This window comes from Streptomyces sp. NPDC058685, from assembly GCF_042714725.1.
Taxonomy (GTDB): Bacteria; Actinomycetota; Actinomycetes; order Streptomycetales; family Streptomycetaceae; genus Streptomyces.
In genome coordinates this window covers 160,423-216,154 of the sequence record NZ_JBHXSL010000005.1, presented here as the reverse complement: position 1 = coordinate 216,154, position 55,732 = coordinate 160,423, and the positions used below count along the sequence as shown (strand labels likewise).

Below are 55,732 nucleotides of genomic sequence, written 5' to 3'. Positions count from 1 at the left end.
TGCGATCCACGGCGGATGTAGAAGGATTCAATCGCCCGTCAGAGAGGCGGCGGAACGTCAATAGCGTGGAGTCTTACCCAAGGACGTTCTGAGGCCGTCTCCGGGACGTTGAGGCTTTGTCGCCGATGTGTGAGTGAAGCGTCTTTGGAGCGCCACCCGCGGTGACCAAGTTCCTGTCGGCGGGTCTGCGGGCCAGTTCAACTCACGGCGATGCGGGTGTCTTCGGGCGCTCCGCTTCTGGCCGGTGTGCGGCATGCCGGAAATCCGCGCAGCAACCTCGGCCCGCGTGTTGCTCGCCTTCGAAGATCCTGGAGGAGGCTGAACTCGAAGCTCGACCGCCTCGTTCGGGGAGATCTTCCGTTGGTCGAAGACCAGGCGTGGACGAGACAAGGGCCAGTCTGCGCCTCCGGCGCGGCCCCGGAGGGAGGAGCGTTGATGACTTTACTCATCGAGCAGCACGAGCACGATGTCCTAACGAAGGGCAGGCGGGTTCGGCTGCCAACATCTGCCCATCAGGCTGCCGCGAATCAACTGTCGCCGGTGTCCGTCCCCGGATCAGCCGCCGACACGCAAGATTGCCTTTCCGCAGATGCTGTGACGCAACACCTATTTGGGCATCAGGTCCTGCACGAGCTGAGTCATTTGCTGCGATGGCCCAACGTTGAGCTCACGGCGCAGGAAGGCCCGATAGTCGCGGTAGCGCTTCAGCGCGCTGGCGACATTGCCCTCCGCGAGATGCACCTCTATCACGATGCGATGCGCGGTCTCCCGTATGGGATCCACGGTCATGGCTGCGAGGGCTGCCTGGAGCGCGGGCAGGAACTGCTCCGTCGCCTGAAACTGCTGGGCCAGGCCTTCGAGGGCGTAGACACGCATCTGGTCCCAGCGATCTCGTTCCCAGATCAACCATTCGTCTGCCCAACCAGGTAACAACTCCCGGCTCAAGTCCCTGACGAGGCCTGCCCCGTCGGTGGGCAACGGTTGTCCCGCTTCAACCACCTGACTGGCTGACGCCCGGACACGATGCAAATCGACGTGAACCGCGGGCGAGAGCAGCAGGCTCGGTCCCACCGATTCGATCGCGGTCACGCAGCCCAGGCGCCGGCCTTGGCATAGGGCGGATCGGAGATTGGCTGCCGCCCGGAAGGGGGTGCAGTCGGGCCAGAGTCGTTCTGCGGCAGCGGCTCGGTGAGCATCGCCGTTTTGCAACGCAAGAAACGCCAGCAGGCGCTGAGCTCCCAAGGGGAGGGAGATGCGACAGCCGGCGTTCGTGACTTCGAAGGGCCTCAGCAGTTCGAGACACGCGTCATTCCTCGACACATCACCACTGTGCAACCGGCACGTGCTCCACGCACCTGCTGTTCGCATCTGCCGGGGTCCCGGATACACCCTTCTGGCCTGCATCAACGTCGCAGGGACGGATGAGAGATGTGAGCGGGACGCACCCTGAACGATGCGGGGCACACGGATGCGATGTGCGCGGAGGAGTATCAGAGCGACCGAGTGATTGGTGAGGGGCCGCAGATGCAGATCCACTCGGAGCTGTAGGACCTTTTGCGACCCAACGAGATCTTCACCGACCCAAAGATTGAATTTCCGCGCACGACAGACGGGTGCACCTTCCCAATCTTGGTGATCTCCTCGCGTCGCAGTATTGCGACACGGGCAAGGTCCCCTATGCATCCACTGCTTCGCACAATTGAACCCAACCGCGAACCCGTGCATCTCCGGATGCCGATCGGTCGCAAATGAGCTTCACTGGACACCCCAGCCTCCCGGCTCTGCGAAGTCCCCAAAAGCGGAGTGATCCTGATTGGGAGTCAGAGAGAAAGGAACGCAAAATGGTTACTGCACCCCCACGAGCAGCAACAGAAGCCGATGAGTATCAGAAGGTCTGCGACATCGTGAACAACGGAGTCAAGGACCTGCTGGTTCAAATCCTGGACAAGCTCAAGGACCCGAGCACGTTCAGGGAAGAAGTTCGGTACCTGGCGGACCGTCAAGGCGTGCCGCGAGAGGCCGTGGACGACACGGACCGAATGTTCGCTTCGTTCTGGAACCATTGCACCGGCCTCCAGGGAGACCTGAAGTGGCTGAATTCCTCCGCAGTGCCTGAGCGGTCTCGGTCGTTCGTGAAGGACTTCACGCCCGCGGCGGATGTCCCTGAGACCGAAAGGGATGCCACGATTAGGTGGGGCATCAGCCTGCCGTTCGGCATCGGCTTCCACACCTGAATGTCGACCTGCCTGTCCCTCGGTGCCGCGACCTGGCCTTTCGGGGCTAGCCGCGGCACCGTGCCGCCCCATGTCATCGCCTACTGGCTCTGGGGCATGTGACATAATCCCAAAGCAGTCAGTAACTCCTTCCGTGGTGCGGCAGACTGCGGGTCCTATGGGCAAGTGGCAAGACTGCGGTAGATGCACCTGTGAGTCCGCCCAAGACGCCCCGCACGAAGCCGTAGGCAATTGCGGTCACGACGGCGAAATGGGCAGCCCCCCGCACCGGCGCAGCCGGCAGCGGCCCGTGCAGGATTGTGGGCGGGTATCCGCAGGCTTTCAGGTTCCGTTCCGCCTGGGTCGCGAGTGCCGCATCGAGCTCGATGGTCGTGACCGCGTCGTCGCCGACCAGCGCGGACAACAGTCCGGTGCTGAAGCCGGTGCCCGCCCCCGAGTTCCAGCACCTGGCAACGGCCCGCTCCCGTATCAGCGAGAACGTGACCCCGAGCTTGATCAGGCATTGTTCAGCCGCAGATCCTTTGGGACATCCCCCGTACGCGCTCCCTGACGTGACCGCTGGAGCAGATCTGCCAGCTGGCGGTGGTACGGCCGGCGCGGCCGATCCGTACGACGTACGGGCTCCGTACAGCAAGGGAAAGCCGGCCTGCTCGTTAATGCTGACCGCCGGCGCGTGCGCCTGGTCCGCCAGACGGGCAGTGTCGGCGCGGCCCGCTAATTTGGGGCACCCCAGAGCAGAGGAGAGCCCCGTGGGCAAGGTGGTCATGTACAGCTCGGTGTCGGTGGACGGCTTCGTCGCGGACGAGAACGACCAGCCCGGACCGCTGTTCGACTGGTTGTCCAGCGGTGACGTCCCGTTGGACGAGAGCGGCGAGCTGAGGGTGTCGCAGACCTCCTACGATTACACCCGGCCGTACTGGGACCAGATCGGGGTGACAGTCGTCGGCCGCCACGTCTTCGACCTGACGGACGGCTGGGACGGGAAGCCTCCGGGCGGGATCGACCACGTGGTCGTCGTGACGCACCGGCCGCAGCCCGAGGGGTGGGACCCCGAGGCGCCGTTCCACTTCGTCGACGGCGTCGAGGCAGCCGTGGCCAAGGCGCAAGACCTTGCGGGTGACCGCATGGTCGAGGTCGCAGCCGGCGACGTCGGTGGCCAGGTGCTTGCCGCGGGTCTGGTCGACGAGGTGCGCATGGACGTCGTACCCGTGGTGTTCGGGTCCGGCAAGCGCTACTTCGGGTCGGTCGACGCGCAGCACCTGTTGGAGGATCCCGACGTGGTGATTCAGGGCAACCGGGTGCTTCACCTGCGCTATCGGGTGCGCCGTTGACCGACCTGAGCGGGTACGCGAAGAAGCGGTGAGACAAGATCGGGCCTCCGCCTGTGTTTGCGCATCGCTGTCTCACGGGCAGCCGATGCCGAAGCGCCCCGGTGCCTCACCTGCGGCAAGCTCAACTCAAGATGATGCGCGCGCCGTGCCGGCACCCGTTGCATCCAGCCGGGCTAACCTCGCGGGATGATTACTTGCGTGGTGGAGTATGTGATCGATCCGGCGAAAATTGAGTCGTTCGAGACTTTCGGGCGCCGCTGGATGGAGCTGGTTGACCAGCACGGTGGCACGCACCACGGCTACTTCCTGCCCGCAGAGGGTGCCAGTGACAAGGCGATCGCCTTGTTCAGCTTCCCCAGCCTCGCGGCGTACGAGGAGTATCGAGCGCTGTTCGGTGAGGATCCCGAGTTCATCGACGCGGACCGCATCAGGGATGAGAGTGGATGCGTACTGCGCTACGACCGAAGCTTCATGCGCCCACTGCTCCCCACCCCTCCCAACTAGCCAGGCCCGCGTCAGCCGGCCACATATGTCCTCACCCAGAGCACCGACCGTCACATGAAGCGCCGCGCATACCTCTTCCGGCTTCGACGCTCCGTCGGCCCTCGCGTAGGCGTCGTCGCGGAGCGCCGTCCAGCTGACGTTCCTCGTTCTCGGTCGCGTCCGTAGACGCGTGCGACATCCGCCTGCGGCCCGACGTTAGGTATCTGCGCGGGACGCGCCGTCGCCTCAGCGAGGCGCTTGCCGGTTCCATGGGACGGCAAAAGAAGAAAGGCAAGGAAAGCCCTCTCCTTGCCACTCTCAACTTATAGCGCACTGGGGGGCTTGCCACAAGGCCCGGGTCACGGCGCAGAATCATCGGCCGATGCCACAACGTGCGGAAACGGGGTCACGACGTGGGGGTTGTTGTCGATGTGCTTGAGCGGGGACGGAGTGACGTCGAACCAGTGGTGGGACCGGCAACGCAGTTGCGGGCGCTCGACGCGCAGGTGTGGGGGTGCGCGTCCCCCGAATGGGTGGAGCGGTCGGCCGACGCGTCTGGGAAAAGGCAAGCAGGGATGAGGACATGCACGACAAGAGGTTCGACAGAGTGGGAGGCGCCGGTGATTCGACCGGCCACCGCAGCACAACGGAGCACGCCCGCCTCGGAGGTATCGCAGTGATGGAGCAGTACGTCGTGGACCTTCGCGAGGTTGACGAGACACATGTCGCGCTCGTCGGCGGCAAGGGCGCGCACCTGGGCGAGCTCTCCCGTATCGACGACATCCGCGTGCCCGGCGGCTTCTGCGTGACGACGGACGCCTTCCGGCGGGTCATGGCGGATGCGCCGTCGATCGGCGGTCTGCTGGATCAGTTGTCCCGCGTCAACCCGGACGACCGGGAGGCGATCCGCACGCTCAGCGCGGACATCCGCCGGACGATCGAAGAGATTGCCATCCCGGGTGAAGTGGCGGAGGCGATCACCCGCGCGCTCGCCGAGGTCGGCGAGCAGGTCGCGTACGCCGTCCGGTCCAGCGCGACGGCAGAGGACCTGCCGACGGCTTCCTTCGCCGGCCAGCAGGACACCTACCTGAACGTCCTGGGACCGGCAGCGATCCTTCAGCACGTCAGCCGGTGCTGGGCGTCGCTGTTCACCGAGCGGGCCGTGACCTACCGCCGACGAAACGGCATCGACCACCGCACGGTCCACATGGCCGTGGTCGTGCAGCGGATGGTCCTCCCGCAGGCGTCCGGCATCCTGTTCACGGCCGACCCCGTCACGGGCAACCGGAAGGCCGCCACCGTGGACGCCGGCTTCGGCCTCGGCGAGGCACTGGTCTCCGGACTGGTGAACCCCGACGTCTTCACGGTGCGGGACGGCGAAGTCGTCGCCAAGACGATCGCCGCCAAACAGCGTGCCATTCAGGCACTGCCCGCCGGCGGAACGCGGGAAGTGTCCATCGACGCGCAGCGAGAGGATCAGCCGGCGCTGACGGATGCGCAGGTCGTACGGCTCGTGCGGCTCGGGCGACGGATCGAAGCCCACTTCGGCTCCCCGCAGGACATCGAATGGTGCCTGGTCGACGACGGCTTCCAGATCGTTCAGAGCCGGCCGATCACGACGCTGTTCCCCATCCCGGAGACCGGCGACCAGGACAATCATGTCTACGTCTCCGTCGGCCACGGGCAGATGATGACCGACCCCATGAAGCCCCTGGGGTACTCCATGTGGCAGCTGACGGCCATGGTGCCGATGCACGAGGCAGGCGGGAGGCTCTTCGTCGACGTCACCCCGCGTCTGGCCTCGCCCGCGAGCCGCGCCGGCCTCCTGGACGTCCTGGGGAAGGGCGATCCACTGGTCAGGGACGCTCTGGAGACGATCCTCGACCGAGACGATTTCGTCCCGTCGCTCCCGGAGGCGGTCCCCGGCGGGCCACCGGCCGGCGGTGCGCCCGCGCCGATCGAGACCGATCCGGCCATCGTCGCCGAGCTGATCGAACGCAGTCAGGAGTCGATCGCCGCCCTCGAGCGCGACATCGGGACGAAGTCGGGACCGGCGATGTTCGACTTCCTGCTGGAAGCCTTCGAGGAACACAAGCGGGTCCTCGGCGATCCGCTGAGCCTCCAGGTGATCATGGCGGGCATGGAGGCCACATGGTGGCTCAACGACAAGCTGCAGGAGTGGCTGGGCGAGAAGAACGTGGCCGACACGCTGACGCTCTCCGCCCCCGACAACGTCACGTCGGAGATGGGACTCGCGCTGCTCGACGTCGCGGACGTGATCCGCCCGCATCCGGAGGTGGTGGCGTTCCTCCAGGGAGTCCAGGACGAGAGCTTCCTGGACGAGCTGGCGAAGCTCCCCGGCGGGACCGAAGCGCGCGACGCCATCGAGGCCTACCTCGACCGGTACGGCATGCGCTGCGTCGGCGAGATCGACATCACGAGGCCACGCTGGCGCGAGCGCCCGACCACGCTCGTGCCGGTGATTCTCGACAACGTCAGGAACTTCGAACCGGGCGCCGCCGAACGGCGCTTCGAGCAAGGACGGCGCAAGGCGGTGGAGAAGGAACGGGAGGTGCTGTCGCGGCTGAGGGCTCTGCCGGACGGGGACGGGAAGGCCGATGAGACCAAGCGGATGATCGACCGGGTCCGCACCTTCATCGGGTACCGGGAGTACCCGAAGTACGGCATCATCAGCCGCTACTTCGTCTACAAGCGGGCCCTGTTGGCGGAGGCCGAGCGCCTCGTCGAGGCCGGCGTTCTTCCTGAGAAGGAGGACGTCTTCTACCTCACGTTCCAGGAACTCCACGACGTCGCGCGCTCGAACCAGGTGGATGCCCTGCTTGTCGAGCGGCGCAAGGAGGCGTTCCGTTCGTATCACGCGCTCACACCGCCCCGAGTGCTCACCTCGGACGGCGAGGCCCTCACCGGGGCGTACCGGCGCGACGACGTCCCGGCCGGTGCCCTGGTCGGCCTGCCCGTCTCCGCCGGGACCATCGAGGGGAGGGCGCGTGTGATCGTCGACATGGGGGAGGCCGATCTCGAAGCAGGCGACATCCTGGTCACGGCCTTCACGGACCCCAGCTGGTCGCCGCTGTTCGTCGCAGTCGCCGGCCTGGTGACGGAGGTCGGCGGCCTGATGACCCATGGTGCGGTGATCGCCCGGGAGTACGGCTTGCCGGCGGTCGTGGGCGTGGAGCGGGCCACCCGGCTGATCAAGGACGGGCAGCGGATTCGCGTGCACGGAACGGACGGGTACATCGAAATTCTGTCGTGACATCCACAGGGGGACCCCGCGCACAGCTCGTGAGTGACGGTCCCCCGACGGCCGCCGCCATGCGCACGGTGGACTGCACCTGGATGGCGACAGTGTGGATGCCGTTGCGCGGCCGGTGCTTAGATCGCCGGCATGGCACTTCGACCTGTTCACGTGAACATGAAGGCTCTTGACGGCTCGGCGGTCGGCCGGTTCTGGGCGGAGGCGCTGGGCTGGAGTGTGTTTCGGCCCGGCGTGACCACATACGTCGGACCCGAAGGCGCATTCGTCTGGCCGGACCCGGTCGTCCTCGGGCTCGACGTCGTTCCCGTCCCGGAATCCAAGGCAGCGGCAAAGAATCGTGTGCACCTCGATCTCGCCACCAAATCCGTCGGCCATCACGCAGAGTTGGTCGCCCGCCTGAAGGCACTCGGTGCGACCCCCGCCGACGTGGGTCAGCGCAATGTGCCGTGGACGGTTCTCGCCGACCCCGAGGGCAACGAGTTCTGCGTCCTGGAGCCCCGGGAGATCTACGCGGACACCGGGCCGATCGCCCGTGTGGTGGTCGACTGCGCGGAACCGCGGGCCATGGCTCGGTTCTGGGGCGCGGCGATGGAGTGGACCCTGCACGAAGTGACCGACGAACGTGCGGTGTTGCGTTCGGCCAAGGGCGTCGGTCCGTATCTCGACTTCCTGCGCACGCCCGACGTGAAGACCGTGCCGGACCGTATCCATCTCGACCTTCTGCCGTATCCCGGTGACGACAAGCCAGGGGAGGTGGCCCGGTTGAGGGCTCTCGGCGCCACCGACCTCGACCTCGGCCAGGGCGACGTCCCGTGGACGTGCCTGACCGACCCGGAGGGCCACGAGTTCTGTGTCCTCGCCCCGTCCTGACGCGGAGCTGTCCGGCGCGCTTGCGCATGGGCCCTATGGACTCACGCACCCCGTGCCGCGTCAGACGGGCGTGCCCGGTTCCGGCCGGGCGAAGCAGCAACAGGCCGTCGCGCTCGCGGCGCCGGCACGCAGTAGCGCGTCCTCGAACCTCATGGACCGGTCTGTTCCCGGGTTTCGCTCGGGCCCGCGCCGAAGTCGGGCAGAGTCAGCGATCCGTCCGCGGCGAGGGGGAAGCCCGGGTTGTGAGCGACCTCCCAGGCGTGCCCGTCCGGGTCGGTGAAGGCACTGGAGTAGAACCCGATGGCGTTGACGGCGGCGGGCTTGGTGACGGTTCCCCCGGCTGCTTCCACGGCGACGAGCACCTCGTCCACCTCGGCACGCGAACGAACGTTGTGGGCAAGGGCGATGCCGCCGAACCCGCCGCTGTTCGGCCCCTTTGGCGTGGACGGTCCGGAGGGCAGCCCGCAGTCCGCAGCCAGGAGGTCGCGGTCCCACAGGACCACGGCGAGGCCGCCGGCCTGGAAGAAGACGGTCTGACTCACCTCCTGCCCGCGCCAGCCCAGTGCCTCGTAGAAGCGCCGGGCACGGGCGAGGTCGCGGACGCCGAGGGTGACGAGGGTGATGCGCTGGTCCATGCGGTCACGGTAGGGGATCTGGATGGAGCGCCGCCTGTCGCCGCGCTCGGCCGACGGTGACGGCCGAAGCGGCCGCTTCGGCGAAGGCCCCACGACTCTCGCGAATGAGCTGGTGGGGGGGGGCAGTCAGGCCGACTTCTCCGGGGGCTGCGGATAGCCGATCTCCGAGATGTCCTGGGCCAGGGCCGCAAGGCTGACCTCTCTGTTCAACGACGAGACGAGTTCCTGACCCAGCGGTCGCAAGTCATAGACGTCGCGCACGGCTCCCAGGTCCACGGAGACTTCGTAGTAGTCCTCGGCGAAGCGCTGGAACGCTTCGGGAGACCGGTCGACCAAGAGCTCGAACAGCGCGGTCGTCCCGTCGGGGTCGGCATGGTCCGACGGGAAGTCGATCGTGCCGTGATGCCACTGATCATCCGTCGCTCCTCGCCACAAGCAGGCCGTCACGACCGGCACACCGTCCTCGTCGGTGAAGGCAGCCTCCGCGACGAAGGGTTCGAAGACGGCGGGCACATCGTCGACCACTCCCGGCCAGGGCCGGCCATCGTGGCCATAGGGGCTCATCGGTGACTCGTGCGCGAAGCCGCGGACGTAGACCCCGGCCGCCGAGAACACGATGGACCACTCGTCTCCCGACCCGTTGCGCATCGAAGCCATCTCCTCGCCCGCGGCCCACGCGGAGTTGAACGAGTAGTACCGGCTGTCCCAGTCCGGGCTCAGGATCGCGTCGAGCATCGCGAGTGAGCGACACAGGTCGCGCAGGTCGGCGATGGCGGGAAGTCGGCAGGCTACGTCATGGACAGTCACGGGCTCATCCAACCGGATGCCTCTGACAACCGGCGAGCTCACAAGCAGTCCGGCACTCGGCACCTGGCGAACGAGGTCGTCCTACGTAGTACGTGGCCACCCGCCACCCCGCGGTTGTGCCCCATGGGCGGGGCGCAGCCGGTGATACGGAGCCGGCGGGCACGGTGGAGGGGTGTGCCTGCGCAGGTGGCGACCCAGGTGACGAGACCGGTGCGGGGAGTTCGATACGGCGGATCCGCGAGGGGTTCGGCCGCAGCCAAACCAGTCCGGTCAGGAATCGAGAAGCCCTGCCGCCGAGCAGCCCATAGCGTGATGGCCATGGCAAACAACGCATCGACCACGTCCATCGCGTCCGTCACCCTCGAGGTGGCCGACGCCGAGGCCGCCCACCGCTTCCACACCGCCTTCGGAGTGGATTCGTACGTACGCCTGCGGGCGTCCGAGGCGCAGTCCACCGGATTCCGCGGCTTCACCCTGGCGCTCACGGTGTCCGGGCCGGCCACGGTCGACAGCTTCCTGGGCGCCGCCCTGGACGCCGGTGCCACGGTGCTCAAGCCCGCCGCGAAGTCGCTGTGGGGCTACGGCGGCGTTGTGCAGGCACCGGACGGTACGACCTGGAAGGTCGCGACCTCGGCGAAGAAGGACACCGGCCCGGCCACCCGCGAGATCGACGAATTCGTCCTGCTGCTCGGCGTCGAGGACGTGAAGGCCAGCAAGCAGTTCTACGTCGGTCGGGGCCTGACCGTCGCAAAGAGCTTCGGCGGCAAGTACGTCGAGTTCGCCTCGGACGCCTCCAGCCCCGTCAAGCTGGCGCTCTACAAGCGCCGCGGCCTGGCCAAAGACCTCGGCGTGCCCGCCGACGGCACCGGTTCGCACCGCATCGTCCTCGGCAGCACCATCGGCCCTTTCACCGACCCTGACGGATTCGCCTGGGAGGCGTCCACGTCGACCGCCCCCGCAGCCTCTGCCGCTTCCTGACTGCTGCCCGGACGGACAATGCCGGGGCGCCCTCGCCGAGTGCGCCAGGCAGGTGCCCCGCGGCGGCTCCGCTGACGCTCACGGCAGCGTGGCGGCCGACGGCTCCTGGCGGCGGATGGCCGGGAACGGCAGGGCACAGGAAGACGTTCAGCTCGCCGGATCGGCCCACGGGGACCTCGGTCGGGGTTGCGTGACGGAGCGAAACATCCACCACTGGAGCATCCAGTAGCCGGCGTCGCCCGGGAATGTCGGCCCTGCACCGTGCGTCCCCGACGAAATGGGGTCTGCGCCCGATGGGCTTCCGCGGTCCGTTCCGCGAGGGTGGAGGGCGAAAGGGAGAGCGCCTGTGGACGCGGCGCCTCCCTCGTCGGTGTTGTGGGGAAGGGAGTGTTTCCGTGATGTCGCTGGACTCCGCTGCCCGTGCCGTCTCCGCTGTCGGTCCTGTCGGCGTGCCCGAGGCATGCCGGCGGGATGAAGCCGCCCGCGGGCGTGTTGCCGACGCCAACGCAGGCTTGGGCACCGCCGAACTGGCCGCACTGCGCGAGAACCTCGACGAGCAGCGTGCCTTTCGACTGGATCAACTCGTGCGGCTCTGGCACGGTGTTCCTGCCCGGGCCCGGCGTGCCCGCGAACAGGCCGCGGTGGCTCAGCTGGAGGTGCACACCAAGCTGTGCGCCTCGGCGCGCATGGTCCTCGCCGACATCGAGGCCGCCATCGAGCGAATGGAACAGGGCACGTACGGAATCTGTGAGCACTGTCGGCGCCCCACGGAGCCGGCGCGGCTGCATGTCGTGCCGCAGGCGCGCTACTGCGGGCGTTGCCATCAGGCCAGGGAGGTCCGCTCATGACCGGCCCTGATCGCCGCCGGCCGTAACCGCCTTCCCGGCACTGCCCCGCGGCCCTCGTCGACCGGGGCAGTGCCCCATCCGTGTCCGGAGGGCCGACGGCACCCTGACGCACCCCCGGGCCACCACCCCCGAACAGCCTCGCTGCCCGCGCTCACCGGGGGCTGGGCGTCCTGAGCTGCCCACCGGCCGTCCACGTGGCTCCACGCCCCGCGACAGCCGGTGGCCGGCCGCACACCGATTGGTTGGAGGCATCGTGTACGACCCCATCCCGCGAGCTCAGCCGCCGCCCGTAGACACCGACCGCTGGTGGCGGTGGCGACGTAACCCGCTGCGGCGGGCCAGCGATCTGCTCCAGGCGTGGATCGGCCTCGTCCTCGCCGTCACCGTGGGGATCACCGCCCCCGTCGCCGCGTGGGCAGTCGGAACGATCGTCCACGACAGGTTCACCGCCGTCGCTCGTGAGCAGGCTCGCACTCGGCACCACATCACAGCGGTGCTCGTCGCGGACGTGGCCCGCCACCCGGAGCCCGGCTCGGCGGAGGCCAGAGAAGCGCAGTACCCGGCCGAGGTCCGCTACACAGCACCGGACGGCCGTCCGCGCACCGCCACCACCGACGTCACCCCAGGACTTCTCGCCGGGAACCGCGTGCGGGTGTGGAGCAGTGCCGAAGGAACACTCACCGAACCACCCATGCAGCCGGAGGAGATCCGCAACCGCGCGGTCGGCTCCGGCATCGTCGCCACCCTCACGGTGATCGTTGCCGGCGCCCTCGCCTACCGCCTCACCGTACGCGTCCTCGACCAGCGCCGTATGCGGTCATGGGAAGCCGCATGGCAGCAGGCAGCCTGTCGGTGGACCACCTTCCCGTGAGCTGATCAGCAGAAAACGCCCAGCCGGTCTCGGCCCCGCCGACGTCCCGGGGCGGGGGAGCGGCTGCCTCGTCCCCCGCCCCTTCGGCGGCTCCGGCCAAGTCCTAGACCCGCTTGTGCAGTTCGATGGCGAGCGGCGTGGCCGTGAACATGGATGAGTACGTGCCCACGGCGAGGCCGATGAGCAGGGCAAGGGCGAAGTCGGTGAGAGAGTCGCCGCCGAGGACGACCAGGGCGGTGAGGATGAAGGCGGCGCCCATGCCTGTGTTGACGGTACGGGGCAGGGTCTGCAGGAGCGCTCGGTTGGCAATGGCCGCGAAGGGCGACGTGCGGTCGCGCCGGCTCAGATCTCTCATACGGTCGAAGACCACGACGGAGTCGTTGACCGAGTAGCCGATGACGGTCAGCAGCGCGGCGAGGAACACGCCGTCGACGGGCTTGCCCAGCCAGGCGAAGATGCCGATGAGAATCACCACGTCGTGGGCCAGGGCGGCGACCGCAGTGGTTCCGAACAGCCACCGGAAGCGTGCTGCGAGGTAGAGCAGTTGGGCGCCGAGGGCGACGGCGAGCGCGATGAGGGCGCCGTGGCGCAGTTCCTTGCCCAGGCTGGGGCCGATGGTTTCGTCGCGGAGCTTGTCGGCCTTGCTCAGGGTGTTGACGGCTTCGGTGACGGCGGCCGCTTGCTTGTTGCTCAACTGATCGGTCCGGACGGTGAGTTGATTGTCGCCAGAGGTCTGGACGACGGCGCGGGGGAATCCGGCGTCGGCGAGGGCGGTGCGGGCGCGGTCGGGGTCGACGGCCGTGGCGGTGGTGTATTCGATGAGGCGGCCCCCGGTGAATTCGACACCGAACTCGAGGCCGCGCACGGCGATCCCGGACGCCGCCAGGGCAAGGACGGCGGCGGAGGCGGCCAGCCACCACCGGGGGCGGCGCATCAGGTGAGGGTTCATGCGGGTGAGGCGGTCGCGGACGATGCCGGTGTGAGCGATGCCCGTGAGGCGGGGGCGGCGGCGGAGCCAGGGGCGGGAGGCGGCGTGTTCGGCGAGTGCGCGAGTGACGACCAGGGCGCTGAACATGGAGGCGAGCACACCGATGCCGAGGGTCACGCCGAAGCCGCGGACGGGTCCGGAGGCGAGGAAGAACAGCAGGCCGGCCGCGATGAGGGTGGTGATGTTGGAGTCGGCGATCGCGCTGAAGGCGCCGCGGAATCCGGCGGTCAGAGACGAACGCGGGCTGGGCCGTTGGCGGGCTGCGTACTCTTCTCGGGCCCGTTCGAAGACGAGGACGTTGGCGTCGACGGCCATGCCGATGGCCAGGACGAACCCGGCGAGGCCGGGCAGCGTGAGCGTGGCGCCGATGGTGGCCAGGGCCGCGTAGGAGATCAGGCCATAGCAGGCCAGCGCCACGGCGGCCAGGGCGCCCATGAAGCGGTAGACGGCCATGATGAACAGCGCGGTCAGCGTGGTGCCTGCGATGGCGGCCCACGCGCTGGCGGAGATGGCCTGGGTGCCGAGGGTCGGGCCCACGGTGCGCTGCTCGACCGTTTCCACCGGTACCGGCAGGGCGCCGCCGTTGATGAGCAGGGCGAGTTCCTTGGCTTCGCGAGGGGTGAAGGAACCGCTGATCTGCGTGGAGCCGCCGCTGATGCCCGAGCCGCAGGACACCGAGGGATCGACCTGGGGCGAGGAGATGATCTTGTTGTCCAGGACGATGGCCACCCTGCGCGAGACGTCCCCCGCAGGGTGGCAGGCGGCCTGACCGGTCAGGCGGGCCCAGCCGTCGCGACCGTGCCCTTTGAAGTCGACGGTCACATGCCATCCCGCGCCGCCCTGTTGGTCGAACCGCGCGGCGGCCTCCTTGACGTCCTTGCCCGTCAGCGGGTCTGCCGCCAGGCGCAGGAGCTGCCCGGACTCGTCGGGCAGCACCTGTTGGGCGGGTCGTTTCGGCAACGGCTGGGCCGTGTCACCGGCACCGGTGGCCGCGCCGAGAACGTGATGGAACGTGAGCTGAGCGGTGCGGCCGAGTACATTCGCGGCTTCGGTGGGGTCCTGCACGCCGGGCAGCTCGACGACGATCCGGTTGTCGCCGGAGCGGGCGAGGGTGGGTTCGGCGACGCCAAGCGCGTCGATGCGCCCGCGCAGCACCTCCATGGTGCGTTCGGTGGCTTCGCCGTCGGCGTCAGCCGTGGCGGTGGGGCGGGTTTCCAGCACGATCTGGGTGCCGCCGCGCAGATCGAGCCCGAGGTGGACGGGCACCGTCAGGGCGGCGTACAGGGACAGGGCGACAACAGCGAGAGCGAGCAGCCCTCGCATGCGCAGGGCGCGGGTCAAGTGAGCCTCCGGCAGGCACACCGCAGCCGGGAATGTGGGTGCGGTCAACGGCAGACAGGGGAACGTTCAGACGGCTGCCGGTGGAGGCGGTGCTCGCCCCTGGCGGTTGTCCGCCGCATGCTTATCCGCGCGTGGCTTCGCCGCCGACAGCGGAGGGCGCGGAGCCGACGGGGCATGGGCGCTGTCGGACGCGGCGAGGGCGGTGGTGGCCGGAGGTGCGGGACGCTCGCCGGGGGAGTCGCGATGGCTGCGGGCCAGGGTGTCGCAGACGGTCGAGTGCCCTGCGTCCGCGCAAGCTTCACTCACGCGCCCCGGATCGGCGGAAGACTCCCTCACGTGCCCTGCGTCGGCGCAGGACTCCCTCACGTGCCCTGCATCCGCGCACGGTTCACTGCCCGCCAGTGCGGCTCCGGAGACCGTGACCGCGCTGTGCGTCGTGTGCGTGGTGTACGTGTCCGCGTGTCCCGGCAGACCGAGCAGGAGGACGGCCAGCACGGCAAGCAGCACGGAGACCACCGCAGTTGGGCGATGGCCGCCCGCGCGGCGGGGGACGGTGAGCGTGCAGCGCGTCATGCGCCGTCCCCTTCTTCGTGTCGGTGGTGGCGGTGGTGGTGTCTGCGGGAGGGCTGTCGGGGCCTCGAGGCCCCGGCCGGGGAGTTGGGCAGCCGGGACCCCGAGGCAGTCGGAGGCGACGAGCAGCGTCAGGGCTCGATGAGGCCGGCGCGGATGGCGTAGCGGGTGAGCTCCAGCCGGTCGCGCAGGCCGAGTTTGTTGAGGAGATTCGCCCGGTGCCGGTGGACCGTCTTGATGCTGATGAAGAGCATCTCGGCGATCTCCTTGGAGGAGTGGCCCTCGGCGACGAGTTTGAGAACCTCCTCTTCCCGAGGCGTCAGGACCTGGTCGGGCGGTTCCTCGCCGTGGCGCACACGGTCCAGGTAGTTGCGGATCAGGGCGGTGACCGCACCCGGGTAGAGGAAGGGCTCGTCGCGCATGGCTGCCCGGCAGGCGGCGACCAGGTCGCGGTCCGCCACGGACTTGAGCACGTAGCCGCTGGCCCCGGCCTTCAGCGCCTGGAAGAAGTACTGCTCGTTGTCGTGCATGGTCAGCATCAGCACGCGCATGCCGGGCTTGAGGGCGCTCAGTTCGCGCGCCGCCTGCAAGCCGGTCATCCGGGGCATGGAGATGTCCAGCACGGCCAGGTCGGCCTCGTGGCTGCGGGCCATGGCGATGGCTTCGGCGCCGTCGCCGGCCTCGGCGACGACCTCGAGGTCCGGCTCCCGGTCGAGGATGAGCCGCACACCGCGACGTACCAACGCATGGTCGTCGGCGAGGATGATGCGAATGGTGGGTGGGTCGATCGGGGTCATCGCTGCTTCCTGGAAAGGGACACGGTCAGCCGGACTTCCGTGCCGGCCTGCGGCTGGGACGTGATGTCCAAGGTGGCTCCGATGAGCAGAGCCCGTTCGCGCATACCGCGGATCCCCGCGCCTTCATGCGCGACCCCCGTCCCTCGCCCGTCGTCCACCACAGCAAGCACCACCGTGCCATCCGTGCGGTGCAGCTTCACCTCCACCCGGCCGGCCTCGGCGTGGCGGGCCGCGTTGGTCAGTGCCTCCTGGGCCACCCGGTACAGCACGAGTTCGGTCTGCTGATCGAGTGCCGGCAGCCCGGCCTCGAAGTCGCGTACGACACGTAGTCCGGTGTGGGTGGCGAACTCGGTGGTCAGCGAGGTCAGCGCACTGATCAGGCCGAGATCCTCCAGGACGCCCGGCCGTAGCCGGCGCACCAGGCGGCGTACCTCGTTCAGGCTCTCCCGGGTGATCTCCTGGGCCTGGCGCAGTTCATCGCGCAGGGGCTCGTCCGCCTCGTCGGCCGCACGCTTCAGGCCGAGCAGGATCGCGGTCATGCTCTGGCCGACCTCGTCGTGGAGCTCCTGTGCGATTCGGCGCCGCTCAGCCTCCTGCGCGAGCAGGGCGCGGGCGCTGCTGGTCGCCCTCTCGTGCTCCAGCCTCTCCAGCATGGCGTTGAACGTACGGACCAGTTCCGCGATCTCGCCCCGGCCGTGGGCCGGCAGCCGCCGGCCGGGATGCAGCAGGTCGACCGTGGTCATGAGCTTCGTGAGCCGGCCCAGAGGTGCCAGCCCGATCCGCAGCAGCGCTGCGTTGGCGATCAGCATGACGACCAGGCCGACCACCAGAATGACCGCTTCCGTCAGCAGGACAGGCACGGACACGGTCACCGGAGCCCACAGCAGCAGCGCGGTCGCGACCCCCAGCACCACCGCGTTGAGCGTGAAGATCCGCCAGAACAGGGACACCTCGATGCCGCCCTTCTTCTCGTGACACGGCTTTGCCTCCACTGTCGGTCACCGCGCACCCCGAGCACGAAAAGCAGCCACTGCTCCGACCTGCTGCCAGCCTGACCTCGACCCGGCCCATCCGTCGATGGGCTCCAATGCCCATTTCCGCACCCCGGCCTGCCCACACCACCGCAGGCCCCGGCTCGACCGCAGATGGGTACCGCGCCCGATGGGATGTGCCCGACGCATCGGCCACGGTGAGGGCATGACACACCCGCCGTGATTCCCCGGACACTGCTCCACCGGCCCTGCCTTCCTGCCGTGCGCGCACCGCAGTCGAGTCGCAACCGGCCAGGGCCGCCGGTGTTCCAGCAGAGCAATCAGGACAGCCACGAGCAGGACTCCCTCACCACACCGACCTGACGGACGACCGTTTCAGGTCTCCATCACGAGACAGGACACACCATGTCGCTCGACGATCCCCGCATTGCACCCCGGCTCGAACGTGTGACGGCGCACGAGGCCCGCGAGCGCCTGACACACGAACGCAGCGCCCGGCTGACGCAGCTCCAGGCCGTCGAGAAGGCCGGGCAGGACACTGCCGAGCTGATCCCGGGGCAGAAGGGCGCTATCGAGCGAGCTCTCCAGGAGATCGACGCCGCCCTCGCCCGCGTGGACGACGGCACCTACGGCATCTGCCGGTACTGCGCCGAGCCCATCCCGGCCGAACGCCTGGAGATCCTGCCCTACACGCCGTTCTGCGTCCCCTGCCAGCAGCCGCCGCGCCTGTGACACGACCCGGCACGTACGCCGGATCCTCTCCGACGCCGTACGCCACTCCTTCTCGGCGACGCGCGGTCCTGACCCTCCGCGCGTGGGAAGGCGGCGCGTGCCCGGGCGAAGCGCCGTTGGAGGGGGCCTACCGGGGTGAAAGGGTCTCAGAGTCCTCAACGGGCTGGGACTTTCGGGCAAGTGGGCTCGGCCACCATGCCTTCGGGCCGATGTCGAGTACCAGTGCCGGTACGAGCAGCGAGCGGACCACGGGGGTGTCGAGCAGGACGCCGAACGCGACGATGAAGGCGATCTGGACGAGGAATGCCAGAGGGATCACGCTGAGGGCGGCGAAGGTCGCGGCGAGGACGACGCCTGCCGAGGTGATCACGCCGCCCGTGGTGGTGAGCCCCCGCAGAACACCCTCGCGGGCCCCGAGTACCCGGGTGGACTCGGCGCTGCGGGGCAGGAACGCCGCCTGGTCGTTGGTGGCGACCTCCCCGAGCCGTCCCGCGTACGGCCCGAGTGTGGCGCCGATGCCCAGCCAGACCACCACCAGCGCCAGCGGTACCAGCCAACGTGCCCAGCGCGGCGCGCTCCTCATGCAGTCACTCCATTGTGTCAGTTATCGACTATCTCAATCATCGAGAGACTCTCCTGAGTGAATGCGCCGCGCAGACACCCCCTCGCCTTCCCCTCGCTCAGACGACCAGACCGGGCTGCAGGAGTTCGCCGTGCATCTTCGGGGCATGAACGGGGAGTTCAACCGCATCGCCCAGGAGTTCGCCCAGTCGCAAGGGCTGCATCTCACCGATGTGCAGGCGCTGATCGCCATCCTCGACGCGGACGGTGAAGAAGACGGGCCGATGACGCCGGGCAGGCTGCGCCGGCACCTGAACCTCACCTCGGGAGCCATGACCGCGTGCCTGGACCGACTGGAGAAGACCGGGCATGTGACGAGAGTGCGGGCGGTCGACGACCGCAGGGTGGTGCACCTGCACTACGAGGATGCGGCCCGGAAGGTGGCGCGGGACTACTTCCAGCCCCTTGCCCGCGCCACGGATGCCGCACGCGCGCGCTTCAGTCCCGAAGAACTCGCGGTCGTCGCCGGCTTCCTCACCGAGATGAACAGCGAACTGGCGCGCCTGCGCCGTTGACCGACATCACCCCGCACGTGGCCGCACGTTGCCGACGGCCGGCGCCAGGTGCTCCGCCCGCCTGTCGCTAGCGCTGGGTCTCCGCGGGCCGGCCGGACGCTGCTGAGGGTGTGGTGTCGCCCGGGGGAGGGGAAGCGGGGGCGCCGGGCGGGTCCGGTGCAGCGTTCCTCTGCGGGGTGGCGGCAGTGAGGTCGCCCGCTCGGCCGCCGGGCAGGAGGCCGTGCGCGGCGCGCAGGGCACGGGCGAGCAGCTGGGCCCGCCCGGCGGCAATGGGGCTGAGGACGGCGAGGACGAGGACGTAGCCGGCGATGAACGGGGCGAGGCGGCCGTCGAGCCCCGCGCTCGCGGCCATGGCGGCCAGAATCAGGGCGAACTCGCCGCGTCCCAGCAGAGTGGTGGCGATGTTCGCCGCGGGGTGAGGACCGTAGCGGTACAGGCGCGCCGCCAGCAGCCCCGCGGCCACATTCATGACGATGGTCAGGGTTACCGCGGCGGCGACAGGGACGGCGACGGAGACGATGTCCGCCGGATTGATGGCCAGCCCGAAGGCGAAGAAGAAGATCGCGGCGAAGGCGTCGCGCAGCGGATGCACCAACGCGCGGATTCGGGGGCCGGACGGGGTTCCGGCGAGGATCAGGCCCACCATGAAGGCACCGATCGCGTCGACCACCCCGAGGACCTCGGAGACTCCGGCGACGAGAATCGCGGCACCGAGGAAACTGACGACCAGCAGTTCGTTGTCCCGTACGTCGATCAGACGCCCGATCAGGCGGGTGCCGTAGCGGGCCGCGATGGCCAGAACCATGAGGAAGCCGAACGCCTTGGCCGCCTGAACAACCGTTTCCGTGACGCCCTCGGCGCCGCTGATGACGGGCTGGAGAGCGGCGAGGTACAGGGCGAGGAAGATGTCCTCGACGACGGTGACGCCCAGAATCAAACGGGTCTCGGGTCGAGCGATGCGACCGAGATCAACGAGGATCTTGGTGACGATCGCGGACGACGAGATGCCCAGCACTCCGGACAGGACCAGGGCCTCCCTCGCACCCCAGCCCAGGGCGAACCCGAAGCCCAGGCCCGCGCCGACGTTCAGCGCGAGATAGATTCCGCCGGCGGCGAGCAGCCTTCTGCCGCCGCTCCTGAGGTCGTCGAGCTGGAATTCCAGACCCAGGTAGAACAGCAGGAGTACCAACCCGAGCGCGGACAGCATCTCGAAGTCGTGCGCGTCCTCGACCAGGACGATGCCCGGGGTGTGCGGGCCGAGCAGAATGCCGGCGAGTATGAACAGCGGGATGGTCGGCAGGCCGATGCGTCTGCCGAGGCGGGCGAAAACGGCGGCGGCCAGGAAGGCACCACCCATGGCGAGCAGGGTGTCAGCGTGTCCCACGGGTCACCACCTTCCGCTCTGTGGTGGACGTGGCCTGTCGAGACGGAGGGGAGCGGATACGTCCTCCTTGTTCGGGGGCCCGTCAGGCCTCCCGGTCATCAGGGTCGGCAAGGGATCGACGCGCCGGCGCGTGCAGGGGGCGTCCGGCGGTGTCCGGCACCGCGAGCAGATGCGTCGCCACCCCCGCGGTCACCAGTCCCGATGCGAGGAGCAGCCCTTGCGGCAGCAGCATGCCCGCGATCACCATCGCCGAAGAGAGGGCGAGAAGGGCCCAGGCCGGACCTCGGCGTCGACGGGATCGGCGTGGGCCGGATGCTGGAAGAGGACGGGCGAACCGAGGGGCGCTTCGTCGCCGCTGCGCCTCAGGATCGTTCAGTGAATCGGTGCCGGATTGCGTCATGACTCCTCCTTCCGGGGGACCGGGGGTCGGGGTCCATGCCACCGTCACACGCGGCCTTGCACCGGCACCATCGGGCGCGGTACCCATTTCCGGCAGGCAAGCAGGATCCGACTCCATCCCTGCCGCAGCCACCACAGCTGGTGATCATCGCCAGAGCAAAATGCGGTCATGTTCGAAAGGGTGGACAGTGGGGGAGTGGGGCTTCGGGTGTGAGGCTTCTGACCTGGTGGCCTGACGCGCGAATTGCCCCACCCGGATCCGCAGTGGATCTGATGACTGCCCTCCCGAACCCGCGGCCGGCCCGAGAGCGGCCTTCCCCTGGCTCACGTGCCCCCCGACACGGCCGTATGCGGAACCAGATGAGTCATGGGGGTAATGATGAGCGAAGCTCCGCGCACGTATGACGTGATCGTTCTCGGCGCCGGTCCGTGCGGCGAGAATCTGGCGGAACGCACCAGTGATGCCGGGCTCACCACGGTGATTGTGGAGAGTGAACTTCTGGGTGGCGAATGCTCGTTCTGGGCGTGCGAACCCAGCAAGGCCCTACTCCGGCCGATGACGGCCCGCGCCGAAGCCCGCCGTGTCCCGGCTCTGAGCGAGGCCGTGAGCGGGCCCCTGGACGCCGCGGTTGCCCTGGCCCACCGCGACAAGATGGCGAACTACTGGCAGGACGACGACCAGGTGGACTGGCTGAACTCCGTGTCCGTCGACCTGGTGCGCGGATTCGGCCGGCTGGACGGCCCGCGGCAGGTGACGGTCCGAACGCCCGAGGGGGAGAATGTCCGGCTCGCCGCCCGACATGCCGTGGCCGTATGCACCGGCACCGATGCGGCCATGCCCGACCTGCCGGGGCTCAGCGACATCCGTCCCTGGACCAGCCGCGACGCGACCAGCTCCAAGGAAGTTCCGGAACGCCTCGTCGTGATCGGCGGGGGAGTGGTGGCAGTCGAAATGGCTGCCGCATGGCAAGCGCTGGGCTCACAGGTCACCATGCTGGTACGAGGCACCTCGGGGCTCCTGCCCCGTATGGAACCGTTCGCCGGGGACATGGTCGCCGACGGGCTGCGGGAGGCGGGCGTCGACATCCGGCTGGGCACCTCGGCGTCTCGCGTCACGCGCACCGGCCGTGACGTGCACATCGAACTGGCGGACGGAGGGAATCTCACGGCGGACGAGGTCCTGGTCGCCGTGGGTCGTGTGCCCCGCACGGGCGACATCGGCATGGAGACGGTGGGACTCGAGCCGGGTGACTGGTTGGCGGTGGACGACACCTTCCAGGTGCCCGCGGTCGACGGCGGGTGGCTCTACGCCGCCGGGGATGTGAACCACCGCGCTCTGATGACCCACCAGAGCAAGTACCAGGCGCGAATCGCCGGCGCCATCATCGGTGCCCGCGCCACGGGCGGCACGCTGGACGATGCCAGGTGGGGCGCTCACGCCTCCACCGCCGACAGCGCTGCCGTCCCACAGGTCGTCTTCACGGATCCGGAGGTGGCCGGCGTCGGCTTGACCGCACGCGAGGCGGAACGTGCTGGGCGCCGATTCGAATTGGTGGACTACGACATCGGGAATGTGGCGGGAGCCCGCCAATACGCTGATGACTATCGAGGGAAAGCGCGCATCCTCGTGGACCTGGATCGCGGCAATATTCTGGGAGCGACCTTCGTCGGCGCCGGAGTCACGGAACTGCTGTTCTCGGCAACCGTCGCGATCACCAGCGAGGTTCCGGTGGAGCGCCTGTGGCATGCCGTGCCGGCCTTCCCGACCATCAGCGAAGTGTGGCTGCGTCTGCTGGAGACGCGGCGCGCAGGCGAGGTGCGGCGTTTCGAGGGGACAGCCGGCTGACCCTTACGTGTGCGGCATGGGATCACCACCTCGGGATGCCGCCCGGCCCGAGCTTTGAGAACCTGGTCGGGAGAGGTGGCGAGGCCGCGCGGGACCACTGTCGTGGTCGTCATGCTGTGGAGGTCGCACCCACACGATGCGCGGGCTGCGCTCAGTGATGGCAACCTGCGCGGTTCGCTGTCCTGCGGCCGCGCTGTGCGCCCAGCCGTGGGAAATCCGTGAACCATCCTTTGGCGCACGGGAGTTCGCCTTCCGCGAGCCACCGACACAGGTACCCGCGGTGAGACGTGGCCCGCCCGAACATGTCTCGCGGGCCCACCTACGGGGCTTGTGTCTCAGCACAGGAGGTGCTCACCATGCTCCGACCGGTCACTGTCGGAGTGGACGGATCCCCCGAGAGCCTCTCCGCCGCGTCCTGGGCGGCGAACGAGGCTTTGCTGCGTAACGCGCCGCTCCACATCGTCCACGCCTGGGAGTGGTCACCGCATCCGACGGTCGCGGTGCCGGCCGGCACCAGTCAGCACGACTGGGCCGACCAGATGCTCCGTGAGGCCGTGGACCACGTCCGTGCCCTCCACCCGGATCTCTCCATCGTCGACCAGCAGGTCTCCCAGTCACCCGTCAAGGCCCTGCACGACGCATCGGGGCAGTCGGCGCTCCTGGTCCTCGGCACCCGCGGGATCAGTGGATTCGCCGGGTACCTCGTGGGCTCGGTCGCCTTGCACGTCATCGCCCGGGCGGAGGGACCCGTCGTCCTCGTGCGCGCCGGGCACCAGGACCCCAAGGGCGCCGGTGCCGCCGCATCCCCCCGCGAGGTCGTCGTCGGTATCGACTTCGACCGCCCGTGCGACGACGTGGTTGCGTTCGCTTTCGAGGAGGCGCGATTGCGAGGCGCCGACCTGCACCTCATCCATGCTTACAGCGCCCCCGGTCCCTACGCGGTGGGCACCGGGCGACGCAGCGGGCCTGAACTGCAGGCCGAACGCGAGAAGACCTTGGTCGCCGCAGCCAGGCAGCTGCACGAGAAGTACCCCGATCTCACCGTCACAGCGACCGCGTCCCAGGGGCGACCCGCCCCCCGCCTCCTGCGGGCGGCGAAGGAGGCGGAACTCCTCGTCCTCGGCCGGCACCGCCGCGACAGCCGCTTCGGCCACACCGGCCCGGTCACCCACGCCGCCATGCATCACGCCCCGTGCCCTGTGGCCGTGGTCCCGTACGACTGACCCACCCGGCCCGGGCGGACGCGACCTCACGGGGATTCGTTTCGCGGTGACGTGAGCACTCGGCTGCCGATGGGCTCGGCGCCCCGCTCCCCGCCCTCAGAACGGCGCGGGCGATTGCGCGAATCCGTCCGAGACATCCCCGACGAGATCGATCCCGTCGGGATGCAGCGTCATGACGGGAGCGCCGGGCGAGAGGTCGAAGCGTTCGAGCTCGGCCCACAGGAGGTTGGGACTGGTGGCCAGTTCGAAGAAGTACCGCTTGCTGGTCAGGTCGCAGACGGTGCGGTACTCGGTGTTGTAGGTCCGGAACCTGCCCTCGCGATACGGCGCGCCGAAGGGCACCGAGGCGTTGCGAGTGACGGCCAGGATGCCGGCGACGGCCTGCCGGTCGTCGGCCGGCTCGGGCAGCAGAGCGCTGAAGTAGGCGGCACGCTGGAAGCGGTCGACCGGGTTGACGTTTCCGGGCAGGGGGACTTCGCTGCTGGGCTTGTCATGGCCGAGTCCCCGCACGGTGTCCACCTGCTCCTGCAACAGGCGGAGTTGTTCGTCGTAGGCGGGCGCGTTCGTCATGATCGTGTAGCTGCGGTCGTGGTGCACCTGCCGTCGTCCCGCGATGTACTCGATGATCGCGGAGTCTCCCGACGCGTCCTCCAGAGCCACATGCACCGTGGCCGAGAAGCCGTGCATCTCGACCGGCGCCAACTGGCAGGTGTCGAGCAGGTCCAGGGCCTCCGTCACGGAGGGAGCGCGGTCCAGCAGGTACTGGATCCACAGGGCGATCTGAAGACCCGGCTCACTGGGGTCGCGGGGGCCGAGGTCGGTGCTGTCCAAGTACAGCATGTGAGCTGCGAGGCCGGCTTCGTTGAGGCCGTCGGCTGTTCCGGCGCCGTAGAGGGTCGTCACGAGGCTGCCGAACCTGCTGGTCCACAAGAGGGGGTTGTCATCGACGACAGTGGTGCTCCCCAGCATGCCGCCGTTGCGCTTGATCCCTCGGGGGAAGACGGTCAGCACCGGTTCGGTCGACTCCGGCCAGTCCATCGTCCGGCCGGCAAGAACGGCGTGGTCGTTGGTGTTCCACAGAATCCGCGTGCACATGTCCGAATCCCTCTCTGCGTGAGCCGCGCGCATCAGCTCGTGGCGGAGGCACGCACCCCCTTGCGGCTCTCGCGGCGAACGTGCCGACGTGCCTCCGAGACCTACGCACCAGGACTGCCACGAGTGAGAGGAGCCCGCCACCTGGTGGGGCCGAAAGAACCTGATCGGCCCTCTGGCAGAAGCGCGGTCGCCACGCTCTGGTCGGGTGACGACAACCGTTTCCGTGCCGGGAGCGGACGCGGCCGGAAGTCTACGAGAACGCCGGCTCGGTCTGTGACGTTCGGATGCTGCGAGATCCGGTTCGCGCACGGGGCGCGGAGGGCCCCTGCCGACCGGGCTCATGCAGTGGATCGCTCGATGCTCAGTCAGTCGGTGATGTACCAGTCGTTCTTGAGGTACTCGAATGTGTAGCTGCCGAGGTCGCTCTCGGAGAAGGTGGCCGAGGACCTGACCGATTCCACCGGCATCTCGATCTTGTCGGGCGTGCGCACCGCGACCCGCTGCGGGTCGACTGTCGCGGTCTGCAGGGCCTTCTTCTGCGCGGGCGAGATCATCTGGAACACGGTGGCGTACGTCGACGTGCACGGGCCGAGCCCTTGGTCCTCTGCCTTCTTCGCGGCGGGCGCGGCCACTTCGCAGACCGTGTCGATGTCCTCGCGGCCCAGTGCGTGGAGGTACTTCTCGTAGCGCTGGATCGCGCCGGCCTTCGTCCTGGGGCCGGGCTGGTCGCCGGTCGGGGTGGCCGAAGGCTTCTCGGTCGGCGCGGATGCGGACGGCGTGGAGGACGGGGCCTTGACCGACGGCGACGTGGACGGCTGCGACGGCTTCGCGGCGGGGTCCTCCTTCGAACTCTCCGGACCGCACGCGCACGCCACCAGCACCACACATGCCGATACCGCCGCACTCACCCACGCCCGCGCCTTCATCCGGTCCCCTCAGATCGCCTCGGCAACACCACAAGAGGTCACGCAGGATCGGGGGGAACGGTTCCGAGCCGGGCCGGACTCCACCGGTTCGCCGGGAATCCGGTCTCCCTCCCCGCCGGAGCATGGCAGGTGAGGGCGGTCCCCCCCCCGGCGCGGCCGGCAACCTCTGGTTCTGCTCAAGCGGGGTCGACCAGGGGGTTCATCGTGTGCTCCACTCCGGTCACGGGCACCGGCTCGTACGCACGGTCGCAGGGGGCGGGATGAGAGCACGGCTGATCGCGGCGGGGGCCGCGGTGATGATGATGGGCTGGGGAGTGAGTGCGTCCGCGGCCACGGCACGGGGGCACGCGCTGGAGAACGACTGGGGAGGCGTTGCCGGCTTCCATCACGCCACACCCGGCAAGGGCTACTGGTTCGCCTGCCCCTCGCTCGAGAACACGTCGGACCTGCCGGTCGAGGTGCTCGAGGCGGAGCTGGTGGGTGCGCCGGCGCACTGGAGGACGGGCGAGGTCAGAGCCGCCAAGCGCTCTGCCACGCACGGGATGGCGCTGGCGATGTACGACAAGTCCTTCGTCGAAGACCCCGACCTGGTCCGGGACTACTCGAAGGAACCCGTGCCTATCGCCCCCGGGGAGGAGAGCCCGATCTACTACCTGGTGCGGGCCGAGGCTGTCGCCTCTCCGGTCTCGGGCAAGGCCGAGGGCTGCCGGTTCACCTACCGCACGGGGAACCGCGTCCACTCGCAGATCCTGCACGCGCCGTTCGAACTCACCACCGGGGACTGAAGCCTGTCGGCGTCAGGTCGGCTTCAGGTCGCTTCAGGACCACCGCTCGCGCCGACAGGTGATCGAGGCGCCGACCTCGATGCCTCCGCTGCTCGCGCCGGTCGAACCGGCGCGAGCAGCAGAATCAGGGTGGATCACGCGACGGCGGTGCCTTCGAGCTCGACCATGAGGGTGGGAATCGCCAGCCGTGTCACCCCGAGCATCGTGGTGACCGGCGCCACCTCGGCGGCGCCCAACCGCCCCGCCAGCTCGCCGTAATGCTGGAAGAGCAGATCGACATCGGTCGTGTAGACGTTGAGCCGTACGAGGTTCGCCAGAGACATGCCGGCCTCGTCGAGCACGGCCTCCAGGTTGTCGAGACTCAGCGCCAACTGCGCCGCCATGTCACCGTCGTGCTGGGGCTTCCCGTCGTCGCTCATCGCGGTCTGACCCGAGATGTACAGGGTCCGTGTGTGCCCGGAGACGACCTCGCCCTGGTTGAATCCCAACTCCGTCGACCACATCACCGGGTTGATTGCCGTTCGTTCCACTGCCACGTCAGCTCCATTCGATTCATGGGGATACGCACGTCATCCGGCCCGACAGCCGCGCTCTTGACGTCGTGTAGGGAGCCTCCCAACGAATCGCGACATCACCTGTCATGTATGCCGTTAGAGTTTTCGTATGCGCGCCAACCGGTTGGTCTCTCTGGTGCTGCTGCTGCGCCAGCGCGGTCGGCTGTCCGCGGCCACGCTGGCACGCGAGCTGGAGGTGTCCACCCGCACCGTGCTGCGCGACATGGAGGCGCTGTCCGCGGCCGGGGTGCCGGTCTACGCCGAACGCGGCCGCTACGGCGGGTTCGCGTTGTTGCCCGGCTTCCAGACACAGCTCACCGGACTGAACCATGACGAGGCACTCGCCCTGCTGGTCGCCGGATCGCGGCGCGGCGGGCAGGTCTTCGGCCTCGGCTCGGCGCTCGCGTCCGCCATGCTCAAGGTGGTGGACGCCCTGCCCGACAGCCATCGCGACACGGCGGCCGACGTGGCCGAGCGATTGCTCATCGACCCGGAGACCGACCTCCTCTCGCGCCGCATGGTCACCGATGAGGTGCCCGACGCCATCGTGGCCGAGGTGCGGAGCGCAGTGCTGGCGGGGCACAGGCTACGCATCCACTACGAAGCCACCGGCCAGACGCCGCAGTGGCGCACGGTGGACCCGATAGGCCTGGTCACCGTGCGCGACCAGGGCTACTTGCTGGCCACGAGGTCCGGCGCGGACCGCACGTACCGGCTGTCCCGGGTGTTGGCCGCCGAGGAACTCCCCGAACCCGCACAGAGAGCGGACCGGGTCGACCTCGAACGGGCCTGGCAGGAGCGCGGCGCGCGGTTCCGGACGGGCGGCGACCAAGTCACCGTCCTGGTACGGGTGGACCCGGCGCGGCGGGAGGACCTGGTGAGCACCGCGCTGGCCGTCGGCGCCGAAGAAGCCGACTCGGACGGCCGGCTGCGGCTGGAGGTGAGCTTCCAGGACGCGAGGCACGCAGAATGGGCGCTGTGGCAACTCGCCACCCATGCGGAAGCCCTGGCCCCGCAGTGGTTGCGCACGTCGCTGCGCAACCGCGCGGCCACGATCGCCGCCTGCTACGAAGCGTCTTCCTGACAGTCTGGGACGCGCAGGACGTGGATGTCGATCGGACGGCGGACGGTGAAGCCGACCGACTCCAGCCACTCGCGCACGTGGCCACGACGGCGGTCTGTCGAGATATGGGGGAAGCCTGCCCCAACCGCTGGGTGGATCAGTCGCCGGTGTCCAGGCCGCTGGCGCGGGCGATGCCGTCCAGTTCCTCGTCGACCGCCTGCTGCTCGGTGATCTGACGGTGGAGATCGGCGCGGAACTCCGCGAGCTTCTCGGGATCGTTCGCGACCTCGGCGGTGACGACCGCGTAGCCCGTACTGCCGTCGGGGCCGGGCAGTTCCACGATGTGGTGGTCCATGCGGCCGGTCGTCAGGATCGCCATGACGGCGAGGAACTCGCGCTGGACATCAGGCGTGAAGCTGTCCCGGCCGCCGGCCTCGAAGGTGCCCGGTTGACCGTCGGACAGCATGTGCGCGAGTTCGTCCACGGCCTCCTCCAGTGTGGCGAACTGTTCCGGATCCATCCGGGCCTTCACCGATTCCAGGTAGAGCGAGGCGAGGTCGAGCCCGTCGTCCGGCGTCTCCGGTGCGTTGTCGTCGTTGTCCATCACCCCACCCTGGTCCCGGAGGCCGCCGCGCGTCCAGTTGCGGTGATCGACAACACCCTTGTGCCCCACTTTCGAGGGTGTGCCCCACGCTGAGCCGGTTTACCGTGCGCATCGGACCGCGTCGCCGTGGACCGCACGGGCAGGCGAGGTGATCACTCGATCGTGAGTTGTTCCACACTCGGGTCCGGCGTGACGCGACGCTGGGATCGACGGCGCACGACCCGCGCCGCGCTGACGTGCTGCGGGTGGGGGATGGGAAGACGCATGGCGCGGGACGGCGTGGGGGACCGGAGGAGAAGGCGTTGTTGCCGGCGGCCGGGCCGGCCGACCTGGCGGTGAGCACCGTGGGGACGGCGCTGGGGACGGTGCGGGGGCTGTTGCGCCGTTCGGACGCGGCAGAGCTCGCGGCGGAGGCCGAGCACGATCTGGTCGCGCGCGGGCGCCTGGTCGTGGACCGGTATGCGGCCGTCCCGCCGGCCCATCTGGAGATTGTCGCCCGGCACGCCCTGGCCCGGCGGGCCGCCGAAGATGCCTGACCAGTGGGAGCCGGCCGCGTTCAAGGCCCGTGTCGACAAAGTGCTCCACGACTTCGTCGCCCAGGAGGCGGAGCAACTGTGGGCCATCGACGAGGTCCTCGGCCCGGTGGCGAGCAGGTGGAGACCGCGGTCAGGGACGGTGGGCGGTTGCGGGCGGCGTTCTTCGCCCCGATCGTCTCCGCCCTCGTCGGCGACACCGGCGCCGACTGGCTGGACGTGCCCAGCACACGGTGGGACACCGTCGTCAAGGCGGTGCCGCAGCTTCTCGGCGTACTGGAGACCATCGAGGACCGCTCACTCCTCGGAGCGTGGGCGCTGGACCGCCTCGGCCATCTCACCACGATCCTCGACCTGCCCTCCCTGACCCGCGGACGCGTGATGCACTACGCCATCCCCGAACAGTTCAGGAAGGACCACGGGGTCCCTGGCACCCCCCCCCGTGCGTGGATGGACCCCGCCCGCTGCCACCGTCTCCCGTTGACGCCGGGCATGCCGTCCCCGGAGCCCCCTGGGCAGGGCGGCGCCTCGGGTGGTGACGCGACCCCAGGCGCTATACGTTCGAAGAGGGCGGCTACAGGCTGCCGTGGGGCATCTCGACCGCCTCTCCTGGGCTGGGTGCACGGTGCTCGCCGAGGGACAGCGAGCGGGTCCGGGGACGCACGGGGTCGGTCGAACGGGGTCCGTCGTCGGCAGGACCGACCACGGCGGACGGTTCCGCGATACCGAGCAGCAGTAGTCGAGTCGCCGCCGACTGACCACTGGAGGTGGCTGATGACGCCCAGCAATCCGATCACCGAGAACCTCGCCGGCCAGACCGTCGTGGTGATCGGCGCCAGTGCGGGTATGGGACTCGAAACCGCCCGGCGCGTGCGCGCTGCCGGCGGCCAGGTCGTCATGGTCGGACGCAACCCCGAGCGGCTGGAGCAGGCCGCGCTCGAAATCGAGCCTGTGAGTACCGCGGCATTCGACGCCACCGACACCGACAAGCTCAAGCAGTTCTTCCAGGACCTGCCCGGCCCCGTCGACCATGTGCTCTCCACGGCCGGCGGTCCCGCGTACATGCCCTTGGCCGACATGGACCTCGCGGAGGTCCGCCGCCACTTCGGCGATCGCCTCGCCATGACGATCGGGATCGCCCTGCACAGTCGCGACAAGATGCGGCCCGGAGGCACCCTGCTGTTCATCGGTGGCACGGGCGGCCGCCGTCCCGCCGTCGGCATGGCCATCACGTCCGCGATGACCGCGGCCCTTCCCGCTCTCACCGCCAACCTTGCGCTCGAACTCGCTCCGATTCGGGTGAACCTCATCGCCGCCGGATTCGTCGATACGCCGCTGTCGGCCTCACTGCTGGGCGACCAGCTCGAAGCCCGACGCGAGGAGCTGCGGGCGACACTCCCCATCCGCCGGGTCGTCGGCCCCGAGGACGTCGCCGCTCTGGCCGTACACATCATGTGGAACGAAGCGCTCACCGGTGCGACGTACGACATCGACGGTGGCCAGCAACTCCTGCCCCACTGAGCCGCTTTGCCTTGGGAGGCCCCTTGGGCCGGCAGCCTTCGGCGTCCGCGGGATGAAGCGTAGGGTCGATCGACAAGAATGCCGCCGTGACGGGACCCGGGCAGATCCGGGCGACGGCAGTCATGGAGGGCCGCGAGTATGGCCGGATCGTCATCGCACGACGACGCGGGTGCCACGAACCCCTGGCAGTGGATGGACGATCTGTACGCCGTCCGGCCACCGTGGGAGATCGGACGACCGCAGCAGGCATTCCTCGAGCTTGCGCAATCAGGTGCCATCCGGGGGCGAGTGCTCGACATCGGCTGCGGAACCGGGGAGCACGTCCTCATGTGCCATGACCTCGGACTCGACGCCACCGGCGTGGACCTGGCGGTCACCGCGCTGGGGGTCGCGAAGGACAAGGCGCGTCGACGTGGCGCCACCGTGCGCTTCCTCCACCACGACGCGCGGAGACTGGACGAACTGGGAGAGCAGTTCGACACCGTTCTCGACTCGGGCCTCTTCCACATGCTCGACCCGGACGACCGTGCCGCCTTCGTCCAGGGCCTTCACGCCGTGCTGCGCCCCGGAGGCCGCTATTTCCTGTTGTGCTTCAGCGACATGGAGCCTGGGAGCCCCGGAGTTCACGGTCCCCACCGGCTGACGCGGCACGACATCGCAGCCGCGTTCGCGGACGTGCTGCGGATCGACCGTCTCGTACCGGCCACGATCGAGTTCACACGGGATCCGGCGGGCATCCGGGCCTGGCTCGTCGCGATGACGAAGGTCTCCGACGGGGTCGAGCGGACGGGCGCTCGCCGTGAGGGGCCGGCCACTCCCACTGCTTCGAGCGGGAGTTGACAGCCGTCGCGTCACAACCGCGAGCGGCTGGCCGTGGTGCACGAGACACCGGCCGGGACTCCGTGGCGCGGTCGAAACCGCTACGCGGAATGCCCTGTGCCGTCGAGGACCTGCTCGCGAAGGATGTCGGCGTGACCGCAGTGCTGGGCGAGTTCACGCAGCACGTGGAGATAGACCCAGCGCAGCGGCAGCGGTCCCCGGCGATTGCCCCGCAGCAGGTCGTCCAGCGCCATTGGAGCCGTGGCATGACGGGACGCCACGCAGACCTGTCGGTAAGTGCGCTGGACCGAGTCGACCGTGTCGTCGTCGTGAAGGTCGAACGACTCGTCCGGCGAGCCGGGGATGCCAATGTCGGTTCGTGACCGACAGGTGATCGCCTCGTCGAACCAGACCTTCTCGACGAACGTTGCGTGCTTGACCAGACCGAGCAGCGTGGTCTTGGACGCGACCAGCGACCGTCGTGCCTCTTCCTCGGTCAGCCCGTTCAGGCTGTCGTGCAGGGCGGATCGATGCTCATCGAGGAAGGCCTCGAACTGATCGCGGAGCGCGGCGTTGAGGACGGCGGGCTCCGCCGACGGGTGGGTGACCATGACCGCAACCATAGGCTGCGGGACCGTTCTTGCTCATGTGTTTCTCCTGCATGCGGAGTTGAGCATGGACGGTGCTTCCTCGGACGGACACGGACACGGACACGGACACGGACACGGACACGGACACGGACACGGACACGGACACGGACGCGTGCGGGGACGGAGGGTTCATCATCCGCACGCAAGCGGAAGAGCCTGACCGCAGAGCCGCATGGCGGGGTGGGTTTCCCGATCTCGACCGGGGACCGATCATCGGATCCCGACTCCGCACACGTCACCGAGCGAACATGCTCACATCGGCGCCGGGGCGAGCGCGGCGCATGAAGCATGATCGCGTCGGACCGCAGCGGCGCGGGCACTCGGCTGGGGTCGGGGCTGGCCGCCCCGGACTTCGAACGCCCCGCGACCGCGCCTCGGCGCATACGCGCCGCGTTCTTCGCATGCTGCGGCCGGGGCGGGGTACTCGGCGGCCAACGTTCTTTTTGCGATGATGTGAGGGGTTTGTCGTGGCGATCCGGCACCAAGTGATCGAGCAGTCGCCCGAAGCGGTCTGGGCGGTGCTGGAGAATCCCGACCTCTACGGCGAGTGGGTGGTCGGTACCACGGCTTCGCGGCCTCTCGACGACCAGTGGCCGCGGGTTGACGCGGCTCTGGAGTACTCGGTGAGTCTGGGGCCCTGGTCGTACGAAGGGCGCACCACGGTGAGGCGCTTCGAGCCCGGACGCTGGCTGGAACTCGAAGCGCACAGTGGCCGTCTGGGCACGGCCCGTATTGCGATCGAGGTGCGGCCGTGGGGCGGGCACACCCTGGTGATCGTGGATGAGCACCCCCTGCGTGGTCTCGGGGGAGCGCTGCATACGGCGCCGCTCGACCTTCTCATCCAGCTGCGGCACCGCACCATGCTCCCCCGTCTCGCGGAAACCGTGGAGCGCATGACCCACCGGACAGCCTCCGCCGACGCACACCCGCCACTCGGCGGCCGCCCGCCGGGCGTGAGGAGCTGACCATGCTGGACGCCGTGGTCGTCGGAGCGGGGCCGAACGGCCTGGTGGCCGCGAACCTGCTGGTCGACGCCGGGTGGAGCGTCGAAGTCCTCGAAGCGCAGAGCGAGCCCGGAGGTGCTGTCCGCAGCGACAGGGGAGTCGACCCCGAGTACGTGAACGACATGTTCAGCGCCTTCTACCCGCTGGCCGCGGCGTCGCCCGTCATCCAAGGGCTGGAGCTGCAGGCCGAGGGGCTGCGCTGGGCCCACGCACCGTCCGTGCTCGCCCATCCCCTCCTCGACGGGCGCTGTGCCGTCCTGGAGCGGTCAGAGGAAGCGACCGCGGAGGGGCTGGAGGCGTTCGCCGCCGGTGACGGTCCTGCCTGGTCGCGGATGTGTGACACCTGGGAGGAGATCAGCCGCGATCTCCTGGACGCGCTGTTCACTCCGTTCCCGCCGCTCAAGGCGGGCGCCCGTCTCGCACTGCGGCTGCGCGGGCCGGTCGGCCTGCCCCTGGTCCGGTCGCTCGCGCTGCCGGCGCGACGGCTGGGTGAGGAGGAGTTCCGTGGTGAGGGCGGACGGCTGCTGCTCGCGGGCAATGCCTTGCACGCGGATCTCGCTCCGGAGGCCGCGGGCAGTGGGGGCTTCGGATGGTTGCTCTGCATGCTCGGGCAGCATTACGGCTTCCCTGTCCCAGCCGGCGGTGCGGGACAGCTGTCGGCTGCGCTCGTGCGTCGCCTCGAACGCCGTGGCGGCTCTGTGCGCTGCGGCCAACGCGTGCGGGAGATCGTCGTACGGGGCGGCCGCGCCATGGGAGTGCGCACGGCGAGCGGGGAGGCGATCCCGGTGCGCCGCGGTGTGCTGGCGGACGTCTCTGCACCCGACTTGTACGGGGGACTGGTGGACGAGCGGCACCTGCCAGGCGAACTCCTGGACAGCATGCGGCGCTTCCAGTGGGACTTCGCCACCTTCAAGATCGACTGGGCGCTGAGCGGCCGCATTCCCTGGAGTGCCGAAGCTGCCGACGGCGCGGGCACCGTGCATCTGTCCGACAGTGTCGACGAGCTCACCCGCTTCGCGGCCCAGCTCGCAGCCGGCCAGGTACCGGACCGGCCCTTCACCTTGCTGGGACAGATGACGACCGCGGACCCTTCGCGTTCGCCGGACGGCACCGAGTCCGCCTGGGCCTACACGCACGTTCCCCAGACCACCACCGGCGACGCGGGTGAGGACGGCATCACCGGAGCATGGGACGTACGCGAACAAGAGGACATGGCCGACCGCGTGGAACGGCACGTGGAGCGCTATGCCCCTGGCTTCCGGGCACTCATCCGGGCCCGCCGCATTCTCGCACCGCCGACTCTCCAGTCCCTCGACGCCAACCTGCACGGTGGCGCGATCAACGGAGGCACAGCCAGCCTCCATCAACAGTTGATCTTCCGCCCGGTGCCGGGTACCGGGCGTCCCGAGACACCGGTCAGGGGTCTCTACCTCGCTTCGGCTTCCGCCCATCCGGGCGGAGGGGTCCACGGCGCGTGCGGCGCGAACGCGGCACGGGCGGCGATCCGCAGCACCGCGGGTACGGCTCGCGTTCTCACCACGGCGCAGCGGGTCCTTGCCGGCCGGCTCCGCATTCAGCGACGCTGACGCCGGTGAACGGTTTGGTCGACGGCTTCACCTCCGCATGTGCTTCACCACCGCAGGCTGAGGAGACTGCCGAGTGTGGCGCGATCAGATGGAGCCGCGTTCCGCCGCAGCGCGTCCTCCGGCCCCGAGCGGGCCGGTCGCGGTGAACGGGGAGCGGGTGAGGGTTCCGCGTGCGAAGCGGGTCACCAGGGCCGGCAGAGCTGCGCGTGCCACCTGCACGGTGCGGAGCCAGGCGGGGAAGTAGACGGCGGACGAGCGCTGCTCCACGGCTGTGGCCAGCCGGGCGGCGACGGTGTCGACCGGGTAGATCTTCCTGGCGGGCGCGGGCATGTGGGCCCGCAGTTCGCGCAGCACGGCATGCTCGTCCGCGTCGCGGATCATGTCGGTGTCCATCCAGTTCAGATAGGCGATGCCGACGGCGACGCCTCGAGGGGCCTGCTCGGCGCGCATCGCGTGCACGAAGGACTCGACGCCCGCTTTGGACGCGCAGTACGCGCTCATCATGGGCGCGGCCCCCATGGAGGCCAGTGAGGCGATCTGCAGGTAGTAGCCGTGCGTCGCGGTCAGCGACGGCAGGAAGGCGCGGAGGGTGATCGCACTGCCGATCAGATTCACCTCGATGACGCGGCGCCACAGCGCCGGATCGGATTCGGCGAACGGGCCGCCTTCGGCGATGCCGGCGTTGGCGACCACCACCGATGGTGTGCCGAGGGAATGACGCACCTCGTCGGCCACCCGTCTCATCGCCTCGTGGTCGGTGACATCCACCGCCCAGTGCTTCGCCGTCGTGGGCAAGGACTGCGCGACCGCGGCCAGTTCTTCTTCTTCGAGGCCCACGAGCGCCAAACGGGCACCGCGCCGGGCCAAGTGGCGGGCGATGCCCTCGCCCAGACCGCGGGCGGCACCCGTCACGACGGCTACGCGGCCTTCCAGGGGACGCTGTTGCTTCATCGCTGCACACTTTGATTCATCGCTGCACACCTCCGATACGGCCCACCTGGTCAGGGAGTGAAGAGGACCTTTACCGCGCCGTCCTGCTTCTTCTGGAACATCTCGTAGGCGTCAGGGGCCTGATCCAGCGGAAGGCGGTGGGTGGCGAAGGACTCGACACCGAGCGGGTCGGTGTCGGTGAGGAGCGGCAGGATGTCGTCCACCCAGCGCCAGACGTTGGCCTGGCCCATACGCAGTTGGATCTGCTTGTCGAACATGGTCAGCAGGGGCATGGGGTCGGCCATACCGCCGTAGACCCCCGACAGCGAGATCGTGCCACCCCGGCGCACCAGTTCGATGGCCAGATGGAGGGCGGAGAGGCGGTCCACACCGGCGCGCTGCATCAGCTTGGCCGCCAGGGCACCGGGCATCAGCGTGGTCATGTGCTGGGCGGCCTTCGCCACGGAGGCGCCATGGGCTTCCATGCCGACGGCGTCGATGACGGAGTCGGGGCCGCGGCCGTCCGTGAGATCGCGGACGGCCTCCACGATCTTGTCGCCGTATTCCTGGAGGTCCAGTGTGTGTACGCCGTGGGCCTCGGCCCGTTCCAGGCGTTCCGGCACCAGGTCGATGCCCATGACCTTGCCGGCGCCGCGATGAGCGGCGATGCGGGTGGACATGTCCCCGATGGGGCCCAGCCCGAGCACCACCACGGTGCCGTCGGGCGGAATGGCCGCGTAGTCGACCGCCTGCCAGGCGGTCGGCAGGACGTCCGACAGATAGACGAACCGGTCGTCCGGCGGGCCCGGCGGGACGGCGATGGGCAGGGTGTTCCCGAACGGTACGCGCAGGTACTCGGCCTGCCCGCCGGGCACCTGCCCGTAGAGCTTGGTGTAGCCGAACAGCGAGGCGCCGCTGCCGTGTTCGTGGACCTGAGTCGTCTCGCACTGTGATTGCAGGCCTTGTTCGCACATGAAGCACGTGCCGCAGGAGACGTTGAACGGGACCACCACACGGTCGCCCGTGCGCACGTTGGTGACCTCGGGACCGACTTCCTCGACGATCCCCATCGGTTCGTGGCCCAGGATGTCACCGGCGTCGAGGAACGGGCCGAGGACTTCGTACAGGTGGAGGTCGGATCCGCACAGGCCGGTGGTGGTCACCTTGATGATCACGTCGGTCGGATCCTTGATGGCGGGGTCGGGGACCGTGTCGACCCGTACGTCCCGCTTGCCATGCCACGCCAGCGCCTTCATGCATCCTCCTTCGTCAGGTGGTGCCTTCGCTCGATCCCGGTTCGGCCATCCTGCGGTGGGCCTCGGCTTTCGCCTTGTCGGGAAGCACCTTGTCGGCCGGCCCCCTCGGCGTTGTGACCCGGTCGAATCCGCGGTCGGCGAGCTGTCGGGCCGGCTCGAAGCCGATACCGCTGGAGGCACCGGTCACGAAGGTCGAAGGCTTCACGGGAACCATGGTGCGGCGAGTACCCGCCGTGTCCGATTCATGCGTAATGACCGGAAGGTGTTTCCGGCGTCGGGGCGGGGGCCGGGGGCGGACATGCCGCCGGGACGGCCCCGCCATGCGCATACCGCCGATGGCATGGCCGGGGGCCCGGTGCTCGAAGCTCTTCGGTGCGATGAAAGCTCAGACGGTTTCATCGCCGTACTGCTGCCGCGTGGCCCTCAGGAGCGGCGGCCCTTCTTGCGCAGGGCGCCGGGTTTGTGCACGGCAGAGCGGCCGGTCTTGTCGCTCTCCACCTCGTACTGGGGCTCCTCGGCCGAGGCGTCCACGGTGCGGCCCGCTGCCTCCGTGCGCTTGGTGATCTTCTTCTTCACCGTGCCGGACACGTTCTGACCATGGCTCTTCCACGAGACCTTGTCGCCCTTGCTCGGATTGCCCTTCTCGGTCATGACGTCCTCCGCGGTGTGACGGGCTGCTCCGGCTCGGCGGGCACGCGACGGCATCGACTCGCTTGCCTACCAGGCGATGGCGCGGGCAACGAAGTACGCGGCCACGATGGCGGAGCCGATGATGATCAGCCACAACCAGAGGTAGGGGTGTTCCCACATGCCTCCGTCGGGACGTTCCTCGTGGGCCTCGGCGATACAGCCCTCAGCCGGGGGCGTCTCTTCCGGAGGAACGAGTGGATCGGTCATGTGTTCCAGCCTCTCTCCGTCGGCGCATTCATGCATCCGCTGAGCGAGGGGACGCGACGGCTGGTTGCACCGACGCTTGTGTGTGGGGCGCTGGGCCCTCGACCCGCCTCCGGTCCGCCGTCACCACGTGCGACCGGGCGTGACGTCCAGGTGGCCGGCGGGCCCAACCGGTCGGAGGTCCCGACGCTGCCGGGGCAGGCTCGCCCCTCTGGGGCGCATGCGGCAGCCCTGCTGGGTCACTCGACCCGCCGCGGGAACGCCTGCTGCCGGCGGATGCCGGAAGTCGTGCGGGTGACGGACGTCGAAGTCCGGCCGGGCGTGGAGGCCGGTGTGCTCCGGTTGATCCCTCACCCCGGGCCCATCTCTAGCCGACCAGGCGGCGGCGCCACTCCAGCGGTGTGACGGTGATGGCCCGGCCCGGATCGCTGTCCCAGTCGGCCTGGAGACCGGCCGCCTCCAGGGCGACCACGACCTCGTGGCCGACCGCCGCGGTGGTCTCGGTCGAGCCGTCGAAGCCTCCGTAGAGGAGCGTCAGCCCGTGGCCGGCCGCGGCGGCGTCGGTGCACTGGGAGTGGAAGTAGACGAATCCCCGGGCGTCGGGGCCGCCTTCGCCGCCGATCTCGGACTCGCCGCAGCTGCGGCAGCAGGTGAAGTTCTCGCGGGCGGTGATACCGGCTTCCTGGAGGGCGGTGAAGGCGCGGGTGAGCCGTTCCGGGTCGGTCTCGCCCTCCCACTCGGCCTGCTCGGCGACACGCTCCAGCCACATCCGGTCGGCCAGCGCGTTCGCCTGCTCGCGCGATATTGGCCGGCGCTCCGCGGTGACCAGGTATTCCTCGGCGAGTTCGGCCAGGTCGGCGCGATTGGCGTAGCCACCGGCCAGCACCTCGCGGATGCGCTTCTCCAACTCCGCGCGCTCGTCGTCGTCCAGGTCGAGCGGTGGCGCCTCGCGAGCGGGGCCCATGTCCAGCAGGGACCAGCCCAGATCCGCGTCCCAACCGGACTCCCGCCGGGCCCATCCGGTCAACGCCGCGGTGACGGCCCCGGAATCCTCGACCATCACCTGGAAATGCCGGTCGGCGGCACCGTCGCGGTGCTCCAGCGTGTAGTCCCCGCCGGCCTTGTGCCAGACCTGGGCGAAGACGTCGGGCAGGTCCGGTATCCGCTGGACCACGAGAAACCGGTCACGATCACCGCCGATGCGCCCGACCAGGCCGGCCAACTCCTCGGCGGACACACGAATGTGCCGGTTCCCGTCCTCCGTCTTCACCATGATCTCGAGCATGTGCAGACTCTGGCACACCCCCCGCGACAGCTAACCTCGCGGATCGCGCGGGGCGGGGTGGGATCGGGAACGGTCACCGAGTTCCGGCCGCCGGCCGCCGGCTACGACGACCGCCACCGGGCCCGATCCGGGGACCCGGTCGCGGATCGAAGTCGTGTCGTGTGGCCGCCCTGCACGGTGCAGGTCCCACCATGGGGCCATGGACAACGATCCACTTCCCTGGAAAGCCACCGGCGTCCGTGGCCTGGAAGTCCGTGAGGACGCGGCCGGTATGGTCGGGACGCGCTTGTTCGGGTGGGAGGGCATCCTGCCGCTCTCCTTGGTGCGAGCAGCGGTGGTGCTGCCTCCCGAAACGGTGGGCCGCAGGGACGGTGTGGGTGGTCCGGGCGAGGTCCGGGCCGGAGGAACGACCAAGGCCGGCAGTCCGGTTGACCAGGCCACGGCCAATCCGGCCGAGCGCTCGGCCGCCACGCGTGCCCTCTTCCGGTGACGGCGCCGAGGTCACTCCGGGCCCAGGCGCAGGCCGCCGACGGCTCGTTCGAGTTCCGCGACGCGATCGGCGAGAGTGACGGCTTCGAAGCCGCTGGTCTCGCGGAGCAGTAGCTCGATCTGGGCCAGTTGTTCGCCGATCTCGGCCAGCCTCTCCTCGGTCCGTGCAGTCGCGCCAGGGGGTGACGGCGTTCGCGCCTCGTGGCGTTCGGCAGCGGTGCTTTCGGCCGGCTCCGTACGATCCTTGAGGGAAGTGGCACTCCTGGCTTCGGCGAAGAGATGCCGCAACTGCTCGGCCTGGGCTGCCAGTTGCCGGTTCTTCCGGAAGAGGTCGAGGAAGACGCAGATCTTGGTGCGCAGCAGCCACGGATCGAAAGGCTTCGTGAGGAAGTCCGCAGCGCCGACCGAATAGCCGCGGTAGGCGTAGTCCGTCTCGACCTCGGTCCCGGTCAGGAGGATGATCGGCACATCTTTGGTCTGGTCCAGTCGCTTGATGTTCGCGGCGGTCTCGAAGCCGTCCATTCCGGGCATCAGGACGTCGAGCAGCACCACGGCGAACTCCTGCCGCAGCATGGCTTTCAGCGCCTCCTCGCCGGAGTGGGCGCGCACCAGGTCCTGATGGAGCGGTCCGAGCAGGGCTTCGAGCGCCACCAGGTTCGCCTCGATGTCGTCGACGATGAGGATGCTGCACTTCTCGGGCGTGTGAGTGCTCATGGCCTCTGCCTCGACGTGTCGTCGTCGGCGACGCCCGGCGCCTGCACGGGCCGTGGCCCGGCGAGGCGGCCCTGCGGGTCGAGCAGATCGCAGGCCACGGACAGCAGATGGTCCACGTCCACGGGTTTCGGAATGTACTCGGAGGCGCCCGCTTCGAGCGCCTTCTCCCGGTCGCCCGGCATGGCCTTGGCGGTCAGCGCGATGATCGGCAGGTCGGCGAAGCGGGGAGAATCCCGTACAGCCGCGATGGTCTCGTACCCGTCCATCTCGGGCATCATGATGTCCATCAGGACCAGGGAGATGGCAGGAACACGGTCCAGCATCTCCAGACCCTCGCGTCCGTTCTCGGCGTACTTGACGGTGATGCCCACGCGGCCCAGCACATGCATGAGCGCGAAGACGGCACGGATGTCGTCGTCCACCATGAGAATCGTGCGACCGGCCAGTACCTCGCGCGGGCGGCCGGTGATCCATTCCTTGAGCCGCGTCGTCTCCGGCCAGCTCGACGGGTCCCTGCCGGTGGCCGCTGCCGCCACGTCGGCGGGGAGCTCGGGGCCGCTTGCCGGCCGGGGCGCCGTCGGAGCGGCAAGCGGCCCCGCCGGGAGCAGAGGGACCGGCGCCGGTGTGGCCTCTGCCGCCGGGATCGCAGGCATCGACGGGGTTTCGGTCACGGGCGCGGACGCCTCGGTGTGGTGCGCGGGCACGTACAGCGTGAACCGGGAGCCGACGCCGGGTTCGCTGTCGGCGACGATCCGGCCTCCCAGCATGCTGGCGACCTCCCGGCTGATGGAGAGCCCCAGCCCGGTGCCGCCGTACTTGCGGCTGGTGGTGCCGTCGGTCTGCTGGAACGCCTCGAAGATGACGCCCAGCTTCTCCCGCGGGATGCCGATGCCGGTGTCTTCGACGCAGAACGCGAGGATCGGCTCGCTCGTCGGCAGTCCCTTCCGCTCGATCTCCTGGTGGGTCGCGCGCTCGACCCGCAGGACCACGCTGCCCGATGAGGTGAACTTGACCGCGTTCGACAGCAGGTTCCGAAGGATCTGCTGGAGCCGTTGCTCGTCGGAGTACAGCTCGCTGGGCACGCCTTCGCCCACCGTGACGTCGAAGGACAGCCCCCGCTCGCTCGCGAGGGGACGGAACATGGCATGCATGTAGTTGAGCAGTTTGGTCAGTGGCAGCTTCCTCGGGTGGACGTCCATCCGGCCCGCTTCGATCTTCGAGAGATCCAGGATGTCGTTGATCAACTGGAGCAGGTCCGACCCCGACCGGTGAATGGTGGCCGCGAAGTCCACTTCCTGTTCAGCGAGGTTCCCGTCAGGGTTGTCGGCCAGCAGCCGGGCCAGGATCAGCAGCGAGTTGAGCGGGGTGCGCAGCTCGTGCGACATGTTGGCCAGGAACTCCGACTTGTACTGCGACGAGCTCGCCAGCAGGGCTGCCTTGTCCTCCAGTGCCGCGTTGGAGCGCCGCAGTTCCGTGGTGAGCCGCTGGGACTCCGAGAGCAGGGCCTCGGTGCGCGCGTTGGAGAGAATCGTGTTGATCGAGACCCCGATGGTGTTCACGAACTGGTCGATGAAGGCCAGGTGGACCTCGTTGAACCTGCTGAAGGAGGCGAGTTCGATGACGCCGAGCACCTTGCCCTCGAACAGGATGGGGAGGATGACGATGCTGGTCGGCGGTGCCGAGCCGAGGCCGGACTCGATGCTGATGTATCCCGCCGGAACGGCGTCGACGAGGATGCGCTTCTTCTCCAGGGCCGCCTGGGTGATCAGGCCCCGGACCGGTTTGCTGGTGTCGTGGTGGGGGTCCGGTCCCTCGGCGCAGCCGTAGCCGGCGATGAATTGCAGGTCCCGGCCGGGTCCGGCACCGGTCTCCGCCATGAAGAACGCTCCGAACTGCGCGTTGACGAGCGGGGTGAGCTCGCGCAGGATCAGGTCCGCCACCTCGACCAGGTCGCGGTGGCCCTGCATCAGACCGGCGATACGGGTGAGGTTGGACTCGAGCCAGTCCTTTGCGCGGGTGGTCTCGCGGAGGGTGGAGACCATGAGGTTGACGTTGTTCTTCAACTCGTTGACCTCGCCGCTGGCCTCGACGGCGATGGAGCCGGTCAGGTCACCCTGGGCCACGGAGCTGGCGACTTCGGCGATCGCCCGCACCTGGGTGGTCAGGTTGAGGGCGAGTTCGTTGACGCTTGTGGTGAGCCGCTTCCAGGTGCCGTAGACGCCCTCGACCCGTGCCTGGCCGCCCAGTTGCCCCTCGCTGCCGACCTCGCGGGCCACGCGCGTGACCTCGGCGGAGAACGAGGACAGCGTGTCGACCATGGTGTTGATCGTCGTCTTGAGTTCGAGGATCTCGCCGCGTGCGTCGACGTCGATCTTCTTCGACAGGTCGCCCTGGGCGACGGCGGTGGCGACCTGGGCGATGTTGCGGACCTGGGAGGTGAGGTTGTCGGCCATGAAGTTGACGTTGTCGGTGAGGTCCTTCCAGACTCCCGATACGCCGCCGACCTGGGCGCGTCCGCCGAGTTGTCCTTCGGTGCCGACTTCGCGCGCCACGCGGGTCACCTCGTCGGCGAACGCCCGCAGCTGGTCCACCATCGTGTTGACGGTGTCCTTGAGTTCGAGGATCTCGCCGCGTGCGTCCACGGTGATCTTCTTCGAGAGGTCCCCGTCGGCGACGGCGGTGGTGACCTGGGCGATGTTGCGGACCTGGCTGGTGAGGTTGGACGCCATGAAGTTGACGTTGTCGGTGAGGTCCTTCCAGACCCCGGAGACGTCCCGGACGTGTGCCTGGCCGCCGAGTTGTCCTTCGGTGCCGACTTCCCGGGCCACGCGGGTCACCTCGTCGGCGAACGCCCGCAGCTGGTCGACCATCGTGTTCACCGTGAGCTTGAGCTCCAGCACCTCACCGGTGGCCTCCACCGTCACGTGCTGGGTGAGGTCACCGCGCGCCACCGCTGTCGTGACGACGGCGATGTCCCGGACCTGCGACGTCAGCCGGGACGCCATGGTGTTGACCGCCTCGATCACCAGGCGCCAGTCGCCGGACAGGCCGCGGACGTGCGCTCGCCCACCCAGCCGGCCTTCGGTGCCGACCTCGCGGGCCACGCGGGTCACTTCGCCGGTGAAGAGCGAGAGCTGGTCGACCGTGCGGTTCACGCAGAGCGCAAGGCGCCGTAGATCGCCCCGGAGCTGGCGGCTGCCGTCGTGCAGGTCGATGCGCTGGGTCAGCTCCCCGTCCGCCACCGCGTCCAGTACGCGCGTGGCGTTCGACACCGGAGCCACCAGGGCTTCGAGCAGCGTGTTCGCCGAGTCCACCCCCGTCACCCACGAACCCTGCCCCGGGCTCGCCGAGAGCCGCTCGTCCAGCCTGCCGTGCCGTACGACCTCGCGGCGGACCCGCTGAAGTTCGCCGACCAGGTGCTCGTTGCGCACGGCGATCTGATTGCACAGGCCGGCGATCTCCGTCAGGATCCCCTCCTCCGCCGCGTCCACGCGGGCGGTGAAGTCTCCGTCGCGCAGTGATTGCAGCGCGATGAGCAGCGGGCGCAAGTCGCGGCTGCGCACACAGTCGGGGTCCGAGGGCGCTGGGGAGAACGGAGCGGGTTTCGTGGGCTCGGCCGGGCCCGTGGAGTCCGCCGACCCGGTGGGGTCGGCGTCCGTGAGCGGGCGGTCGGCAGAATCCGGGTCGAGCGCCATGACAGTCCACCCCTATCGCGTATATGGGTAGATACGTCACACTATAAGTGTTTGGTGAGGGACCTGACGCAAGATCGATGAGGACATATGGCCACTCTGTCTCCTCGGTCGGCCGTTCCCCCTGGCTCGGTTCTGATCTCGCACCCCGACAGGTACGTGGCGCGGACGACGCTCCAGGCGAACCAGCGGGCGGCCTCCGAGGCGCGTGCCTTCGTGCGCGCGACCCTCGCCGAGCAGACGGTTGCGCGGACGGCCGGGTCGAAGGCGGCGTCCGATGAGTTCGAGGAGGTCAGGGGGGATGCCGAGCTCCTGGTCAGCGAGCTGACGACCAATGCCGTCATGCACGCCGGTACGGACATTCACATCGTCTGCTCGCTGGAATGGGGCGGGACTCTTTCGCGTCCGCCGGGGGAGCCCGGTCCCGCAGCACTTCAGGAGGACACGGACGCACCCGCCGCCGTGATCATCGAGGTGGCCGATCATCACCCCACCCGGGCGCTGCGGCTTCACGAGGACGTGCGCGATCGCCAGTGCCTCGGGCTGCGGATCGTGGGCGCACTGGCCGCGTCGTGGGGGGTGACCTACGACCACGATCAGAAGGCGGTGTGGTTCCGCCTGGAGGCCGCGGGCCGGAAGCGCCACGGGCCCCCCGCGCCCACGGAATCACCGCGGGGCATCCTTCGGGCTTCCGGGGCAGGCGCACCGACCGCGGTCGGCGCCGGTGACGGTCTCGTCGCGGAGTGGCCCGGCCAGGCCGGTCCCACCTTCCTCGCCGAAGGCAGCGAGCTTCTCGCCGGCCAGCTCGACGAGGACCTCGTGGCCGCACTCGCAGGACAACTGCTGGTGCCCCGGCTTGCCGACTGGTGCGGCGTGTGGCTGGCCGTGGACGGCGGCAGCATGCGGCTGTCCCAGGTCTGGCATGCCGAAGAATGGCGCATCGACGAGCTGCGGCAGGAACTCGCCAGAGAGGTGCCGCCCGGCATGCTCAGCACGGCGAGCGTTCCCTGGCCCTGGCCCAAGGCCGCCGGGGACGCCGGCACGCGGGGCTCGGCCCTGGCGTTCCCCCTGGTTGCCGGCGGCGATTGCCGGGGCGTGCTCATCCTGGGCAGGTCCGGACAGCTCCGTATGACCGACAGCCTGGCGAACGTGGTGCAGGACGTGGCGCGCCGGATCGCGCAGTCGTTGGTCACCGCTCGCCGCTACACCCGGCAGACGACGATCAGCCGGGCTCTCCAGCGCAATCAGCTGCCCGCGTTCCTTGCCACCATTCCGGGTGTGGACACGGCGATCGTGTACGAGCCGCACGGAGAGGGCCAGACGGTCGGCGGCGACTTCTACGATCTGTTCCCGCTGAGGGAGCACTGTTGGGGCTTCCTGCTCGGCGACGTACAGGGCAAGGATCCGGAGGCGATGTCGGTCACCGGTCTCGCCCGCTACCTGGTCAGACTCCTGGCACGTGAGGGCCACGGCGTCGAGTCGGTGCTCCGCAGGCTGAACGCCGCCCTGGCGGAGGAAAGCGAAGAAGCCGTGGCGAACGGCGGGGAACGCGCCCGCCCGCGCTTCTTCAGCATGTTGTACGGAGAGCTGCAACTCGCCCACGGCACCGACGGCCCCCGCTGCACGATCGCCAGCGCAGGGCATCCGTTGCCCCTGCGCCTGCTGACCGACGGCTCGGTGGTGGCAGCGGCGGAACCTCAGATGCTGCTCGGCATCGACAACGCGGCGGAATTCGAGGCCCGCTCCTTCGGCCTCGCGCCGGGGGAGACGCTGTTGTGCGTGACCGACGGTGTCACGGAGCGACGAAGCGGCCACCGGCTGCTGGATGACCGGGACGGGCTGTCGGCGGTGCTCCGCGGGTGCACCGGGATGGGCGCGAAGGCCGTGGCCGAACGCATCCGCAGGACGGTGCACGGTTTCGGCCCCAACCCGGTGGAGGACGACCTCTCCGTGCTGGTGTTGCAGGCACGCCCATGACGGGTGCGGACATCGGGGCCGTCCGGCGCGCCAGACGGGCTGCAGGGTGGCCACGCGTAGGTGGCGTTCGTGCATGCTGCGGCCTGTCACCGGGGTCGGCTCCCCATGGACATCCCGGTCGGTTGACGCCGTCCGCGGGCCAGGAGTCGCGCTGGTCGCCCGCTGCGCCGTGTTCAGGCCTATGACTCGAGCGACAGAAGAACTCTGATGGTTTTGCCCGTCGGCGCCCTGTGGACGTCGAAGCCGCCGCACAGCGCCTTCACGATCTCCAGTCCGTGCCGGCCCACCCGGTCCGGGTCGGCCGTCCACGCGGAGGGAAGTTCAGGGCTCGAGTCCGTCACCGTGATCTCCAGCGTCTGCCCGGTCAGCAGCAGGTTCAGGACGCAGGGTCCCGGCGCGTATTTGCAGGCATTGGTGATCAGCTCGCTCACCACCAGCTGGACCGCCCCGAGCACGTCCCGCGGCACGGTGATGCCGTGGCCGCTCCGTACCCGCGTCACGAACTCGGTGGCGAACTGCCGTGCCGCTGCGATCGATCCGGCGTCACCGGCGTACGCGGCGCCGCTGCGGGCCGCTCCCGAAGCCGAGCCTGCGAGGTCGTCGTGCTCAGTCTGCTCCACCACGCCGACTCAGAGATCCTCTCAACACACCGCCCGGAGACGCGCAATCCGCCCGCGTCACCTGTCTTAGCGCCTGCGTGTGCAGGCGGCAACTCGCCTCGTCATACTCTCGCGCCGTTGAGGTACCGGCGATCCGAGCGTGTGATGCGGCACCCGTTCACGCCGGTTGCGCGGCCTCTACATCGGTGTACACGCTCAGAACCTGGTCGGCACCGGTCAGTTCCAGCAGTCGCCGGATCTGTGGCCCGGGTGCGGCGATCCGCAGATCGGCGGAGCGACGGACACCCAGCAGGACGTTGAGAAACGTCGAGTCGGCGAAGGTGATGTCCGAGGCGTCCAGCACGATCACGGCATGTGCCTCGGCTGCGCGCGTAAGGGCGTCGGTCAGTGGCGGCAGGTTGTTGAGATCGACTTCGCCGCGCGCGCAGACCACCCAGGCGCCACCGGTCGCGTATTGGGCGCCGAGGGGGCCGTCGGCTGCCTGTCCGGTGAAGTCTTCGGTAGTCATGCTGCTCATAGAAGCACGAGCGTGACCGATTGTTCCGCGGGGGTGCGGTCCTGTCACGCCGCCGGGGGAGCGTGCGGGGCTGGAGTACTCCGGATCGGGCCGGCCGCTCTCCACCGCACACGCCTGCCCGGTGACCCCGGCTTCACCGCCCACAGTCGGCGGGTCACAACCCCTGACCGTCGCGCTGGGGGCCGACCCGGCATGGTCACAGTCCGGCATGGTCAAAGTCCGGTCACGGCTTGGACTTCGGGTCCGGACAGGTCTGTACATGCCGTACTCTTCGAGAAGATTTGCTGGATAGCAATTTTTTAGTATGCAAGGAGTTGCCGGAATGGTGCAGCAGGAGAGCAGAAACGAACTGGTCGGCCTGCTGGAGGCTGATGGCGAGGCGCTCGCGGAGCAGTGGATCGGCCTCGTCGCCGCCTCACTGGCCGGTCGCATCAGCCGGGCCGAGATCGCGCGCGAGCTGAGCGAGCTCTACTCGGCGCTGCTGGAGGCCATCCGGTCGGGCGCCGACAACGCGTCCGCCGATGGTATGTCGGAAGTGCGCGCACTGCTGACCGAGTTGTCCCGCAACCGTGCGCGGCAGGGTTCCACGCCGAGCGAGACGGCGATCAGCGTGCTGGCGCTGAAGAGGGTGCTGGAGCCCGGACTGACGGAAGGCGGCGCCGAGCGGATCCAGGCGTACCTCCAGCTCGGCCGACTGCTGGACGATCTTGCTCTGTTCACCATCGAGACCTACACCCGCACGCGCGAGGACATCATCAGCGCTCAGGCGGATCAGCTGATGGAGTTGTCGACGCCGGTCGTCAAACTGTGGGACGGCGTCATCGCCGTCCCGCTCGTCGGGACACTGGACTCCGCCCGTACCCAGGTGGTGATGGAGAAGCTGCTGCAGGCGCTGGTCGACACGGGCTCGGAGCAGGCGATCATCGACATCACCGGGGTCCCGGCCGTCGACACCCAGGTCGCCCAGCATCTCCTCAAGACGATCGTGGCGGCCCGGCTCATGGGCGCCGAGTGCACCGTCTCCGGTGTGCGGCCGCAGATCGCCCAGACCATCGTCGCGCTGGGCATCGAGTTCGGTGACATCGTCACCAAGGCCACGCTCGCGGACGCTCTCCAGCTCGCGCTGCGGAAGTCCGGGGTCGACCTGGTTGCTCACCAGGGCGTCCAGCGATGACTGAACGGGTACCGATCCTCCGGATCGGCGACATCCTTCTCGTATCCATCCAGGTGGACCTGGAGGACGAGACGGTCATGAATCTGCAGGAGGACCTGGCCGAGCAGATCGTCGCGCGGTCCGCACGCGGCGTCGTCATCGACATCACGGCCGTCGAGATCGTCGACTCGTTCGTCGGCCGGATGCTGGCGACGATCGCCTCGATCTCACGCCTCCTCGACGCGGAAACCGTTGTCGTGGGCATGCGCCCCGCCGTGGCCATCACTCTCGTCGAGCTGGGCCTGTCCCTGGGTGGAGTGCGCACCGCGCTCGATCTCGAGAAGGGCCTTGCCCTGTTGCAGCGGTCCGTCCGCCGCACGGATCTGCGATGACCAACCCCCCGCCATGGGCAGCGAACGGCGGGCAGCAGAGTCACCCGATATCCGGGAACAGCGATGTGGTCCGGGCCCGTCAACTGGTCCGCATTCTTGCCCAGCAGTCCAAGTTGTCTCTCGTCGATCAGACGAAACTCATCACCGCCGCGAGTGAACTTGCACGCAACACCATGGTGTACGGGGGAGGCGGCGAGCTGCAGGCAGGGTTGGTTCGACGGGACGATCGCATGGGGGTCGCGGCCGTCTTCCAGGACTCCGGTCCCGGCATCGCGGATGTCGACCTCGCGCTCACCGACGGATGGACCTCTGGCGGGGGCCTCGGCCTCGGCCTGAGCGGTGCCCGTCGGCTCGTCGACGAGTTCTACCTCGACACCGAGGTCGGACGCGGTACCACCGTCACGATCATCAAGTGGGCGCGATGAACGACCTCGCGGTCGTCGACTGCGAGGACATCGCGTGGTTCCGCCATGACCCCACCCTGCCCTCGGCGGCCCGGGGAGCGGCGGCAACGCTGGCCCGCAGGGTGGGACTCGACCCGCAGCGGGCCTCGGAAGTCGCCCTCGCGGTGACCGAGGCAGCGACGAACCTGCACCAGCACACCCCGGACGGAGCCCTGCTCCTGCGCGTCCTGCGCGCCGGATCCGAGGCCGGTGTGGAATTCCTGACCGTGGACAACGGGCCGGGCATGGCCGATGTGGCCGCGGCGCTCATGGACGGCGCCTCCACCGCCGGAACCCTCGGCATCGGGCTGGGTGCCGTTGCCCGGCTGGCCGACCGCTTCGACATCCACTCCCTGCCCGGCAAAGGCACGGTCGTCTCGGCGCAGTTCTGGGCCCGCGGGAGAGGCGCCACCCCGGCGCCCGTGCCGCCCCCGGCCCACGGAACCACCGTGGCCTCGGGGATCACGCGGCCGATCAGCGGCGAGACGGTCTGTGGCGACGCATGGACGGTCCGTGTCGACCCGGGCACCCACCACTCCGAGGCGGGCGACGGACGTCATGGTTCGGCCAGGGGCCGGATCACCTCTGCGTCGACGAGCCCGGCGCTGCTCGTCATGATGTGCGACGGACTGGGCCACGGGCCCCTCGCCGCTCTGGCCGGCGAAGCCGCCGTCAAGGCATTCAGGCAGTCCCGGGCCACCAGACCCGAAGAGCTGCTCGGCGACGTGCACAAGGCGCTCCGCGGAACCCGCGGCGGCGCTGTGGCCATCGCCCGCGTGGAACCGGCGGTGCGCCGGCTGCTGTACTGCGGCATCGGCAACGTGAGCGGTTTCCTCGTCGGACCCGGCTTCCGCACGGGCCTCCTGTCCGCGCCGGGCATCGTGGGCCACCAGATGCGCAGTCTGCGCACCTTCGAATACCCGCTCTCGGAGGACAGCGCGCTGGTCATGCATTCCGACGGGCTCAGCGAACGCTGGAAACCGCAGGACATGCCGGGCCTGCTCCAGCACGCACCCGCGGTCATCGCGGGGCAGTTGCTGCGCGAAGCGGCCGTACGGCGCGACGACGCCGGGATCGTGGTCGTCAAGGGTGCCTGGTGATGTCGCCGGGACCCGCCGACCAGTCCCTGACTGTGCTGGATCTTGCCACTGAGCACGATGTCTTCGCCCTGCGCCGTAGCGCCCAGAGTGCCGCGGAGGCACTGAACCTGGAGCGCCAGGACCAGGTGCGCCTGGCGACGGCTCTCAGCGAACTGGGCCGAGACCGTATCGGATGCGACGGGCTCACCGCGACGTTCGCGCTGCGCGCCGAGCCGCACCAGGCGCTCGTCGTCACTTTCGAGTGGATCGGTGCCACCGCGCCCAGCGCCGAGTCCCTGGCTCTCGCTTCCCGGCTTGTGCACCGCGTCCGCTACGTGCCCGACGGCCTGCGACACAGGATCACCGTCGAGCAGCCCGTGCCCACGTACGACGCTGCCGTCCCCGGTGCGTACCGGATGGTGCGTGACGCGCTGCGCCGGCACACATCCGCGACCCTCACCGACGACCTCCGCTCCCAGACCCGCGACCTGATCGCCACGCTCGAAGAGACCCGGGCCCAGCGCGAGGAGCTGCGCCGCCTCAACGAGGAACTGGAAGAGACGAACCAGGGCGTCCTCGCGCTCTACACCGAGCTGTCGAGGGAACTCGAGCAGACCAACAGCGGTGTCGTCGCCCTGCACACGGAACTCGACGAGAAGTCCCGCCAGCTGCGCGAAAGCAGCGAGGCCAAGATCCGTCTGTGGAACACCATCAGCCACGAACTGCGCTCTCCCGTCAACGCCGTCGTCGCGCTCTCCCGGCTGCTGACCGCCCCCGGGTCCGCGCCACTCGACGACGAACAGCGTCGGCAGATCGCTCTCATCGCTTCCTCCGGCCACACACTGCTGGCCCTGGTCAACGACCTCCTCGACGTCGCGCAGGCCGAGTCGGGGCAGCTCGGCGTCAGTTGTGCAGAAGTCGATCTCCGGGTGCTCGTCGGCCAGCTCGCCGGCGTGCTGCGCAGCACCTACATGTCACCGGACGTGGCCCTGGTGACGCCCGACCCCCTCACGCTGCCCCGTGTGATCACCGACGAGGTCCTCCTCACCCGGATCCTGCGCAACCTTCTGTCCAACGCCATGAAGTTCACGGACAAGGGTGAAGTGCGCCTGACCATCACCCAGGACGGCAGCGGTGAAGACGCCCGGACCACGTTCACCGTCAGTGACACCGGCGTAGGAATACCCGAACACGAACTCGGCCGCGTATTCGAGGAGTTCTACCAAGTCCCCGGACCCCACCAGCGAGAACACCGGGGAACGGGTCTCGGCCTGCCCTACGCCCGCATGCTCACCGAACTCCTGGGCGGCTCCCTCACCCTCACCAGCCTCCCGGGCACCGGTACCCGGATACGGGTGACGCTGCCGCACGGACCGACATCCCCACCCTCTACCACGGCCGGCGAGAAACAGGAGGCCGACTCGTGACCGAGGCACTGCTGCGTGACAGCGTCCCCGCCCTGATCCTGGTCATCGACGACGACGCGACCAACCGCTACATCCTCTCCTCCTGGCTCACCCGCGCCGGCCACACCGTCCTGGAGGCGAGCGACGGAACCGAGGGCCTGGCACTGCTGGCAACCGCCGGGGGCCTCCTGCCCGAAGCGGCCATCATCGACGTGCTCCTGCCGGACATGAGCGGCTTCGAGGTCTGCGAACGGATCAAGAGCAACCCGAGGACCGCGGGGATGCCCGTCATTCACATCTCGGCCTCGGCCATCACCGCGGACCACCACACCGAGGGCTTGCAGCGGGGCGCGGACGCCTACCTCGACCAGCCTGTCGACCCCGACGAACTGCTGGCCACCGTCACGGCGGCCCTGCGCTACACACGGGCCCGCCGCCGTGCCGAACGCCTCGCGCATCAGCTGGCCAGGCTCAACCGGGCAACACTGGACGTCTACCGGGCCATCGGCTTCCACTCGTTCGCCGCGGCGGCTGCCACTGGAGCGGCCGACCTCATGGCGGCCCCCGCCACCGCGCTGTTCCTCAGCCCCGAAGGCCAAGCGGTCCACACCGTGACGGCCGGCCCCAGCAGTGTCCCTCGCTCGCTGCCCGTACGCGCCGAACTGCTGGACACGCTGGCCTCGCACGCACTGGGCACCGGGACGGGAGTCGAGGTCACCCGGGTACCCCGGGCGCAGTGGCAGGCATTGCTGCCGCACGACCACATCAAGGGCGACATCGTCCTGGCAGTCGCCCGCACCAAACGAGGCCGGCCCCCGGTCGTCGTCGCCGTACCCGAGCACACCGCAAGCCGCGACGGCGACCGCGAACTGCTCCGCCAGCTGACGAGCGCCTGCGCCCTCTCCCTCGAAGCGCTGCGCAGTTACAACGAAGAACACAGTCTCAACCTGGCCCTGCAGAAGACGTTCCTGCCCGACCGGTTGCCGCAGGTCGACGGAACCGAACTCGCCGTCCGCTATCTTCCCGCCTCCGCCCACGCGGAGATCGGCGGTGACTTCTACGAGGCGCTGAGCACCCCGCAAGGCCTGCTCCTCGCCATCGGCGACGTTGCCGGACACTCACTGGTCGCCGCGACCGTCATGGGAGAAATACGACACGCCCTGCGCGCGTACGCACTCGAAGCCCACCCCCCGCACCGCATCCTCGATCGGCTCGAAGCGCTTCTCGCGCACACCCGTCCCGGTCTGACCGTCACGGTCTGTCTCGTCCTCATCGACAACGACCGCCGCCACGCCCATGTCGCCAACGCGGGCCACATGCCTCCCCTGTTGCTCGGCGACGACGGACACACCTGGTACGTCCAGCAGCACGGCCCGCTCCTGGGCCTGGGACTGCCTCACCCGCCGGCAACCACCGTGAGCACCCCAGAGGGCACCCGCATCCTGCTCATCACCGACGGTCTGGTCGAGGTACGCAGCGAAGACCTCGACGACAGCCTCGAGTCGTTCCGCATCGCGGCCGGCACGGGACCTGCCGAACTGGACGCCCTGTGTGACGCACTCCTGGAGAGCTTCGGCCAGGACAAGGACGACGACATCGCACTGCTGGCCGCACGCCTGGACTGACAGCGACCACCCGCGTCACCCTGGTTCCGCCGTGCGAATGCGGGCATGCGAACCACGGGACGGCAGCCCATCCCGGGCGCTGTCACCGAGTTCAGGCCCGATCAAGGAGTCGTATGTCCATGAGCAACATGTGGGGCTATTCGACAACCGCCGGTCATGCTGAAGGTGTCAGCCTGGTCGGCTACCAGGTCGAAGCGACCGACGGCAGCATCGGCAAGGTCGACAAGCATTCCGACGATGTCGGTTCCGCCTGCCTCGTCGTCGACACCGGCATCTGGATCTTCGGCAAGGACGTCCTGCTTCCGGCCGGCACCATCTCGCGCATAGACCCGGACACCGAGACGGTTCATATCGACCGAACCAGGGACCAGATCAAGCACGCCCCCGAGTTCGACAGGGACAGACACCTCACGGACCCTCGCTACCGCGAGCAGCTCGCGGGGTACTACGTCAGCCACCGCACCTGACCAGGTGCGCGCACGCCATGGTCGCAGGGAGCCCGCCGAAGACACATCGGCGGGCTCCCTGCGACCGGACAGCGCGGTCCGAACGGGCGGAGAGCGTCGAGCCGTCTCCCATCGCGGGACGCGACGTGACCCCGGCCACCAGACCCGCGTCATGCCAAGGTGGAGTCGTGACCACTCGTGCCCGGCTTCGCAAGACCGCGGTGTCCCTCCCCGAGGCTGCCGAGCAGTCCACGCGCTCGGGGTCTGCCTCCTTCACCGTGCGCGACAAACCCTTCGCCTCGGTGGACCAGGACGAACACGTGCAGCTGTACCTCCCCTCAGCGGAGGCGGACGAATTCCTCGCCGCGCACCCGGCCGCTGTGCGGCTGACCCGCGGCGCCCTCTCCGTCGGCGTACGTGTGCCACTCGAGGGCATGAACGGCCGGCAGCTCCATCACTGGGTGCGTCGTGCCTGGCTGTCGCGCGCGCCGAAGCGGCTCGCGGCGCAGCCGGCCGCCGCGGACGCCGCGACGCCCGGTGCCGTCGGGGACCTGCCCAGGAGCATCGGAGGGCCGGCCACGAGGGCACTCCTCGGCGCCGGCATCGCCACGCTCGACCAGGTCGCACAGCGAACCGAGCCCGAATTGCTCGCGATGCACGGAGTCGGCCCGAAGGCAGTGCGGCTTCTCGGCGAAGCGCTGAGCGCAACGGGACGCTTGCTCAGGGGGTGAACCCCCTCGGACTCCGCTCGGACCAGGTGCGATCCTGCATGGATGAATGCTCTCGGCGACGCGCACCTGCGCTCTTGGACCCTGCGCTTCATGGCCCTCCTCGCAGCCGACATCCAGGCCCAGATCGCCTGGCTTGGCGAGCGTGAGCTGGAGACCGAGTCCGTCGTCGAAGAGGTGGAGCTCCTCTGCCGAATCTCCGATGGCCTCGCGGAGCGCGGAGCCCTCGAAGCCGAGAATCTGCGCCCCCTTCAAGCCATCGGACATCGCCTCGGCGAGATCGATGCCGCTTGCCGCCTCGGCCTCTGGAGCAACGCTCTGCGCACTGATCCGGCGTGGGACGACATACGCCCCCTCGCCCGCGAGTTTCTCCTCACGACTCTCGGGGACTGGCGACAGCCCCTTCCGCGCCGTGCAAGCCCTCACACGGGTGGCCACTGAGCACGTCCCGACTGCGACCCGGCCGGCGTCGCCCACGCGAGAGTGAGCAACGGGTGTGGATCGCAGCGCAGACCCGGCGAGGAGCGGCAGTCAACGTCTCGGTCCCACGATCGCGTAGACCGTGGTGCCGCCGACCGCGAGAACCACAGCCGTCCAGGTGCCCGCCGTCGTGCCCGGCGGCAACACCATCCAACTCGCCACCTCCAACGGCAGACTCGTGGGGGAGGGCGCGAAGAGCGACAGCGACAGCCAGCCGATCGGCAGCGTCCACGCCAACTGCGGCCCGCATACTGCCGCTCCGAGGGCGACAAGGCCCATCAGGCCCGCGCTGTCGCGGACGACGAACGCGGTCGCGGCCACATCGTCGCCCATGCTCTGCACCGCCAACAGCACGCCGCAGACGACCATGCCGATCAGCAGTACGTGCGCCGCCCTGCGAGGCACCCATCGGATGGCTGCCGTCCGGTCGAGCGCAAGGTCCTGTCCGCCGAGTCCCGTCGAGGCGGCCGTCGCGCCCGCGGTGAGGGCCAGCACCGACAGCTGTGGGTGACCCGGGCCCCCGTGACCGTCCGGAGCGAGGGCCACCACCGCCAGCGCACTGAGCACCACCGCGGAGAGCGACGCGGGCACCTGCCGCGAGCGTGCGTACAGCGTCAGCCACCTCACTGGGTCGCACCCCCGGACAGTTCGGAGAACGCATCGCCCTTGCAGGAGAGCGCAGCGGCGTGCATCGCGTTGATCCGCGCGAGCTGCTCGGCCCGTG

General features: G+C 69.1%; 55 protein-coding genes and 2 pseudogenes (1 of these 57 cut by a window edge). 31 read left to right on the top strand and 26 right to left on the bottom strand.

Translation table 11 applies throughout. From position 1 onward, the window contains the following. Nucleotides 1-606 precede the first annotated feature (606 nt). A complete protein-coding gene (locus ACFWU3_RS06885; RefSeq protein ID WP_384432250.1) occupies nt 607-1,089 on the bottom strand; it encodes a BTAD domain-containing putative transcriptional regulator in 483 nt (160 codons plus the stop codon). A gap of 752 nt (nt 1,090-1,841) precedes the next feature. On the opposite strand from ACFWU3_RS06885, the gene ACFWU3_RS06880 reads away from it, so the two are divergent. From ACFWU3_RS06880 to ACFWU3_RS06860, 5 genes are all read left to right on the top strand, one after another. Next, on the top strand, nt 1,842-2,234 hold the full coding sequence (locus ACFWU3_RS06880; RefSeq protein WP_384432247.1) for a hypothetical protein: 393 nt from the start codon (nt 1,842-1,844) through the stop codon (nt 2,232-2,234). A 749-nt stretch (nt 2,235-2,983) separates the two neighbouring features. After that, nucleotides 2,984-3,565: a dihydrofolate reductase family protein gene (locus ACFWU3_RS06875; RefSeq protein ID WP_384432244.1), complete on the top strand. Its 582-nt coding sequence runs from the start codon at nt 2,984-2,986 to the stop codon at nt 3,563-3,565. A gap of 186 nt (nt 3,566-3,751) precedes the next feature. Further along, complete coding sequence (locus ACFWU3_RS06870; RefSeq protein ID WP_384432241.1) at nt 3,752-4,069, top strand: NIPSNAP family protein; 318 nt, start codon at nt 3,752-3,754, stop codon at nt 4,067-4,069. A gap of 658 nt (nt 4,070-4,727) precedes the next feature. Further along, nucleotides 4,728-7,322: a rifamycin-inactivating phosphotransferase gene (rph, locus tag ACFWU3_RS06865; protein WP_384432431.1), complete on the top strand. Its 2,595-nt coding sequence runs from the start codon at nt 4,728-4,730 to the stop codon at nt 7,320-7,322. A gap of 132 nt (nt 7,323-7,454) precedes the next feature. Further along, nucleotides 7,455-8,195: a VOC family protein gene (locus tag ACFWU3_RS06860; protein WP_384432238.1), complete on the top strand. Its 741-nt coding sequence runs from the start codon at nt 7,455-7,457 to the stop codon at nt 8,193-8,195. A 149-nt stretch (nt 8,196-8,344) separates the two neighbouring features. Here ACFWU3_RS06860 and ACFWU3_RS06855 read toward each other — a convergent pair whose 3' ends face one another. Further along, nucleotides 8,345-8,830 carry a VOC family protein gene (locus ACFWU3_RS06855; protein ID WP_384432235.1) on the bottom strand — a complete coding sequence of 162 codons (486 nt, stop codon included), beginning with the start codon at nt 8,828-8,830 and terminating at the stop codon, nt 8,345-8,347. Between the two features lie 126 nt (nt 8,831-8,956). Next, nucleotides 8,957-9,637, bottom strand: a complete 681-nt coding sequence (locus ACFWU3_RS06850) for a hypothetical protein (RefSeq protein ID WP_384432232.1) — start codon at nt 9,635-9,637, stop codon at nt 8,957-8,959. A 318-nt stretch (nt 9,638-9,955) separates the two neighbouring features. Here ACFWU3_RS06850 and ACFWU3_RS06845 point away from each other — a divergent pair, with 318 nt between their 5' ends. The 3 genes from ACFWU3_RS06845 to ACFWU3_RS06835 all read left to right on the top strand — a co-directional run bounded on the left by ACFWU3_RS06845 (nt 9,956) and on the right by ACFWU3_RS06835 (nt 12,334). Then, nucleotides 9,956-10,615 (top strand): glyoxalase, encoded by a 660-nt coding sequence (locus ACFWU3_RS06845; protein ID WP_384432230.1) that lies wholly within the window; start codon nt 9,956-9,958, stop codon nt 10,613-10,615. Between the two features lie 398 nt (nt 10,616-11,013). Then, nucleotides 11,014-11,463 (top strand): TraR/DksA family transcriptional regulator, encoded by a 450-nt coding sequence (locus ACFWU3_RS06840; RefSeq protein ID WP_384432428.1) that lies wholly within the window; start codon nt 11,014-11,016, stop codon nt 11,461-11,463. Between the two features lie 253 nt (nt 11,464-11,716). Then, the gene (locus ACFWU3_RS06835) at nt 11,717-12,334 is read left to right on the top strand and encodes a hypothetical protein (RefSeq protein ID WP_384432228.1); all 618 of its coding nucleotides are present in this window, start codon (nt 11,717-11,719) and stop codon (nt 12,332-12,334) included. A gap of 103 nt (nt 12,335-12,437) precedes the next feature. Here the strand turns inward: ACFWU3_RS06835 and secD are convergent, their stop codons facing one another. From secD to ACFWU3_RS06820, 3 genes are all read right to left on the bottom strand, one after another. Continuing rightward, nucleotides 12,438-14,645, bottom strand: coding sequence for a protein translocase subunit SecD (gene secD / locus ACFWU3_RS06830; RefSeq protein WP_384432425.1), 2,208 nt, complete (start codon nt 14,643-14,645; stop codon nt 12,438-12,440). Nucleotides 14,646-15,364: 719 nt separating this feature from the next. Continuing rightward, a complete protein-coding gene (locus ACFWU3_RS06825) occupies nt 15,365-16,030 on the bottom strand; it encodes a response regulator (protein ID WP_384432226.1) in 666 nt (221 codons plus the stop codon). Beyond that, nucleotides 16,027-16,980 carry a histidine kinase gene (locus ACFWU3_RS06820; RefSeq protein ID WP_384432422.1) on the bottom strand — a complete coding sequence of 318 codons (954 nt, stop codon included), beginning with the start codon at nt 16,978-16,980 and terminating at the stop codon, nt 16,027-16,029. The genes ACFWU3_RS06825 and ACFWU3_RS06820 overlap by 4 nt, the downstream gene beginning before the upstream one ends. A 447-nt stretch (nt 16,981-17,427) precedes the next feature. Between ACFWU3_RS06820 and ACFWU3_RS06815 the strand changes: the two genes are divergently transcribed. Continuing rightward, complete coding sequence (locus ACFWU3_RS06815; protein WP_384432223.1) at nt 17,428-17,754, top strand: TraR/DksA C4-type zinc finger protein; 327 nt, start codon at nt 17,428-17,430, stop codon at nt 17,752-17,754. A 127-nt stretch (nt 17,755-17,881) separates the two neighbouring features. On the opposite strand, the pseudogene ACFWU3_RS06810 reads toward ACFWU3_RS06815, so the two are convergent. Beyond that, nucleotides 17,882-18,169: pseudogene (locus tag ACFWU3_RS06810) on the bottom strand (MMPL family transporter); the annotation flags it as partial. Nucleotides 18,170-18,398: 229 nt separating this feature from the next. Between ACFWU3_RS06810 and ACFWU3_RS06805 the strand changes: the two are divergent. Further along, nucleotides 18,399-18,890 (top strand): MarR family winged helix-turn-helix transcriptional regulator, encoded by a 492-nt coding sequence (locus tag ACFWU3_RS06805; RefSeq protein WP_384432221.1) that lies wholly within the window; start codon nt 18,399-18,401, stop codon nt 18,888-18,890. A gap of 67 nt (nt 18,891-18,957) precedes the next feature. Here the strand turns inward: ACFWU3_RS06805 and ACFWU3_RS06800 are convergent, their stop codons facing one another. Both ACFWU3_RS06800 and ACFWU3_RS06795 read right to left on the bottom strand, forming a co-directional pair. Continuing rightward, nucleotides 18,958-20,274, bottom strand: coding sequence for a cation:proton antiporter (locus tag ACFWU3_RS06800; protein ID WP_384432219.1), 1,317 nt, complete (start codon nt 20,272-20,274; stop codon nt 18,958-18,960). An 82-nt stretch (nt 20,275-20,356) separates the two neighbouring features. Then, complete coding sequence (locus ACFWU3_RS06795; RefSeq protein WP_384432216.1) at nt 20,357-20,521, bottom strand: hypothetical protein; 165 nt, start codon at nt 20,519-20,521, stop codon at nt 20,357-20,359. Between the two features lie 531 nt (nt 20,522-21,052). On the opposite strand from ACFWU3_RS06795, the gene ACFWU3_RS06790 reads away from it, so the two are divergent. Further along, nucleotides 21,053-22,519: a dihydrolipoyl dehydrogenase family protein gene (locus ACFWU3_RS06790; RefSeq protein ID WP_384432213.1), complete on the top strand. Its 1,467-nt coding sequence runs from the start codon at nt 21,053-21,055 to the stop codon at nt 22,517-22,519. Nucleotides 22,520-22,875: 356 nt separating this feature from the next. After that, nucleotides 22,876-23,742, top strand: coding sequence for a universal stress protein (locus tag ACFWU3_RS06785; protein WP_384432211.1), 867 nt, complete (start codon nt 22,876-22,878; stop codon nt 23,740-23,742). Between the two features lie 96 nt (nt 23,743-23,838). Here the strand turns inward: ACFWU3_RS06785 and ACFWU3_RS06780 are convergent, their stop codons facing one another. Together ACFWU3_RS06780 and ACFWU3_RS06775 are read right to left on the bottom strand one after the other, a co-directional pair. Next, nucleotides 23,839-24,837 carry a linear amide C-N hydrolase gene (locus ACFWU3_RS06780; protein WP_384432208.1) on the bottom strand — a complete coding sequence of 333 codons (999 nt, stop codon included), beginning with the start codon at nt 24,835-24,837 and terminating at the stop codon, nt 23,839-23,841. Nucleotides 24,838-25,202: 365 nt separating this feature from the next. Then, the gene (locus ACFWU3_RS06775; RefSeq protein WP_384432205.1) at nt 25,203-25,745 is read right to left on the bottom strand and encodes a hypothetical protein; all 543 of its coding nucleotides are present in this window, start codon (nt 25,743-25,745) and stop codon (nt 25,203-25,205) included. Nucleotides 25,746-26,023: 278 nt separating this feature from the next. Here ACFWU3_RS06775 and ACFWU3_RS06770 point away from each other — a divergent pair, with 278 nt between their 5' ends. Next, nucleotides 26,024-26,548: a hypothetical protein gene (locus tag ACFWU3_RS06770; protein WP_384432202.1), complete on the top strand. Its 525-nt coding sequence runs from the start codon at nt 26,024-26,026 to the stop codon at nt 26,546-26,548. Nucleotides 26,549-26,682: 134 nt separating this feature from the next. Here ACFWU3_RS06770 and ACFWU3_RS06765 read toward each other — a convergent pair whose 3' ends face one another. Continuing rightward, complete coding sequence (locus ACFWU3_RS06765) at nt 26,683-27,078, bottom strand: RidA family protein (protein WP_384432419.1); 396 nt, start codon at nt 27,076-27,078, stop codon at nt 26,683-26,685. Between the two features lie 133 nt (nt 27,079-27,211). Here ACFWU3_RS06765 and ACFWU3_RS06760 point away from each other — a divergent pair, with 133 nt between their 5' ends. Then, nucleotides 27,212-28,186 carry a helix-turn-helix transcriptional regulator gene (locus ACFWU3_RS06760; protein WP_384432199.1) on the top strand — a complete coding sequence of 325 codons (975 nt, stop codon included), beginning with the start codon at nt 27,212-27,214 and terminating at the stop codon, nt 28,184-28,186. A gap of 136 nt (nt 28,187-28,322) precedes the next feature. Here ACFWU3_RS06760 and ACFWU3_RS06755 read toward each other — a convergent pair whose 3' ends face one another. Beyond that, nucleotides 28,323-28,769: a hypothetical protein gene (locus ACFWU3_RS06755; RefSeq protein WP_384432196.1), complete on the bottom strand. Its 447-nt coding sequence runs from the start codon at nt 28,767-28,769 to the stop codon at nt 28,323-28,325. Between the two features lie 302 nt (nt 28,770-29,071). Between ACFWU3_RS06755 and ACFWU3_RS06750 the strand changes: the two genes are divergently transcribed. The 4 genes and pseudogenes from ACFWU3_RS06750 to ACFWU3_RS06735 all read left to right on the top strand — a co-directional run bounded on the left by ACFWU3_RS06750 (nt 29,072) and on the right by ACFWU3_RS06735 (nt 31,663). Then, the gene (locus tag ACFWU3_RS06750) at nt 29,072-29,305 is read left to right on the top strand and encodes a polyprenyl synthetase (protein WP_384432194.1); all 234 of its coding nucleotides are present in this window, start codon (nt 29,072-29,074) and stop codon (nt 29,303-29,305) included. Nucleotides 29,306-29,464: 159 nt separating this feature from the next. Continuing rightward, nucleotides 29,465-29,786: pseudogene (locus ACFWU3_RS06745) on the top strand (DUF2236 domain-containing protein); the annotation flags it as partial. A 290-nt stretch (nt 29,787-30,076) separates the two neighbouring features. Further along, nucleotides 30,077-30,823: an SDR family oxidoreductase gene (locus tag ACFWU3_RS06740; RefSeq protein ID WP_384432191.1), complete on the top strand. Its 747-nt coding sequence runs from the start codon at nt 30,077-30,079 to the stop codon at nt 30,821-30,823. A 138-nt stretch (nt 30,824-30,961) separates the two neighbouring features. After that, a complete protein-coding gene (locus ACFWU3_RS06735; protein WP_384432188.1) occupies nt 30,962-31,663 on the top strand; it encodes a class I SAM-dependent methyltransferase in 702 nt (233 codons plus the stop codon). An 80-nt stretch (nt 31,664-31,743) separates the two neighbouring features. Here the strand turns inward: ACFWU3_RS06735 and ACFWU3_RS06730 are convergent, their stop codons facing one another. Next, nucleotides 31,744-32,253 (bottom strand): DinB family protein, encoded by a 510-nt coding sequence (locus ACFWU3_RS06730; protein ID WP_384432185.1) that lies wholly within the window; start codon nt 32,251-32,253, stop codon nt 31,744-31,746. A 506-nt stretch (nt 32,254-32,759) separates the two neighbouring features. Between ACFWU3_RS06730 and ACFWU3_RS06725 the strand changes: the two genes are divergently transcribed. Further along, nucleotides 32,760-33,257 (top strand): SRPBCC family protein, encoded by a 498-nt coding sequence (locus ACFWU3_RS06725; protein WP_384432182.1) that lies wholly within the window; start codon nt 32,760-32,762, stop codon nt 33,255-33,257. 2 nt (nt 33,258-33,259) lie between these two features. After that, nucleotides 33,260-34,882, top strand: a complete 1,623-nt coding sequence (locus tag ACFWU3_RS06720; protein ID WP_384432179.1) for a phytoene desaturase family protein — start codon at nt 33,260-33,262, stop codon at nt 34,880-34,882. An 84-nt stretch (nt 34,883-34,966) separates the two neighbouring features. Here the strand turns inward: ACFWU3_RS06720 and ACFWU3_RS06715 are convergent, their stop codons facing one another. The 6 genes from ACFWU3_RS06715 to ACFWU3_RS06690 form a co-directional block, all read right to left on the bottom strand. After that, nucleotides 34,967-35,833 (bottom strand): SDR family oxidoreductase, encoded by an 867-nt coding sequence (locus ACFWU3_RS06715; RefSeq protein WP_384432176.1) that lies wholly within the window; start codon nt 35,831-35,833, stop codon nt 34,967-34,969. Nucleotides 35,834-35,883: 50 nt separating this feature from the next. Beyond that, nucleotides 35,884-37,068 carry a zinc-dependent alcohol dehydrogenase gene (locus tag ACFWU3_RS06710; RefSeq protein ID WP_384432173.1) on the bottom strand — a complete coding sequence of 395 codons (1,185 nt, stop codon included), beginning with the start codon at nt 37,066-37,068 and terminating at the stop codon, nt 35,884-35,886. A gap of 13 nt (nt 37,069-37,081) precedes the next feature. Continuing rightward, nucleotides 37,082-37,273: a hypothetical protein gene (locus tag ACFWU3_RS06705; protein ID WP_384432170.1), complete on the bottom strand. Its 192-nt coding sequence runs from the start codon at nt 37,271-37,273 to the stop codon at nt 37,082-37,084. Nucleotides 37,274-37,491: 218 nt separating this feature from the next. Continuing rightward, nucleotides 37,492-37,719, bottom strand: coding sequence for a DUF2945 domain-containing protein (locus tag ACFWU3_RS06700; RefSeq protein WP_384432168.1), 228 nt, complete (start codon nt 37,717-37,719; stop codon nt 37,492-37,494). A gap of 66 nt (nt 37,720-37,785) precedes the next feature. Beyond that, entirely contained in the window at nt 37,786-37,965 is a 180-nt protein-coding gene (locus ACFWU3_RS06695) for a DUF6480 family protein (RefSeq protein WP_384432166.1), read from the bottom strand. 364 nt (nt 37,966-38,329) lie between these two features. Continuing rightward, nucleotides 38,330-39,247 carry a DUF6891 domain-containing protein gene (locus ACFWU3_RS06690; RefSeq protein WP_384432164.1) on the bottom strand — a complete coding sequence of 306 codons (918 nt, stop codon included), beginning with the start codon at nt 39,245-39,247 and terminating at the stop codon, nt 38,330-38,332. Between the two features lie 199 nt (nt 39,248-39,446). On the opposite strand from ACFWU3_RS06690, the gene ACFWU3_RS06685 reads away from it, so the two are divergent. After that, entirely contained in the window at nt 39,447-39,737 is a 291-nt protein-coding gene (locus tag ACFWU3_RS06685) for a hypothetical protein (protein ID WP_384432161.1), read from the top strand. A gap of 11 nt (nt 39,738-39,748) precedes the next feature. Here the strand turns inward: ACFWU3_RS06685 and ACFWU3_RS06680 are convergent, their stop codons facing one another. Both ACFWU3_RS06680 and ACFWU3_RS06675 read right to left on the bottom strand, forming a co-directional pair. Further along, complete coding sequence (locus ACFWU3_RS06680; protein WP_384432159.1) at nt 39,749-40,450, bottom strand: two-component system response regulator; 702 nt, start codon at nt 40,448-40,450, stop codon at nt 39,749-39,751. Further along, the gene (locus ACFWU3_RS06675) at nt 40,447-44,145 is read right to left on the bottom strand and encodes a HAMP domain-containing protein (RefSeq protein ID WP_384432156.1); all 3,699 of its coding nucleotides are present in this window, start codon (nt 44,143-44,145) and stop codon (nt 40,447-40,449) included. The genes ACFWU3_RS06680 and ACFWU3_RS06675 overlap by 4 nt, the downstream gene beginning before the upstream one ends. 87 nt (nt 44,146-44,232) lie before the next feature. On the opposite strand from ACFWU3_RS06675, the gene ACFWU3_RS06670 reads away from it, so the two are divergent. Further along, the gene (locus tag ACFWU3_RS06670; protein ID WP_384432153.1) at nt 44,233-46,119 is read left to right on the top strand and encodes a SpoIIE family protein phosphatase; all 1,887 of its coding nucleotides are present in this window, start codon (nt 44,233-44,235) and stop codon (nt 46,117-46,119) included. 179 nt (nt 46,120-46,298) lie between these two features. Here the strand turns inward: ACFWU3_RS06670 and ACFWU3_RS06665 are convergent, their stop codons facing one another. Both ACFWU3_RS06665 and ACFWU3_RS06660 read right to left on the bottom strand, forming a co-directional pair. After that, a complete protein-coding gene (locus tag ACFWU3_RS06665) occupies nt 46,299-46,742 on the bottom strand; it encodes an ATP-binding protein (RefSeq protein ID WP_384432150.1) in 444 nt (147 codons plus the stop codon). A 154-nt stretch (nt 46,743-46,896) separates the two neighbouring features. Beyond that, nucleotides 46,897-47,247 (bottom strand): STAS domain-containing protein, encoded by a 351-nt coding sequence (locus tag ACFWU3_RS06660; protein ID WP_384432147.1) that lies wholly within the window; start codon nt 47,245-47,247, stop codon nt 46,897-46,899. Nucleotides 47,248-47,578: 331 nt separating this feature from the next. Between ACFWU3_RS06660 and ACFWU3_RS06655 the strand changes: the two genes are divergently transcribed. The 9 genes from ACFWU3_RS06655 to ACFWU3_RS06615 all read left to right on the top strand — a co-directional run bounded on the left by ACFWU3_RS06655 (nt 47,579) and on the right by ACFWU3_RS06615 (nt 54,969). Next, a complete protein-coding gene (locus ACFWU3_RS06655) occupies nt 47,579-48,430 on the top strand; it encodes an STAS domain-containing protein (RefSeq protein WP_384432144.1) in 852 nt (283 codons plus the stop codon). Further along, entirely contained in the window at nt 48,427-48,801 is a 375-nt protein-coding gene (locus ACFWU3_RS06650) for an STAS domain-containing protein (protein WP_384432141.1), read from the top strand. Before ACFWU3_RS06655 ends, ACFWU3_RS06650 begins: the two co-directional genes overlap by 4 nt. Beyond that, on the top strand, nt 48,798-49,226 hold the full coding sequence (locus ACFWU3_RS06645) for an anti-sigma regulatory factor (RefSeq protein ID WP_384432138.1): 429 nt from the start codon (nt 48,798-48,800) through the stop codon (nt 49,224-49,226). Before ACFWU3_RS06650 ends, ACFWU3_RS06645 begins: the two co-directional genes overlap by 4 nt. Continuing rightward, a complete protein-coding gene (locus tag ACFWU3_RS06640; RefSeq protein ID WP_384432136.1) occupies nt 49,214-50,344 on the top strand; it encodes an ATP-binding SpoIIE family protein phosphatase in 1,131 nt (376 codons plus the stop codon). Before ACFWU3_RS06645 ends, ACFWU3_RS06640 begins: the two co-directional genes overlap by 13 nt. Then, nucleotides 50,344-51,750: a sensor histidine kinase gene (locus ACFWU3_RS06635; protein WP_384432133.1), complete on the top strand. Its 1,407-nt coding sequence runs from the start codon at nt 50,344-50,346 to the stop codon at nt 51,748-51,750. Before ACFWU3_RS06640 ends, ACFWU3_RS06635 begins: the two co-directional genes overlap by 1 nt. After that, on the top strand, nt 51,747-53,354 hold the full coding sequence (locus ACFWU3_RS06630) for a SpoIIE family protein phosphatase (RefSeq protein WP_384432130.1): 1,608 nt from the start codon (nt 51,747-51,749) through the stop codon (nt 53,352-53,354). The genes ACFWU3_RS06635 and ACFWU3_RS06630 overlap by 4 nt, the downstream gene beginning before the upstream one ends. A gap of 119 nt (nt 53,355-53,473) precedes the next feature. Next, nucleotides 53,474-53,821, top strand: a complete 348-nt coding sequence (locus ACFWU3_RS06625) for a PRC-barrel domain-containing protein (protein WP_384432127.1) — start codon at nt 53,474-53,476, stop codon at nt 53,819-53,821. Nucleotides 53,822-53,988: 167 nt separating this feature from the next. Continuing rightward, complete coding sequence (locus ACFWU3_RS06620) at nt 53,989-54,531, top strand: hypothetical protein (protein ID WP_384432124.1); 543 nt, start codon at nt 53,989-53,991, stop codon at nt 54,529-54,531. A 42-nt stretch (nt 54,532-54,573) separates the two neighbouring features. Beyond that, entirely contained in the window at nt 54,574-54,969 is a 396-nt protein-coding gene (locus ACFWU3_RS06615; RefSeq protein WP_384432121.1) for a hypothetical protein, read from the top strand. 90 nt (nt 54,970-55,059) lie between these two features. Here ACFWU3_RS06615 and ACFWU3_RS06610 read toward each other — a convergent pair whose 3' ends face one another. Both ACFWU3_RS06610 and ACFWU3_RS06605 read right to left on the bottom strand, forming a co-directional pair. Continuing rightward, a complete protein-coding gene (locus ACFWU3_RS06610) occupies nt 55,060-55,635 on the bottom strand; it encodes a hypothetical protein (protein ID WP_384432118.1) in 576 nt (191 codons plus the stop codon). Next, nucleotides 55,632-55,732, bottom strand: partial view of a hypothetical protein gene (locus ACFWU3_RS06605; RefSeq protein WP_384432115.1) — the final stretch only. It continues 1,279 nt past the right edge of the window; 101 of the gene's 1,380 nt are visible here — the last part of the coding sequence; the start codon falls outside the window, past its right edge — the gene reads right to left on this strand; its stop codon occupies nt 55,632-55,634. Before ACFWU3_RS06605 ends, ACFWU3_RS06610 begins: the two co-directional genes overlap by 4 nt.

Bases quoted from the DNA above. Each gene is read 5' to 3' on its own strand.
- ACFWU3_RS06660 (WP_384432147.1), bottom strand. From the start codon at position 47,247: ATGACTACCGAAGACTTCACCGGACAGGCAGCCGACGGCCCCCTCGGC.
- ACFWU3_RS06845 (WP_384432230.1), top strand. From the start codon at position 9,956: ATGGCAAACAACGCATCGACCACGTCCATCGCGTCCGTCACCCTCGAG.
- ACFWU3_RS06710 (WP_384432173.1), bottom strand. From the start codon at position 37,068: ATGAAGGCGCTGGCGTGGCATGGCAAGCGGGACGTACGGGTCGACACG.
- ACFWU3_RS06840 (WP_384432428.1), top strand. From the start codon at position 11,014: ATGTCGCTGGACTCCGCTGCCCGTGCCGTCTCCGCTGTCGGTCCTGTC.
- ACFWU3_RS06755 (WP_384432196.1), bottom strand. From the start codon at position 28,769: ATGGACAACGACGACAACGCACCGGAGACGCCGGACGACGGGCTCGAC.
- ACFWU3_RS06690 (WP_384432164.1), bottom strand. From the start codon at position 39,247: ATGCTCGAGATCATGGTGAAGACGGAGGACGGGAACCGGCACATTCGT.
- ACFWU3_RS06780 (WP_384432208.1), bottom strand. From the start codon at position 24,837: ATGTGCACGCGGATTCTGTGGAACACCAACGACCACGCCGTTCTTGCC.
- ACFWU3_RS06645 (WP_384432138.1), top strand. From the start codon at position 48,798: ATGACCAACCCCCCGCCATGGGCAGCGAACGGCGGGCAGCAGAGTCAC.
- ACFWU3_RS06740 (WP_384432191.1), top strand. From the start codon at position 30,077: ATGACGCCCAGCAATCCGATCACCGAGAACCTCGCCGGCCAGACCGTC.
- ACFWU3_RS06785 (WP_384432211.1), top strand. From the start codon at position 22,876: ATGCTCCGACCGGTCACTGTCGGAGTGGACGGATCCCCCGAGAGCCTC.
- ACFWU3_RS06650 (WP_384432141.1), top strand. From the start codon at position 48,427: ATGACTGAACGGGTACCGATCCTCCGGATCGGCGACATCCTTCTCGTA.
- ACFWU3_RS06825 (WP_384432226.1), bottom strand. From the start codon at position 16,030: ATGACCCCGATCGACCCACCCACCATTCGCATCATCCTCGCCGACGAC.
- ACFWU3_RS06815 (WP_384432223.1), top strand. From the start codon at position 17,428: ATGTCGCTCGACGATCCCCGCATTGCACCCCGGCTCGAACGTGTGACG.
- ACFWU3_RS06855 (WP_384432235.1), bottom strand. From the start codon at position 8,830: ATGGACCAGCGCATCACCCTCGTCACCCTCGGCGTCCGCGACCTCGCC.
- rph (WP_384432431.1), top strand. From the start codon at position 4,728: ATGGAGCAGTACGTCGTGGACCTTCGCGAGGTTGACGAGACACATGTC.
- ACFWU3_RS06880 (WP_384432247.1), top strand. From the start codon at position 1,842: ATGGTTACTGCACCCCCACGAGCAGCAACAGAAGCCGATGAGTATCAG.
- ACFWU3_RS06760 (WP_384432199.1), top strand. From the start codon at position 27,212: ATGCGCGCCAACCGGTTGGTCTCTCTGGTGCTGCTGCTGCGCCAGCGC.
- ACFWU3_RS06680 (WP_384432159.1), bottom strand. From the start codon at position 40,450: ATGAGCACTCACACGCCCGAGAAGTGCAGCATCCTCATCGTCGACGAC.
- ACFWU3_RS06720 (WP_384432179.1), top strand. From the start codon at position 33,260: ATGCTGGACGCCGTGGTCGTCGGAGCGGGGCCGAACGGCCTGGTGGCC.
- ACFWU3_RS06790 (WP_384432213.1), top strand. From the start codon at position 21,053: ATGAGCGAAGCTCCGCGCACGTATGACGTGATCGTTCTCGGCGCCGGT.
- ACFWU3_RS06670 (WP_384432153.1), top strand. From the start codon at position 44,233: ATGGCCACTCTGTCTCCTCGGTCGGCCGTTCCCCCTGGCTCGGTTCTG.
- ACFWU3_RS06870 (WP_384432241.1), top strand. From the start codon at position 3,752: ATGATTACTTGCGTGGTGGAGTATGTGATCGATCCGGCGAAAATTGAG.
- ACFWU3_RS06635 (WP_384432133.1), top strand. From the start codon at position 50,344: ATGTCGCCGGGACCCGCCGACCAGTCCCTGACTGTGCTGGATCTTGCC.
- ACFWU3_RS06675 (WP_384432156.1), bottom strand. From the start codon at position 44,145: ATGGCGCTCGACCCGGATTCTGCCGACCGCCCGCTCACGGACGCCGAC.
- ACFWU3_RS06770 (WP_384432202.1), top strand. From the start codon at position 26,024: ATGAGAGCACGGCTGATCGCGGCGGGGGCCGCGGTGATGATGATGGGC.
- secD (WP_384432425.1), bottom strand. From the start codon at position 14,645: ATGCGAGGGCTGCTCGCTCTCGCTGTTGTCGCCCTGTCCCTGTACGCC.
- ACFWU3_RS06655 (WP_384432144.1), top strand. From the start codon at position 47,579: ATGGTGCAGCAGGAGAGCAGAAACGAACTGGTCGGCCTGCTGGAGGCT.
- ACFWU3_RS06860 (WP_384432238.1), top strand. From the start codon at position 7,455: ATGGCACTTCGACCTGTTCACGTGAACATGAAGGCTCTTGACGGCTCG.
- ACFWU3_RS06625 (WP_384432127.1), top strand. From the start codon at position 53,474: ATGAGCAACATGTGGGGCTATTCGACAACCGCCGGTCATGCTGAAGGT.
- ACFWU3_RS06615 (WP_384432121.1), top strand. From the start codon at position 54,574: ATGAATGCTCTCGGCGACGCGCACCTGCGCTCTTGGACCCTGCGCTTC.
- ACFWU3_RS06795 (WP_384432216.1), bottom strand. From the start codon at position 20,521: ATGGTGATCGCGGGCATGCTGCTGCCGCAAGGGCTGCTCCTCGCATCG.
- ACFWU3_RS06685 (WP_384432161.1), top strand. From the start codon at position 39,447: ATGGACAACGATCCACTTCCCTGGAAAGCCACCGGCGTCCGTGGCCTG.
- ACFWU3_RS06700 (WP_384432168.1), bottom strand. From the start codon at position 37,719: ATGACCGAGAAGGGCAATCCGAGCAAGGGCGACAAGGTCTCGTGGAAG.
- ACFWU3_RS06805 (WP_384432221.1), top strand. From the start codon at position 18,399: ATGCGCCGCGCAGACACCCCCTCGCCTTCCCCTCGCTCAGACGACCAG.
- ACFWU3_RS06695 (WP_384432166.1), bottom strand. From the start codon at position 37,965: ATGACCGATCCACTCGTTCCTCCGGAAGAGACGCCCCCGGCTGAGGGC.
- ACFWU3_RS06735 (WP_384432188.1), top strand. From the start codon at position 30,962: ATGGCCGGATCGTCATCGCACGACGACGCGGGTGCCACGAACCCCTGG.
- ACFWU3_RS06730 (WP_384432185.1), bottom strand. From the start codon at position 32,253: ATGGTCACCCACCCGTCGGCGGAGCCCGCCGTCCTCAACGCCGCGCTC.
- ACFWU3_RS06715 (WP_384432176.1), bottom strand. From the start codon at position 35,833: ATGAAGCAACAGCGTCCCCTGGAAGGCCGCGTAGCCGTCGTGACGGGT.